We start from the raw sequence: 57,671 nt of genomic DNA on the forward strand, positions 1-57,671 counted from the left end.
GACGTGCAGGTGAATCGCGATGACGAGCCGCGGAAGCCGCGCGGCGTTGCGGCGGCGCGCGGCGGGCCTGGTGTCCCGGCTCAATGAAGGTGGCACGACCAAGGGACTTCGAGCTGGACGCGTGCCACTGTCCCGGTTCAACGAAGGTGGCACGGCCAAGGGGCTTCGAGCTGGACGCGTGCCACGCTCATTGAGCTGTCAGAGCCACCCGCGGCCTGGTGATCCAGGACAAGCGCCCCCTCTGGTGCCGCTCCGACCCGCCGGAACGGTCAATAGGCGCACTGGACGACGACGTCGTCGAGTTCGGCGCGTGAGGCGAACAGGTGGTTGAAGGCCTTTCCGACGGTCAGCCGCAGCACGACGTCGGAGCGCTGCGCGATCCAGCTCACCGTGTGCAGGCGCCAGGCCGGGTCCACCGTCTGGTCCACCGGTACCGTCTTCAGGGCGATGTACGTCCAGTCGGCCGGGTTGATGACCTCCAGGTTGAAGGTCGCCGGGGCGTTGCGCAGGTCCAGCCAGACGCCGGCGCTGCAGCGGGCGCCGGGGTGGGCGGGCACCGGGGTGAGGAAGATGGTCCGGCTGAGCGAGCACCAGCCGCCGGTGTTGCTGACGCGCAGGCCGGCCATGCCGGTGCCGGTACGGGGCGAGGCGACCCCGACGCTCTGGAAGTACGGGGCCTCGCAGTCGCCCTGGTCGGTGAACGCCCACCGGGCAGCTGGGTTCGACACCGGTTCGAAGCCGTCGGAGAGCTGCCAGATGCCCGCGGACGCGGGCCCCGCCGGGACGAGTACCGCTGCCAGGGCGATGACCACCGCCATCAGCGCGCGTAAGAGTGCTGAGCGCATAACCGAGCTCCTTGTCAGACCTGAGACGACACCGTCATTCTGCGGGCCGCCGGGAGATCCGTTCACCCTGGACTTTCCGCCCCGATAAACCAGGGTCGCCCCTGGCGCCGACCGGCCCGGCCACTCTCACCTGCACCGATGTCCTGCGGGTTGTCTCAGCTCAAGCAAGGTGACACGGCCAACGGGCTGCGAACTGGCCGCGCGCTGCTTTCACTGAGCCAGCACACCTGGCAGCGTTGCGGAGTGCTGGTGCAGCTCCACGTGACACATCAGCGAGATGCCGGCGAACGCCAAAACGCCGAGGATTTCGCCCAAGAGGGCTGGGCGGCCGGACCGTCACTCCGTGGCGACCAACCCGCGTACCTCCCGCTGGAGGGCGTGCAGGAACCGGGCCGCGTCCCGCCCGTTGATGAGCCGGTGGTCGTAGGCCAGCCCGATGTGGGCCACCGCCCGCGACCGCACCTCCCCGCCGTCGAGGTAGAGCACCTCCTGAGGCGCCGTCACGGCCAGTGCGCAGGCCGTGCCCGGGAAGATGAACGGGATCGCCAGCGTGACGCCGCCGTCGTGGTGCAGGGTCACGGCGATGTTCGCGTCCGCCAGATCGGCGGCGCTGAAGTCGCCCTTCATCGCCGCGACGCGATACTCCATCAGCCGCGTCGCCACCTCCTGCATCGTCTTCGAGCCCGCGTCATGGACGACGGGCACGTACAGGCCGTCGCCGGTGTCGAAGGTGACGCCGACGTTGGCGCGCTCGGAGAGCACCGCCTGAGTGCGGTCGGGCCCGAGAGTGGCGAAGAACAGCGGAAACTCGCCGTGGAGCCGGGCCACGCCCATGACGAAGAGCTCGGCCAGGCCGACCGGACGGCGGACCTCCTTCGTCAGCCGCCGGGTCGCGGCGAGTTCCTCGTCCAGGGGCATGTCCACGACCGCGTAGGCGGCGGGGATGGTCGAGTGCGACAGCGTGACCGCCCGGCCGACGGCCTGCTGGACCTTCGACAAGGGGGCGGTCCGGGTGGAGGTCTCCGCCGCCAGTCGTTCCACGTCCGCCCGCCGGACCACGTTGACGCCCAGGGCCGCCAGCTGGGCTTCGGTCACGCCCAGTTCGTCCATGGCCGCCCGTGCCGGAGCGGTGATCACCGGGCCCGCCGGCGCGGCCTGCGGGGCGGCCGCCACCGGGGCGACCGGGGTCGGGGCCGACGCGCCGATCGTCGCCAGGAGGTCTCCGGGGGCGCAGTCGGCCATCAGGGCGATCTCCTGCCGCAGCACTCCCGTCGCGTCGGCGGGCACCTCCTCGGCCGACTTCGAGGTCTCCAGGACGGCGATCGGGTCGCCCTCCTTGACCTCGGTCCCCGTCGCGGCCAGCCATTCGACCAGGACGTAGGTGTCGTCGTTGTTGTTGAGCTTGGGGACCTTCACTTCAGGGACTCCAGGACGGTGTCATAAACGGTGGTCTCGGTCAGCAGGACGGCACGTTCCAGGTGGCTCGCCGTCGGGATGATGCTGTCGGCCGAGTGGGCCAGCGCGACCGGATTGCGCAGCACGCCCCACAACTCCCGGTGCAGGGCGTGGGCGACCTCGGCGCCCCATGTCCCGCCGGCGGTGCTCTCCTCGGCGACGACGACCGCCTTGGCCTCGCGGGCCACGGCCACCAGCGGGGCCGCGTCCAGAGGGTGGAGGCGGGAGGGCACCAGCAGGGTGCAGACGATCTCCTGTTCCAGCAGGAGGCGGCGCATGGCGGCGAGGGCCCGGTGGGCGACGCCGCCGGGGGCGATGATCACGCAGTCGGGGGGCGTGTCGACGTGGACGCGGGCCAGGCCGCCGGTGAGGTCCCAGGTGAACAGGTCGTCCACCTCGTGCATGCGCTTGGTGTAGAGGATCTTGTCCTCGAAGAAGACGCAGGGGCGCTCGGCGGCGATCATCTCGGCGAAGACGGCGCGGTTGTCGTGGAGGGGCGACATCTCGTAGACGTCGAGGCCGGGCACGCCGATGAAGTGTTTCTGCAGGCTCTGGCTGTGGGTGGGGCCGTAGCCGCGACCGCCGCCGGTTGGCAGGCGGACGATGAGGCGCATCGGGACGCGGGAGCCGTACATGGAGACGGATTTGGCGGCGAAGTTGACGATCTGGTCGAAGGCCAGCGTGACGAAGTCGCTGAACATGATCTCGACGATCGCGGTGTCGCCGCACAGCGCGAGGCCCGCCCCGACGCCGGTGATGGCCGACTCGCTGATCGGGGTGGTGAGGACCTGCGCGGGAAACCGCGTCGACAACCCGCGGGTGGCCTTGAAGGCGCCGCCGTAGGGGTCCAGGAGGTCCTCTCCCAGGAGGAAGGCCCTCGGGTCGCCGGCGAGCACCTCGTGCAGCGCCTGGTTCAGGTTCTCTACGACTCGCATGCGTCCCGCCTCATGGCTTGGCACCGTGCAAAAGGCGTGGGTCAGAGCTGCCCTGACCCCACGTCGACAGGGGGCGGGCCTTCACATCCCGCACCACGGACTCGACCAGGTCCAGCGCCCGGGTGTCCGCCTCCGCAAATCCGGGCAGGTCAGACATCTCCCGATACCAGTCCCACAGGTCCGACACCCCTGACCGGGTGTCGTCGCCCTTGCTGTGAGGGCCGAGCCGGTTGACGGAGAACTCCACGACGAGAGGAGACCCGTCACGCACGGAGGCGACCAACGGCGTGAGCACCGCGCGGATCGACGCGATGTCGCCGGCCGGCAGGGCCACATGGCGGACACCGAAGGCCGCACAGCGCATCCCGATGTTTCCGGACATCGCCATGGCCGTCGGGGTGGTCTGCGCGATGCCGTTGTGCTCGACCACGACCAGCAGCGGCAGCGACCACAGGGCCGCCAGGTTCAGGGCCTCGTAGACCGCCCCCTCGCCCCACGTCCCGTCGCCGATGTACGCGCAGGCCAGCGCCCCCGAGCCGCGCAGGTGCAGGGCGGCCCCGGCCGCGACGGGCAGGCTCTCGCCCTGCACGCCCGTCGACAGGTAGCCCTCGCGCAGGATGTGCTGGCTGCCGCCGACGCCGTCGCAGACCGCGCCCTCGCGGCCCATGATCTCGGCCAGCAGGCCGGCCGGGTCGTCGAAGCGGGCCAGGTAGTGGCCGTGCCCCCGGTGGTTGCTGAAGACGTGGTCGCGCGGGCCGAGCAGCGGCGCCACCGCCACCGGCACGATCTCCTGGCCCAGGCAGGTGTGGGTGGTGCCGTTGAGCTCGCCCTTGGCGAACAGGTCGAGCAGGGCGCGCTCGAAGTGGCGGATGAGCAGCAGCCGGTCGAGGTCGGTGGTCACCTGACGGCCGGTTCCGCCTCGCGGATCGCCTGGACGACGCCCGCGATGGTCGGGGTGTCGAAGAAGACGTCCAGGGGGACCTCGACGCCGAGCCGCTTGCGCATGCGGGCGATGATCTGGGTGATGGTGAGGGAGTGCCCGCCGAGGTCGAACAGGTCCTCGTCGTCGCCGATCTCGTCGATGCCCAGGACGTCCTGCCAGATCTCGCGGACGGCGTCGTCGAGGCCGGTCGCCTGCGGGGCGCCGTCCACGGGGCTTTCTGGGTTGTTCATGATGGTGAGAAGGTCCTCCGCTATCCGGGCGACGTCCGGCTCCGTGCCGGAGCCGGCGCCATATTGCATGATCACGTAGAGGCCGTCGGGGTGGTCGACGGCCTGGAGGTGCAGGGTGCTGCGGACGGAATGGTTGAAGGCGGCCCAGTCGACGACGGTCTTCACGCCGGTGAAGACAGGGTCGGGGCGGCGTTTGCGATAGCTGACCGAGACCTGCGCGAGGGCGGTGCGCGGGCGCACCCCCCTGACGGCGCGGGCGTAGGGGACGTGCCGGAAGCGGTACATCGCGCGCAGGTCGCAGTGGAGCGTGCGGGCGACGTCGGCGACGGCGCCCTCCGGCGCGACGGTGACGGGCAGTTCGTTGACGAACAGGCCGATGTTGTCGCGCACGTCCGGGACGCGGGTCGACAGGTCGACGGCGACGGTCGGGGCGGGGTCGCCGTAGCGGTGCAGCAGGGTGTGCACGGAGGCCAGGAAGAGCTCGAAACGGGAGACGCCGGGCAGGTCCGGCAGTTGCCCCCGGAAGGTGTACACCGCCCCCTCGGCGGCCCCCCGGCCGGCCGGGGTCAGGCCCGGCAGCGTCGTCGCCTCTCCGGGCTGACGCGCCGACCAGTACGCCTTCGCCTCGCCGAGGTCGTCGCGCACCCGCTCCCGCTCGCCCTCGGCGAAGCTCGCGTAGGACATGCCGAGCCGGGGCCGCGACTCGCCGTTGTAGAAGTCGGCCAGGTCTCTGACCAGGATGTCCTTCGACTCGCCGTCGAACACCAGGTGGTGGGCCACGAACACCAGCACGTGCCGTTCGGGGCCCAGCTTGGCCAGCGTGAACCGGGCGAGGGGCCCGTTCTCGACGTCGAACGGCCGCAGCGTCTCCTCCCGCACGAACCCGGGGAGGTCGTCGGCGGTGGTGAGCCTGATCGGCGGGCGCCGGCCGGGCACCATCACGGGCAGGCCGTCGACCTCGGCGACCGCGCTCGACAACACCGCGTGCCGCCGCACGACCGCCTCGCAGGCCGCGTGCAGCGCGCACGCGTCAAGCGGTCCGTCGAAGTCGACGACCAGCGGCATGTGGTAGGCGGTCCGGGCGCGGCCCATGCGCTCGGTGATCCACATCCCGGTCTGCGCGAACGACGCCTCGGTCATGGCAGCGCCTTCTTGTCGACCTTGCCACCCCGGTTGCGCGGCAGCGCGTCCATCGTGGTGACCTTCGCCGGCAGCTCGTGCGGGGCGAGCCGGTCGAGCAGGAAGGCCCGCAGGTCGGCGAGCGGGATCTCCTCCTGGACGACCAGAGCCGCCGCCACCACCGTCCCGAGCACCGGGTGGGGCACCCCGTAGGCGGCGGCCTCGGTGACCAGCGGGTGCGCGTGCAGCGCCTCCTCGACCTTCAGAGTGGAGACCTTGTGGGCGCCCGACTTGACGACGTCGCCGGTCCGGTCGACCAGGAACAGGTAGCCCTCCTCGTCGAGGTAGCCGAGGTCGCCCATCCGCACCCAGCCGTCGCGGAAGGTGTCCGACACGGTCTCGCCGAGGTAGGCGCGCGGCGCGGCGGGTGAGCGCATCCACACCTCGCCGACCTCTCCGGGCGCGGCCGGGGTCCCGTCGCCGGCGGTGATCCGGACCGACCCGCCCGCCGCCGCCCGGCCCACCGAGCCGGGGCGCTCGGGGTCGAAGACCATGATCGTCTGCGCGGGGGCGGCCTCGGTCGAGGTGTAGTAGTTCGTGATCATCGCGGCCGGGAACAGGCCGGCCAGCCGGACCGCCACGGCCGAGGGCAGCGGCGCGGCGGCCGACCCGAGCAGCAGCACGCTGTCGAGGGGCTCGGCCTTGGCCGACAACATCTCGATCGCCATGGCGGGCACCAGGAACACCGTCCCGGCCTGGTACTTCGCGATGAGCGAGGCGAACCGGCCGGGGGTGAAGACGGGGGTGGTGACGACGGTCGGATGCGCCGCGATGGCGTTCACGAGCATCATCTGACCGGCGTTGGTGCCGATCGGGAACGCGTGCGCGAGGTGCCTGGAGTGCCGGAAGGCCCGGCGGCGCGGGTCGCGGGGCAGGCCGTGGGCCAGGTTGGCGTGGGTGGCGGTGACGCCCTTGGCCACACCGGTCGTGCCGGAGGTGAAGAGGATCTGCGCCGGGTCGGCCGGCGACACCCGTCGGACCTCTGTCAAGGGCCCTGTCATGAAACTTTCATTGCGCAGAATCCGAGTCATTCCGACACGTTCCGCTAGATGTCCGATCTCTCCCTCCGGCGTCCGGTCGGAGATCGGCACCGCGACGGCCCCCGCCCGCAGCACCCCCATGAACGCCACCGCGTAGTCGAGCCACCCGGCGTGGGGGTACACGAGTCCCACCGGCTCCCCGGGGCGCACACCTTCGGTGATCAGCAGGTTCGCCAGACCGTCGGCGCGGTGGTCCCAGTCGGCGTGGGTCAGTTCCCCCACACCGTGGACGATCATGGCGACGCCGTCAGGCTCGGCGGCGGCGCGGGCCGCCAGCAGATCCGAGAGCGTCATTGGACTTCCTCAAAGATCGGATGAATACTGCCCGAGCACTGCATTACTGAAAAGATTCTTTCCAGTTAGATCAGTCGCCAGTGTGGCACGGTCCGGACGCTCGTCACAAGGGGTATCGGGCTCCGGCGGCCCAATGGGTGTGCCACGTTTAGAGCTTGTGAGAGGCGGCGGGGCGTGCCAGACTGACGCCGTCCACTAATTGCAAAGAACCTTTCCAGTTAGCTTCCCCGGCTGAGGCGTTTGGCCTCTTTGTGCTGCATTCGTCCGATCACTTGAGGGAAGATGCTCGCCGTCACACCGGCCAATCCGCTCTCGCTCGGACAGGAACGGCTCTGGTTCCTGCACGAGCTCAACCCCGACGACGCGTCGTACAACATCTGTGTGACCGAACGGCTCGTCGGCGATCTCGACGTGGCCGCTTTAGAGCGGGCACTTGACACGGTCATGCGAAGGCACGAGGTATTGCGGACGCGCTACCCCGCCGTCGACGGCAACCCGGTCGCACTGGTCGAGGACCGTGCCCTCCCCCTCGAACGCGTCTCCGGCGTGCCGCTGGCCGACCTCACCAACCGGCCGTTCGACCTGGCGAACGGTCCCGTCGTCAGGGCCTTTCTGACCGACGACCAGACGCTCGTCATCGTCCTGCACCACATCGCCGGCGACGGCTGGTCGCTCGGTCTCCTGTACGACGAGATCGCCGCCCTCTACGCCGGCCGCGACCTGCCCGACCTGCCGATGCAGTACGGCGACCACGCGCGCAGGCAGCGTGAGCAGCCGATCGACACCTCTTACTGGCGCGACCGGCTCGACCGCGTGCCGGTGCTCGACCTGCCCGCCGACCTGCCCCGGCCGAGGATCCGCACCTCCAGAGGCGCGGTCGTGGCCCGAAGGCTGCCCCGGGAGCTCGCCGACCAGGTGAACGCGCTCGCCCGCAAGGAGCGCGTCACCCTGTTCATGCTGCTCATGGCGGCCTTCCAGACCCAGCTCCACCGCTACACGGGGGCCGCCGACTTCGCCGTGGGCACCCCCGTCGCGGCCCGGCCCGACGAGGACCTCGAAAGGCTCATCGGGTTCTTCCTCAACACCGTCGTGCTGCGCGCCGACCTCACTGAAGATCCGACCTTCCGCGATCTGCTGAAGCGCACCCGGCGGACCGCGATCGACGCGTTCACCCACGCCGACACGCCGTTCGACCGGGTGGTGCAGGACCTCGGCGCAGCCCGCGACCTGAGCCGCACGCCCGTCTTCCAGACCCAGTTCAGCCTGCGCAGCGAGGCCGGCACCCGCCTCCACCTCGACGGACTGGTCGCCGAGCCGGTCGACCCCGACTTCCGCCAGGCCAAGTTCGACCTGTCGCTGGAGATCACCCCGACCGGCGACGGCCTGGACGCCTTCTTCGTCTACTCGGCCGACCTGTTCCACCCCGAGACGGTCGAACGCTTCGCGGCCAACTTCGAGACGCTGCTGCGCTCGATCGTCGACGACCCGGAACAGCCGGTCTCCCGCCTCGGCCTCGTCTCGGCCCCTGAGCGGGAGCTTCTCGCCAGGTGGTCGGAGGGGCCCGACGACCCGGTCACGCCCGAGCGGGAGACCCTCGCCGAGGTCGTCTCGACCCGCTGCCCCGACCGGGTCGCGATCCGGCACGGGGACGACGCGATCACGTACCGGAGACTGCACCGGAGGGTCGCGGGCACCGCGCGGCGGCTGCGGGAGCGGGGCGTCGGCCCGGGGGTGCGGGTGGCGGTCTGCATGGAGCAGTCGATCGACCTGGCCGTCGCGCTGCTCGCGGTGCTGAAGGCGGGCGGGGCCTACGTGCCGATCGACCCCGAGTATCCCGACGAACGCCGCGCCTTCATGGTCGAGGACTCCGGCGCGGCGCTGCTGCTGACCGAGATCGACGACGCCGAGGCCGACGACCTGGCACCCGTCGGCGACGGCGACGACCTCGCCTACGTCATCTACACCTCGGGCTCGACCGGGAGGCCGAAGGGCGTCGCGGTCGCCAACCGCGAGATCCTCCGCTACCTGGCCGACGCGAAGCACCGCTTCTCGGTCGAGGACGACGCCGAGTACGCCCTCCTCCAGTCGCTCGCCTTCGACTTCGGCATCACGATCCTCTATCTGTGCCTGAGCACCGGCGGCACGCTGCACCTGCTGCCCGCCCGCATCTCCGGCCCCGAGCTCGCCGGGCACATGCGCGGCATCGACTACGTCAAGCTCACCCCGTCGCACCTGGGCGCGCTCGCCGCCGACACCGACGACGTCGCCACCCTCCTGCCGCGCAAGCTGCTCATCTTCGGCGGCGAGGGGTCGAGCTGGGAGTTCGCCCGCGACCTCGCCCGGCGGGTGCCGGTCGTCAACCACTACGGCCCGACCGAGGCCATCGTCGGCGTCTCGACCTACCGCGTCTCCCCGTCCACCGCGCCGACCAGGCCGATCACCCCGATCGGGCAGCCGCTGGGTCATTCGGTCCTGTACGTCCTGGACCGGCACCTCGCGCCGGTCCCGGCCGGCGTGGCGGGCGAACTGTGCATCGGCGGCCGGCTGGCCCGCGAGTACCTGGGCCGCCCCGACCTGACCGCCGAGAAGTTCGTCGACCACCCGCTGTACGGCCGCCTCTACCGCTCGGGCGACCTGGCCCGCTGGCTCCCGACCGGCGACCTGGAGTTCCTGGGCCGCCGCGACCTCCAGGTCAAGATCCGCGGTTACCGGGTCGAGCTCGGCGAGATCGACGAGGCGCTGCGCCTCGTGCCCGGCGTCTCCCACGCCGTCACCGACGCCCGGGACGGCGAGCTCGTCGGCTACGTCGTCGCCGACCCCCGGCCCGCGATCGGCGACCTGCGCCGGACGCTGGCCGAGCGGCTGCCCGAGTACATGGTGCCGACCCGCTGGGTGTTCCTCGACGAGCTCCCGCTCAAGGGCCACGGCAAGGTCGACCGGGCGGCGCTGCCCGCCCCCGAGGACAGCCGCGCCGAGGACGTGCCGTTCGAACCTCCGGCCGACGCCTGGGAGGAGGCCGTCGCCGCCGCCTGGTGCGAGGTGCTGGGGCTCCGGCAGGTGGGCGTCCTGGACGACTTCTTCGACCTGGGCGGCCACTCCCTGCTCGCGACCCGCGTCGTGGCCAAGCTGCGCCGGACCCTGCCCGAGGGGTCGTCGCCGATCGCCCTGATGGACCTGTTCCAGCACCCGACGGTCCGTGCCCTCGCCGCCGTCGCCCGGTCGGCCTCGGGCCCCCGGCCGCTGCTCTACCGGCTGACCGGGGCGGGCACGAAGGCGCTGGTCTGCGTGCCCTACGGCGGCGGCAGCGCGGTCGTCTACCAGCCGCTCGCCGACGCCCTGCCGCCCGAATGGGAGCTCTGGTCGGTCGCGGTGCCCGGCCACGACCTCGGGCTCGCCGAGGAGTCGCAACCCCTGGAGGAGGTGGCCCGCCGCTGCGTCGAGGAGATCCTGCGTGTCGAGGCCCCCATCACCCTGTACGGCCACTGCGGCGTCGGCGGCGCCCTCACCGTCGAGATCGCCCGCCGCCTCGAAGCGGCCGGGCGCGCGGTCGACACCGTCTACCTCGGCGGCATCTTCCCGTTCGCCCGCCCCACCAAGGGCCTGCTCGGCCGCTGGGCCGGTCTGGCCCGGCTGGAGCGGTTCCGCAGCGACAAGGGCCAGCTCAACTGGCTCACCGCGCTCGGCGCCGACCTGTCCGATTTGGACGACGCCCAGAAGGCGTTCGTCATCGGCAACATGCGCCACGACGCCCGCGCCGCCGAGGACTACTTCACCGCGCTGATGGACAGCGGCGCCCCCAAGCTGAAGGCGCCGATCGTGTCCGTCGTCGGCGAGTACGACCCCGCGACGGACTACTACGAGGAACGCTTCGCGGAGTGGGGCTTCATCGCGGAGCGCACCCGGCTGGTCGTGCTGGACGAGGCGGGCCACTACTTCCTGAAATATCGCCCAGACGAGCTGGCCGCCATCGTCACGGCCCCGGCCCCGGCTCCCGTCGCCGCCCGCGCCGAGGCGGTCCCGGCCGGGCCCGCGCCCTCGGTCAGGCGGTTCCTGCTGGTGGCGTTCGGCCAGATGGTCTGCCTGGCCGGGTCGACGCTGACCGAGTTCGCGCTGCCCCTCTGGGTCTACCTCCAGCACCAGTCGATGACCCAGCTGGCCCTGCTCCAGGTCCTGGCCGTCATCCCCGGCGTGCTGGCCGCGCCGCTGGCCGGGGCGCTGGTCGACCGGTCGTCCAAACGCGCCGTGATGATCGGCGGCAACGCGGCGGCGCTGGCCGTCCAGGCCGCGACGGGCGTGCTCGTGTGGACCGGGAACCTGCACGTCTGGACCCTCTACCTGCTGCTGCCGCTGTTGTCGGTCGCACTGACCACCCAGCGGCTGGCGTTCACGGCGGCCGTGCCGCAGCTGGTCCCCAAGCGGTATCTCGGCCACGCCAACGGCATCGCCCAGACCGCGCTCGGCATGGCCCAGTTCGTCGCGCCGCTCGCGGCCGTCGGCCTGATGGCGGTCTGGGGGCTGCAGGGCATCCTGATCCTGGACGTCGTCGGCCACGTCTTCACCATCGTCGTGCTGGTACTGGTGGCCTTCCCTGCCGCGCTGGCCATGCGCCGCCGGGAGACGGTCGGCCGGGAGATCGCCGAAGGGTTCAGGATCTCGTTCGGCAACCCCTACTTCCGGGCGATGGTCGTCTTCTTCGCGTTCCTGTCGCTCGGGTTGTCGCCGGTCTTCATGATGTACTCGCCGCTGGTGCTGGAGTTCGGCACCGTCCAGGAGGCGGGTGTGATCGCGCTGGTGGCCGGGTCGGGCGCCGTCGCGGGCGGTCTCACGATGGGCCTGTGGGGCGGGCCGTCGAAGCGCCGGATGCGGGGCATGCTGCTGCTCACGTTGATCATCGCCGTGTCGTGCGGCGTCGTGGCGCTCCGCGACGACCTGGTCGTCGTCGGGGTCGGCGCGTTCGGCGTCAGCTTCGGCCTGGCCCTGGTCAACGGCGTCTACAACACGATCATCCAGGTCAAGGTGCCGCAGCGGTTCCACGGCCGGGTGTTCGCGCTCAACCAGATGGTCGCCTGGTCGACCATCCCGATCGGCGTCGGGATCATCGCTCCCGTGGGCACCGGGCTCCTCGGCGACGTCTCCCTGATGTACGCCGTCTTCGCCGGATTCATCCTGCTGGTCGTGGCCGGGGCGCTGCTCACCAGGAGGCTGGCCCGGTTCGACGACGCGGTCCCCGACGCCACCCCCGACGACCTGGTCGGGCTGGAACGGAAGGTGCGGAATGAAGGAAAGACTGGCCGAACTGGTGTCGGAGTCGTGTGACGGCGAACTCACCCCGGCCGACGTGCTGGCGGCGACCGTGCCGCTGGCCTACCTCGGCGTGACCTCGCTGGCGCAGATGCGGCTCATCGACGCCGTCGAACGCGAATACGGCGTCGAGGTCGACCTGAGCGGCGACGTGACGTTCCTCGACAGCGTCGACGGGCTGGCGGCCTGGGTCGAGGCCGCCCGGTCACCGGCATGACGGAGCGGGCCGCCTTCTCGGGCGGGCGTACGGGGACGGCGTCGTTCACCTGGGGTCAGCGCGCGATCTGGGAGGCGATCGAGCGCACCCGGCCGGACGACCACTACTTCAACTTCGGCCGGGTGCTGCCGCTCGGGGCGCGCCCGGCGTCGGTGTCGTCGGCCCTGTGGGCGCTGGGCCGCCTGGTCGAGCGGCACGAGTCGCTGCGCACCCTGGTCGCCGACGGCGGCCAGTCGCTCCGGGCGAGCGGGGAGCTGACCGTCCGGACCGGCGACGACCCCGCCGTCCTGCTGGCCGAGCTGGCGGCGACCCCGTTCGCCTACGCGGACGAATGGCCGCTGCGCGCCGGGCTGGTGCTCTCCCCCGACGGGCTGGTCACCCATCTGGTGCTGGTGTTCTGCCACCTGGCCGCCGACGGGCTGGGGGCCGAGCAGGCCATCCGCGACCTGCGGCTGCTGCTCCTGCGCGGCGGCGCGCCCGCGTCCCGGCCGCCGCAGCCGATGGACATCGCCCGCTGGCAGGGCTCGGACGCGGGCCGCCGGGTGGCGGCCGAGGCGGCGGCGTACTGGGAGGACGCGCACCGGCGCATCCCGCCGACGATGTTCCACGTGCCGTCGGGCGCCGGGGAGACGCCGCCCGTCTGGCGGGCGTCGTTGCGCTCCCCCGCCGTCGACCTGGCCGCGCAGCGCATCGCGGTCCGGCACGGCACGAGCACCTCGACGGTCCTGCTGACGGCGGTGACCGCGCTGGTGTCGGAGATGACCGGGCACGAGACGGTGGCGATGTTGCCGATCGTGGGCAACCGGTTCCGGGCCGACACCCGGACCGCGGTGACCACGATGTCGCAGGAGGGGCTGTTCGTCCTGGACGTGGAGAAGGTGCGGTTCGACGAGCTGCTGGGCCTGGCGGGGCGGGCGGCGCTGCGGGCGTACCGGAGCGCCTATCACGATCCGGCCGACCGGTCGGCGGCGCTGGCGCGGGTCGCGGCCGAGCGGGGCACGGTGGTGCACCCGTGGTGCTGCTTCAACGACATGCGCTTCGCCGACAACCCCGTCTACCGCGACGAGGCGCTGATCCGCCGGGCGCTCAGTGAGAGCACGCTCAGCTGGCCGATGTCGCAGGACCAGCTGAACTGCCGGTTCTGCGTCCACCTCAGCGGCACCATGGACGTGTCGGTGACCGCCGACACCCGGTGGTTGTCCAAGGCCGACATGGAGCGGTTCCTGCACGGCCTGGAGACCATGCTGGTCGAAGCGGCGCTGCGGTGATCGCCTACGCCGAGGCGACCTCGTGCGCCCAGGGCCGCCCGCTGACCTTCCGGCTCGACGGCGACAGCGGCGTGCACGTCCACGACGCCACCACGGGCGCCCACGTGCTGACGACCCGCGCCACCGGCCCGCGCTGGACGCTCGACATTCCCGGCCACTGGCCGAGCTCCCTCTACCGCGCCCACTTCACCGACGCGCCCGCCTCCGAGGTGCCGAGGGCGACCGGTGAGCTGCCCGGCGTCGGCGTGTCCGGCGACGACGAGGTCTACTTCGTCGTGACGCCGGCCGGGCCGAAGAAGGACATCCTGGTGTCCATCCCGTTCGGCACCTGGCAGGCGTACAACCGCGCCGGGGTGCCCGGCGAGGGCCTCTACTGGACGGAGGACCCGTCGCGGGCCGTCGAGGTGACCTTCGACCGGCCGGGCGGCGGCCCGTCGCCCGAACGCTGGGAGGACGGCTTCCTGCGCTGGTTGCGCCCGGCGGGCTTCGACGCCGACTTCTGCGACGGCCTCGACCTGTCGCCCGGCCTGCTCGACGGCTACCGCCTTCTGGTCGTCAACGGCCACGACGAATACTGGACCCGCGAGATGCGCGACGCCTGCGAGGAGTTCGTGCGGCGCGGCGGCAACATGGCGATCTTCGCCGGCAACACCGCCTGGTGGCAGGCCCGCCTGGAGGGCCGCACCCTGGTCTGCCACCGCGACCCTTACACCGACCCCGTCGACGACCCGGCGCTGGTCACCGCCGAGTGGTCGACCGTCGGCCGCCCCGAGAACACGCTGACCGGCGTGTCGTTCCGCGCGGGCGCGGGCACCTGGGGCCCGTCGATGCCGCTGATGAACGAGGAGTCGTACGTCACCCGCTTCGCCGGCCACTGGGTCTTCGAGGGCACCGGCCTGACCGAGGGCGACAAGTTCGCCCAGGGAGCCCTGGGCTACGAGACCGACGCGGCCGAGTTCGTCGAGGTGGGCGGCGTCCCGAGGGTCACCTCGCGCGACGGCACCCCGCCGTCGTTCACCGTGCTCGCCACCGCCGACCTGCGCCACTGGCGCAGCGGCGGCCAGGGCGGCTGGGCGACCATGGGCGTCTTCACCTCGGGCCGCGGCACCGTCTTCAACGCCGCCACGGTCAACTGGGGCAACACCCTCCACGACCCGGTCGTCGACCGCATCACCCGCAACGTCCTGACCCGCCTCGGTTCCGGGCACGACGGCTGGGACGTGATCGGCGAACCGTCGGACGTCCGCGCGCTGGCCGCCGACGCCCGCGTCCTCTACGGCGTGACCTCCGACGGCGCACTGGTGGCCCGCGAACTGTGCGGCCAGAACCTGACGTGGCGCCCCATCGGCTGGGCCGGCGACGTGACCTGCCTCGACACCCCGCGCGAGGCGGCGGGGCGACGCGGCGTGCTCCTCTACGGCGTCACCCCCGACGGCACCCTGCGCTCACGGGCGGCCGTGGAGATGCCCGCCCCCTGGACCGACGAGGCCCGCTGCCCCGAGGGCACCGTGGCCCTGGCCGTCGCCGACTGCACGTTCTGGGCCGCGACCGCGGCGGGCCGCCTGTGGGCGATGCCCTTCACCGGCGAGGAGTGGCTCGACCGAGGAGAGTGCGACGCGGTCGCGATGAGCGGCATGAACGGCCGCCTCTACGCCCTGACGAGCACCGGAGAGCTGGTCACCCGCCGCCCGGACGCGACCGACACGTGGCAACCGGCGGGCGACCTCCCCGAGGGCACCACGACGTTCACCGCCCACGCGGGCCGCTTCGTCGCCACGGCCCCGGGAGAACCGCTGCGCTGGCGCGATACGCGCTTCACCAGACCCGAAAGGCCGTGTCGGTGACAAGATCGCCCGTGTCCTGCTGATGAACGAGCACGATGGCCGCGGCCATCCGGGGCGGACTCTCTCAGGTCAGAGCTCGACCGGCCCGTAGACCGCCGCCTCGCGCCCCCGCGTCATGGCCCAGTAGCGGTCGCCGTAGGACCAGTGCCACCACTCCGTCGGATAGTTGACCAGCCCGACCGCCTCCAGCGCCGTCGCCAGCACCTTGCGGTTCTGCATCGCCTCCGCCGAGATGGCGGTGGAGGCGGTGTAGCAGGCCCCGTCGCTCTGCTCGGGCGTCGCGTTGACCTCGGTCCCCATGTCGAGCTCGACGCCGTCGTCGTCGCACAGCGTCAGGTCGACGGCGGCCCCGGCCGTGTGGGGCGCGACCTCGACGGGCGAGACGAAGCGGCTGGCCGCCACGTGCAGCTCATCACTCGACATGTCCGGAAACGTCGCGCGCAACGTCTCCCGGTACTCCTCGAACCACTTCCGCTGCAACGACACCGGCCGATACCCCTCGACGACCACGAGGTGCACGCCCAGCGGCAGCACCACCCGCCGCAACCGCCCGGCCACCCCTTCGCGCAGGTGCGCGAACGCCCCGGCCGGGTCGGCCAGGCGCAGGTCGACACGGAGGAAAGCGCGCACGTCGACGAGCGGCTCAAGGCAATCGATCACCGGTATGGAGGTCACCCGGGGGTCGGAGATCAGAATGACGTCACCCATATCGTCAGACCGTATCCGAGAAGACCTGCTCCCTCGCCTCCTCCAGGGCGGCCACCAGCGCCCCCCGGAGCACCGGGTTGCCGTCGACCTCGGTCACCGCCACCCGGGGCCGCGAGGGGCAGACGCGCGCCACCTCGTCCTCCACCCGCGCGGCCAGTTCCTCGCCGCCGGCCCGGCCGACGTCGCCCGACAGCACGATGAGCCCCGGGTCCAGCACCACCGCCACGGCCGCGACCCCGACGGCCAGGCGGTCGGCGAGTTCGTCGAGGAAGCTCCCGTTCCCCTCGGCGACGGCCTTGGCGACCAGTTCGGCCACGGGCGCCTCGCCCGGTCCCACCCCGTGGGCCAGGGCCATGCCGTGCAGGGCGTCGCCGCCGACCAGCCTCTGGAAGGAGCCGGACTGCGGGTCGCGTACATCGGAGGGAAGGGGCTCGCCCGGGACGGGCAACCAGCCGATCTCGCCCGCGCCGCCGGTGATGCCACGGTGCAGGCGTCCGCCGAGCATGACGCCGAGGCCCTGTCCTATCCCGGCCCACATGATGACGAAGTCGTCGAGGCCCCGGGCCGCCCCGTGGGCCTGTTCGGCCAGGGCGGCGAGGTTGACGTCGTTCTCTATGCGGACCGCCCGGCCGAGGTCGGCGCGGAGCTCGGCCAGCACGCCGAAGTGCCACGCGGGCAGGTCGAAGGAGTAGCGCACGTCGCCGCTGCGGGGGTCGACGACGCCGCGGGTGCCGATCACCAGGCCGCTGAGCTGGTCAAAAACAATCCCGGCGCGCTCGCAGGCGCGGACGAGCGCGTTGTGCACGAGCTTGACGGGGTCGCGGGCCTCGCTGGGGTCGACGGTCACCTCGGCGATGGCCCGGCCGGTGATGTCGGCGACGCCGGCGGTGACGCTGTCGGGCGAGACCTCCAGGCCGGCGACGTACGCCGATTCGGGGTTGACGGCGTAGAGGGCCGCGTTGGGGCCGCGGCCGCCGGCCCGTTCGCCGGCCGTCGTGACCAATCCCCGGTCTTCGAGGCGGGCCAGCAACTGGCCCGAGGTGACCTTGCTGAGTCCGGTGAGTTCGCCCAGCTCAGCACGGGTGAGGGGGCCCTGCAGGAGAAGGAGCTCCAGGGCCGATCTGTCGTTTATCTGCCGGAGCAGCCGGGGCGTGCCGGGACGTCGGGCCACCGCTGTCTCCCTTCTCGTCACGATCCGCTAACGCGGGTTTTTTTTAAGAAAGTTTCTTGTTAGTTTAACGGCAGTCACCCCATAGGCAAGCGATCAAGCCTCTGAGGTGCCACAAACGCCGACCGTCAGCAACCCCAAGGTGCGCGGCCCGCCGACACCTCAACTTGCCTAGACGAGAAGCCGGGAAGGGAGAACCCCCAACGTGAAGATCGTGAAGATCGCCGGCGTAACAGCCGCCCTCGCCCTGGGTGTCGCCGCTTGTGGTGGTGGCGAGACCGCCGAGCCTGCACCCGCCGCCTCCGCCGCCGAATCGGCCCCCGCCGCCGCCGGTCCCAAGTTCGCCGGTCAGACGCTGACGATGTGGCGTCTCGGCGACTCGAACCCGCCGGCCCAGGCCTACATGGACGACCTGAACGCCGAGTTCCAGAAGGTCACCGGCGCCACGGTCAAGCTCGAGTGGATCCCGTGGCCGCAGGTGAACGACAAGTTCACCGCCGCCGCCGCGGGCGGCGCCGGCCCCGACGTCACCGAGATCGGCAACGACCAGGTGCCGCTGTGGGTCAGCCAGGAGGCCCTGAGCCCGATCACCCCGCTGACCAGCGCGGGCGACCAGGCCCAGATCCCGAAGAACCTCTTCGGCCTCGAGACCATCGACGGCGAGGTCTACGCCGTGCCGTGGGGCGCCGGCACCCGCGCGGTCCTCTACCGCAAGGACTGGTTCGACGAGCTGAAGATCGAGGTGCCGAAGACCTGGGACGAGGTCACCGCCGCCGCCAAGAAGATCCAGGACGAGAAGGGCAAGGACGTCGACGGCTTCGCCTTCAACGGCGGCTCCGACGCCAACCACCTCCTCGGCGCCATGGCCTGGTCCGAGGGCGGCGACTACGCCGTCAAGGAAGGCGACAAGTGGGTGGGCAAGCTCACCGACCCGACCTTCAAGGCCGGCTTCGAGACGTACACGAGCCTGGTGACGGGCGGCCTGTCGGGCAAGTCGCGGCTGACCCAGAACACCGTGGACATCCGCACCCGCTTCGCCAACGACAAGGTCGGCATGTACCTGACCGCGTCGTGGGACATCCCCGGCATCGAGACCGACTCCAAGGGCAAGGTGAAGGCCGACCAGCTGGCCTTCTTCCCGCTCCCCGCCAAGTCGGGCGGTGAGGCCCCGGCGTTCTTCGGCGGCAACGACATCGCCGTCTGGGGCACCACCAAGAACACCGAGCTCGCCAACGAGTACATCAAGCTCGCCACGAGCAAGCAGTGGGCCGACCGCTACGCCAAGGACGGCGGCCTGCTCCCGGTCTACCCGGACACCCTGGCCTCGCTGGCCAGCGACCCGGTCCAGGCCCCGTTCGCGGCGGCCTTCGCCAAGGCCCGGTCGTTCCCGGCCGACCCGAACTGGACCGAGGCGGGCGAGACCAAGGCGGTGCTGCAGAACGCGGCCCGCTCGGTCATCGAGGGCAAGGCCTCGGCCGATGAGGCGCTCGCGACGGCCAACAAGGAACTCGAAGACATCCTCAACCAGTAGCGACGATGACCGACACGTCGATCGCCCGCCGGGGCGGAGGCCACGCCTCCGCCCCGAGCGGGCGCCCCCGCCGCTCTCACCGTCCGCAGAAGGCCTCTGGTCTCAACCCGAAGCTCATCCCGTACGTCCTGCTGATCCCCGGCGTGCTGGTGATGGCAGCGCTGCTGCTCTACCCCATGATCCAGGCCGGGATCATGTCCTTCCAGAAGGTCGGGATCCCGCAGATCCGGGACGTCAACCCCCGGCCGGCCGACTGGGTGGGCTGGGAGAACTACACCAAGATCTTCGAGAACGACATCTTCTGGTCGGCTCTCCGCAACACCCTCGTCTTCGCCTTCGTGACCGTCTCGCTCACCCTGATCGTGGGCACCGGCGTCGGGGTGCTGCTCCAGCAGCTCAGCAAGCGCATGTCGACCGTTCTGATCGTCGGCATCATGTTCGCGTGGGCGGTCCCACCGGTCGCGCAGGGCGTGATCTGGCGCTGGTTGTTCGACGCCGAGGCCGGGATCGTCAACTGGGCGCTGAACCTGCTGCCCGACTTCCTGTCCACCGCCCTGTTCGGGCGGGCCGACTGGACCGGCGTCCCGTGGCTCAACGAGGCGTACACCGTCTACATCGCGCTGATCATGACGGTGGTCTGGGCCTCGTTCCCGTTCATCGCGGTCTCGGTCCTGGCCGGGCTCAAGAGCATCCCGAACGAGCTCTACGAGGCCGCCAGGGTCGACGGGTCGAGCCCCTGGAGGACCTTCCGCACGATCACGTTCCCGCTGCTGAAGCCCGTGTTCGCGGTCCTGACGATCCTGTCGATCATCTGGGACTTCAAGGTCTTCTCGCAGCTGTACGTGCTGCTGAACGGCCCCACCAACCGTGAGGCGTTCAACCTGTCGATGTTCTCCTACGCGGAGGCCTTCCGGCCGCCGCCGAAGATGGGCTCGGGCGCGGCCATCGCGGTGATCCTCACGATCATCCTGCTGATCGTCACCGCGTTCTACGTCCGCCAGATGATCAAGTCGGAGGAGGTGCAGTGACCACTCTGACATCGCCCCAGGTCAGGCGCCCGCGCGACACCGCCAGGACCCGCAAGAAGCTGCGGAAGATCGCCCTCAACGGCACCGCCGTGGTGGTGTTCGTCATCGCGATGTTCCCCGTGTACTGGATGGTCTCGACCGGGTTCAAGACCAACGACCAGATCTTCACCACGGAGTTCATCCCGTTCCCGACGAGCTTCACCTTCGAGCACTTCGACCGGGTGCTCGACCAGGGCGTGGCGGGCAACTCGATCTGGCTCTACCTGCGCAACAGCGCGATCGTCGCCCTCGGCACGGTCGCGGTCGGCGCGGTCTTCTCGCTGCTGGCCGCCACGGCGGTCTCGCGGTTCCGCTTCAAGGGCCGCACCTCCTTCCTCATCACCCTGCTGATCGTGCAGATGGTGCCGGCGGAGGCGCTGCTCATCCCGCTGTTCCTGAGCGTCAAGCGCCTGGGCCTGTACGACCAGCTGCTCGGCCTCATCGTGGTCAACGTCGGCCTGACCCTGCCCTTCGGCATCTGGATGCTGCGCACGTTCGTGGCGGCCGTGCCGAAGTCGCTGGAGGAGGCCGCGTGGATCGACGGCGCGAGCCGGTTCACCACCTTCTGGAAGGTGCTCTTCCCGCTCGTCGCGCCGGGCCTGGTGGCGACCAGCATCTTCAGCTTCATCACCGCGTGGAACGAGCTGATCTTCGCGTTGGTGCTGATGAGCGACCCTTCGGGCTACACGATGCCCGTGGCGTTGCAGTATTTCTTCGGACAGCGGGGCACCGACTGGGGCGCCATCATGGCCAGCTCCACCCTGATGACGATCCCCGTCGTCGTGTTCTTCCTCCTGGTGCAGCGACGCATGGTCTCCGGCCTCGTCGCGGGCGCCGTCAAGGGCTGACCGCCCACCTGTCTTCACGGCAGATTCCCGGCGCGAGCCACGGCCGGCCTTCGGCCGTCCGCGACTCGCTTTCCTGAGCGGGTACGGCCCCGGGACCCGGGGCCGTACCTTCCCATGTCCATGATCGGAGTCATGAATCCCCATGCCTGGAGTACCCGCGAGCCACAGCGATCGGGGGCTGCGCCGTCTCGCGGCCGGCACGCTGCTCGTGACCTTCCGGGGCCTGACCGCGCCTGACTGGGTGCTGGACGGCCTGTCCGCAGGTCTCGGCGGCGTCTGCCTCTTCGGCTTCAACGTCGAAGGCCCCGGACAGGTCGCCACCCTGACGTCGAGCCTGATGAACGCCGGCGACCCGGTGATCTCGCTCGACGAGGAGGGCGGCGACGTCACCCGGCTCGCCTACCACGTCGGCAGCGAGTACCCGGGCAACGCGGCCCTGGGCGCCGTCGACGACGTCGACCTGACCGAGCGGGTCTACCGCTCGATCGCGGGCGACCTGGTGAAGGCCGGCGTGAACCTCGACATGGCCCCGTCGGCCGACGTCAACACCGCCGACGACAACCCGGTGATCGGCACCCGCTCCTTCGGCGCCGACCCCGCGCTGGTGTCCCGCCACACGGTCGCCGCGGTGCGCGGCCTGCAGTCCCTCGGCGTGGCCGCGTGCGTCAAGCACTTCCCCGGCCACGGCGCGACCACGGAGGACTCGCACCTGTCCATCCCGGTCGTGGACGCCTCCCTGGAGCTGCTGCGCGAGCGCGAGCTGGCCCCGTTCAGGGCCGCGATCGAGGCGGGCACCCGGTCGATCATGACCGCCCACGTGGCGGTCCCGGCGCTCACCGGCGACACCCCCGCCACGCTCAGCCCGAGGGCGCTGACCACGCTGCTGCGCGGCGAACTCGGCTACGACGGCGTGGTGGTCACCGACGCCCTCGACATGCACGCCATCACCAAGAGCGTGGGCCTCGGCGGCGGCGCGGTCCTGTCGCTGAAGGCGGGCGCCGACCTGCTGTGCATGGGCTCGATCCCGACGCAGGCGGAGACCGAGGCCGTCATCACCGCCATCGTGGCGGCCGTCCAGTCGGGCGACCTGAGCGCCGACCGCCTGGAGGAGGCCGTCGCCCGCGCCCAGAGCCTGCGCGACTGGGCCCGCGAGACCCGGGGCCAGCACACCGAGGACACCGTCGTCGGCCTGCAGGCCGCCCGCCGCGCGGTCAGGATCAGCGGGGCCACGCTGCCGCTGCGCAACCCGTTCGTGGTCGAGATCGACACCCCGCCCACGATCGCCGTGGGCGACGTGCCGTGGGGCGTCGCGCCCTGGTTGCCGGAGGCGGAGATCGTGCGCGTCAAGCCGGAGGACGCCCAGGCCGACGACCTGCTCACCCGGGCCCGGAACCGCTCACTGGTCGTGGTCGTCAAGGACGCTCACCGCTACCCCGCCAGCCGCGACCTGGTGACCGAACTCGTCTCGGCCCGGCCCGACAGCGTGGTCATGGAGATGGGCCTGCCGATCTGGCGGCCCGACCACGGCGTCCACATCGCCACCTACGGCGCCGCCCGGGCCAACGCCCAGGCGGCGGTGGAGCTCCTGACCGCCTAGGACGCGAAGATCTCCTCGCGCGCCTGTTCTAAAGCGGCGATGACCGCGCCGCGCAGCACCGGGTTGCCGGGCACCTCGGACGTCACGACCTGCGGCCGGATCGGGCAGATGCGGGCCACCGCCTGTTCGACCCGGCCGGTCAGGGACACTCCCCCGGCCAGGCCGACCTCTCCGGCCAGCACGACCAGCCCCGGGTCGAGCACCACGCACACCGACGCCACCCCGAGCGCCAGCCGGGAGGCGATCTCGTCGAGCAGCCGGTCGCCCTGGTCGCCGGCGTCGACGGCGGCGGTCACGCACTCGGCCGCCGTGGCCCCCTCGAACCCGAGGTCGCGGGCCAGGTCGAGCACCGCCTCGGAGCTCACCAGCGACTGGAGGCCGCCCGCGAGCGAGGGCAGCCGCCCCGGCTCCGAGCGCACGTCCTCGGCCAGCGGCACCCCGGGCACCGGCAGATAGCCGATCTCGCCCGCGCTGCCCGAACGGCCGCGGTGCAACCGCCCGCCCAGCACGACGGCGAGGCCGATGCCGCGCCCCACCCACAGCAGCACGAAGTCGTCGGCCCGCCGCGCCGCGCCGTTCGACCGCTCGGCGATGGCGGCCAGGTTCACGTCGTTCTCGATGCGCACCGACCGCTTCAGGTCGCGTGCCAGCGCCTCGTGGATGCCCTCGTGCCAGTGGGGCAGGTCGAACGAGAACTGCACGTCGCCGGTGCGCGGGTCGACGACGCCGGGCGTGCCGATCACGACGCCCTTCAGCCGCGACAACGCGACCTTGGCCGACCGGCACGCCTTCACGACGGCGTTGTGCACCATCGAGACGGGGTCGTCGGCGCCGTTGGGCGTCGCGGTGACCTCGGCGACCACGTCGCCCTTGATGTCGGCGATGGCCGCGGTGACGTGCTCGGGCCCGACGTCGAGCCCCGCCACGTAGGCGCACGAGGCGATCACGCCGTAGAGGGCCGCGTTGGGCCCCCGGTTGCCGGCCTGCTCGCCGACGACCTCGACGAGCCCCCGCTCCTCAAGGCGTGACAACGTCTGGGAGGCGGTCACCTTGGACAGACCGGTCAGGTCGCCGATCTGGCCGCGCGTCAGCGGCCCGGAGGCCAGCAGAAGTTCGAGGGCGGCCCGGTCGTTGATCTCCCGGAGCAACCTGGGCACGCCAGGACGTCGCTCCATGCTCCTGCTTTCTATGATCGCCCCCGCGAAAACTGTCAACAAACTTTTCCGGCCAGCTTAGCGACTATACGAGCTCCCGGATATCGACCCTTGATACCGCTCCCATCGGGGCGGAAGGATCAGTTCATGCGTCCCGTGGCGGCAGTGACCTTAGGTCTGATCCTCTTCCTGGACGCCGTGCGTGTCCTGCTCCCGTCGCTGATCACCATCTACGGCCAGGCCGGTGACACCCCGCCGGAGCAACTGGGCCTGTTCGCCGCGTTGTGGTTCGTGCTGCCGCTCCTGGCGCTGCTCGTCCCGCCGCGATGGGCGCTGCTGGGCGGCGCGGCGGTGCTGGCCGTGGGCCGGGTGGCCCTGCAGGCCACCGACGGCGGTCTCCCCCAGCTCTATGTGAGCGGCGTCTCCGTCACCGCCGCCATCGTCTTCCTGTACGGCTCCGCCAAGCTCGTGGCCGGGCCGCACGCCCGCCTGGCCCTCCCCCTCGGACTGGCCCTCTCCCCGGCCCTCCACCTGGCCATCGGCCATGTCGACCTGGTCTGGCGGGACGGTCTCCTCCCCTGGATCCCCGCGGTGCTGGCCGTCGGGGCCTTCGGGTGGGCCGTGCTCGGCGTCACCGAGACGGCCGACCCCGCCCCCGGCCGCCTGTGGTTCGCCCTCGGCCCCGCGCTGCTGCTGACCGGCATGTTCCTGGGCCCCTCAGCCCTGATCGGCAACGGCGTCACCCCCGGCGACCGCGTCTGGCCGACGCTGGCGCTGCTGGCCGCCCTGATCGTGCTGGCGCTGGCCGGCGCCACGGGTCATCCGGCCCAGCTCGCCCCCATCCTGGTGATCGTCGCCGTGTGGATCGCGCACGACGAGGGCCGCCTCCAGGTGGCCACGCTGCCGGTCTTCGCCGTGGGCCTGGGCTGGTGCCTGCGCGTGGCCGGAGACGGCCCGCGAGGCCGCCGTCCGGGCGGCGCGCTGCTCGCCGGGATGATCGTCTTCTTCGCCGGCACCTTCCTCTACTACGCCGCCTACGACACGGTCATCGGCTTCGACAACGCCTATGTCGTGCTGGCCCTGGGCGTCGCGGTCGCCGCGACGGCCGTCCGGCTACCCGACCTCCCCCGGGGCCGCCCGGCGGTGGCCGCCGCGCTGGCGGTGCTCGCCCTGTGGGCGGTCCCCAAGCCGTCGGGCACCGACAGCCCCGGCCTGGCCGTGGACCGCGACGAGTTCACCCTGATCGCCTACAACATCAGGATGGGCTTCGGATTGTCCGGCACCCTCGACCTCGACGACATCGCCGACTGGGCCGCGTCCAGGAAGCCCGACGTCGTGCTGATCAGCGAGGTCGACCGAGGCTGGTTCCTCAACGGCGGCCACGACGACCTCGACCGCATCGCCACTCGTCTCGGCATGCACTACCACTTCGCCCCCGCAGCCGACGAGTTGTGGGGCGACGCCGTGCTGACCAATCTCCCGGTCCGCGACATCCAGTCGGCGCCCCTGGTCACGGCCGGGTACCCGACCGGAGCACAGGCTCAGACGGTGCTGGTGGAGGTCGGCGGCAGGCAGGTCGGCATCGTCAACACCCACCTCCAGGAGCCCGCGATCCAGAGCGCCGCCCTTCGCGCCGTGACGCCCATGCCGCCGGCGCTGATCGCGGGCGACCTGAACCTGACCCCCGGTGACCCCGCCTTCGCCGAACTGCTGCGCCGGACCGGGCTGACCGACCCGCTCACGGCGTTCGGCGACCCGCCGACCTCGCCCGCCGACGATCCGGTCAGGCGCATCGACCACGTGCTGCTCAGCCCGGGGCTCACGGCCGTGTCCGCCGAGGTCCCGCGGGTGCCGTTCTCCGATCATCTGCCCGTGGTCGTACGGATCCGCGTCGACTGAGTTCGGGGACCCAGGTCAACCAGTCCCAACCAGGCGGGATAATCGTTTACATGCGACTTTCTGCGCGTGTCGACTACGCCCTGCGGGCGGCGGCCGAGCTGGCCGCGTCCGGCGACGGCCCGACCACGGTGGGCGAACTCGCCAAGGGCCAGGAGATGCCGCCCAAATATCTGGAGAACATCCTGCTCCAGATGCGCCGGGCCGGGCTGGTCCGCGGCCAGCGGGGCCCCGAGGGCGGCTACGTCCTGGCCCGTCCCGCCAACCAGATCTCCCTGGCCGACGTGATCCGCGCGGTCGACGGCCCGCTGGCCAACGTCCGCGGCGAACGGCCCGAACACGTCGGCTACACCGGCGCGGCCCAGGCTCTCCAGCAGGTCTGGATCGCCCTGCGGGCCAGCGAGCGCGCCATCCTCGAAGAGGTCACCCTCGACCAGATCGCCACCGGCGACCTGCCGAAGCGGGTGACCGACCTGTCCGACGACCCCTCCGCCTGGGACTCCCCCAACGCCCCCGTCTAATGCCCGAGGGCGACGCCGTCTACCGCACGGCGAAGCGGCTGCGGGCGGCGCTCGACGACCGCGAGCTCACCCGCTCCGACTTCCGGGTGCCCCGCTACGCCACCGCCGACCTTCGCGGGCGGCGGGTGCTGACCACGGTGAGCCGGGGCAAGAACCTGCTCACCCGGGTCGAGGGCGGCGTGACCCTGCACACCCATCTGCGCATGGACGGATCGTGGCGGGTCACCCGGGCGGGCACCCCGCTGAGGGGCGGCGACGTCGTCCGGGTGGTGCTGGCCAACAGTGTTTGGCAGGCCGCCGGGATCAAGCTCGGCGTGGTCGACCTGCTGCCGACCGCCAGAGAAGACGAGGTCGTCGGGCATCTGGGCCCCGACCTGCTCGGCCCCGACTGGGACACGGAAAGGGCCGTCGCCAACCTGCTGGGCGATCCCGGCCGCACGATCGGGGAGGCGCTGCTCGACCAGCGCAATCTCGCGGGGATCGGCACGATATGGCGTGCGGAGACGCTCTTCGTCGCCGGCGTCGGGCCGTGGCGGCACACCGGGGACGTGGCGGATCTGGCGGGGCTGGCCGAAACGGCCCACCGCCTCTTGGTGGAGAACAAGAACGAACATGGACCGGTCACGACCGGCGACCCGAGACCAGGTCGTGCGCTGTTCGTCTACGGCAGGGCACACCTTCCCTGCCGCGTCTGCGGAACGGTCATCGAACGTGGAGAGATGGGGTCACAACCGCAGCAGCGGTTGATCTACTGGTGCCCGCGCTGCCAGCGGGGCTAGGCGGCCACCATGTCCTTGACCTCGGGGAAACCGTCGAACTCCGGCCCGGAGGGCACGGTCTCCGTGATGGGCAGACGCTCACGCTCGGGCACGTCGGCCAAGACAGGCGCGTGCTGAAGCTCGGCGAGCGCGAACTGGTCGGAGACCTCCCGCAGCACCTGCGACAGCGGCACACCCAGCGCACCGCAGATCGAGGCGAGCAGCTCGGACGACGCCTCCTTCTGACCACGCTCCACCTCGGACAGATAGCCGAGGGAGACCCGTGCCAGCGTGGAGACCTCGCGCAGTGTGCGACTCTGCCGCACCCGTAGCCGCCGCAGGACGTCGCCGAGAAGCTGACGCAGCAGGACCATCTGTCGCTCCCTTCCCGGCGCGGGAGCCGTCACGACGCTCCGCGCTTTCGGTTCATATCGCCCGTTCTTTCCGCGCCCTTCGTACATACTCCTCGCCGTCATCAGTGACTCGCTCGGCCCCTGCGCCGGGCGCGTCGTGGACTTGCTCATCGCCGATGGCTCACGGACCTCACTCACAGCTCCACCGTACCTGTATCGAGCGACACCACGGCAGACCATGGTGAGCATGTTCGCTGGGGACGTAACGCGGTAATCACCCCGAATGTTCCCCCGAATTGGCCAGCACAACACCTAGAAGTAGATCCAAAGCCATCTCACACGTATGGATACGGATGGCTTGGCGGTCTCCGGTCAATCGCAGGTCAACGACTTTCGAGACGTCTTCCGGACCGCTCACGCCGCAGAAGACGGTGCCGACGGGCCTGCCGTCCTGGGGCTCGGGGCCGGCCACGCCGGTCACGGCGACCGCCCAGGTCGCGCCGGTGAGCTCGCGCACACCGGCGGCCATCGCGGCGGCCACGTCGGGATGGACGGCGCCCTCGCGGGCCAGCAGGTCGGCCGGCACGCCGAGCAGCCGGGCCTTCAGATCGGTGGCGTAACCGATCACCCCGCCGACGAAGGCGGCCGACGCGCCGGCCACACCGGTCACGGTCGCCCCGATGAGCCCACCGGTGAGGGATTCGGCCACGGCGAAAGTCTCACCCCGCTCCGCGAGCAGGGAGATCACCTTCGCGGCGGTCGAGTCGGTCACACCTGTTCCCTCCGGGCCACCTGGCGGAGTCGGACTGCTCGCACAACGTAGTCGACGCCGGTCGCCACCGTCACCAGTACGGCGGTTCCCATGGTGGCCCAGCGCACGACGTCGAGCAGGCCCGGCACCAGGAAGAAGCCGACGGCGAAGATCTGCAGCACCGTCTTGATCTTGCCGCCGGTGCTGGCCGGGATGATGCCGAACCGGATCACCACGAACCGCAGCGCGGTCACGCCCAGCTCACGGGCGATGATCACGACGGTCACCCACCACGGCAGCTCGCCGAGGAGCGACAGGCAGACCAGCGCCGACCCGATGAGCGCCTTGTCGGCGATCGGGTCGGCGATCTTGCCGAAGTCGGTGATCAGGCCGTACTTGCGGGCCAGGAAGCCGTCGAGCTGGTCGGTGATCGAGGCGAACATGAAGACGCCCAGGGCGGCCAGCCGCCAGCCGGTGCCGTCGAGGAACAGGAACACGATGAACGCGGGAACGACCAGCAGCCGCATGACCGTGAGCGCGTTGGCGATGTTCCAGGCGCTCACGGGAGGCGTGGCCGGCTCGACCGGGTCGGTCACCACCAGCCGCTCGGGGGCGGCGTCGGCCATGACCGACGGAGCCGAATCCCGTGCCGGGTCGTTGCTCTGGCTCACGTCGTGGCCTTGATCCTCGCGATCAGGTCAACCCCTTCCGAGTCGACCGCGACGGCGCGGACGATCTGCCCCGGCACCAGGCCGATGCCCTGGACCGTGACCGAACCGTCGACCTCGGGGCCCTGGTGGGCGGCGCGGCCCTCGTAGCCGCCGTCGCCCAGGTCGTCTTCGACCAGCACCGACAACTCGGTGCCGATGCGCTCTTCGGCCCGCTGGGCGGTGAGCTCCTCGGCCAGCTCGGTGAGGATCGCCACCCGCTCGTCGACCACGTCCTGGTCGAGCTTGTCGTCGAACCCGGCGGCCTCGGTGCCGTCTTCGTCGGAGTAGCCGAACACCCCGATGACGTCGAGACGCGCCTCTTCGAGGAACGCGACCAGCTCGCCGAACTGTTCCTCGGTCTCGCCGGGGAAGCCGACGATGAAGTTGGACCGCACGCCCGCCTCGGGGGCCCGCTCGCGGATCTGCTTGAGCAGGCCGAGGAACTGGGCCGGGTCGCCGAAGCGCCGCATGCGGCGCAGGACCGGGTTGCTGGCGTGCTGGAACGACAGGTCGAAGTAGGGCGCGACGCCCTCGGTGCCGGCGATCACGTCGAGCAGGCCGGGCCGCAGCTCGGCCGGCTGCAGGTAGCTGACCCGGACCCGGTCGATGCCGTCGACGGCGGCCAGCTCCGGCAGCAGCTTCTCGAGGGCCCTGAGGTCGCCCAGATCCTTGCCGTAGGAGGTGGAGTTCTCGCTGACCAGGACGAGCTCCCGCACGCCCTGACCGGCCAGCCAGACGGCCTCGGCGAGCAGGTCGTCGGGGCGGCGCGAGACGTAGGCGCCGCGGAAGGCCGGGATCGCGCAGAAGGTGCAGCGCCGGTCGCAGCCCGAGGCCAGCTTCAGCGAGGCGACCGGCCCGCCGGTCAGCCGCTTGCGCAGCGTGCGCGGGCCGGAGGCGGGCGCGAGCCCGGTCGGCAGGTCGCCGTGGCCGGGCACCGCGACGGGCGCGGCGTGCCGCTCGACCGGGCTGATGGGCAGCAGGGCCCGCCGGTCGCGCGGCGTGTGGGCGGTCAGCGACCGCCCTTCGAGCACGTCGTCGAGGCGGGCGCCGATGTCGGTGTAGTCGTCGAACGACAACACCGCGGCGGCCTCGGGCAGCGCCCCGGCCAGCTCGGTGCCGTAGCGCTCGGCCATGCAGCCGGCGGCCACGACCTTGGCGCCCGAGTCGGCCGCCGCGAGGATGGTGTCGATCGAGTCTTTCTTCGCCGACTCGATGAACCCGCAGGTGTTGACCACGATCACGTCGGGGTCGTCGTCGCCCAGCGCCCAGCCGGCGGATTCCAGGCGCGCGGCGAGCTCCTCTGAATCGACCTCGTTGCGGGCGCAGCCCAGCGTGATCATGGAAACGGTTCGGCGTGAAGACATGATGAAGCTACGGTATCGGGGATCGGCCACTACCGGGGACGCGGGACCTCGGCCCCGTACGTCCGCTTGACCGTCTCCCCCGCGCGGCCCGGGGCGCCCAGGTCGCGGCCGTTCACGTTGAGCTGGACCGAGCCCGCGTTGCCGAAGGTCAGGCGCGCCTTCTCCTTGATCCGGAAGCTGCGGGTGTCGCCGCTCGGGATCACGCCCATGAAGACGCTCTTGTTCTTGGCGTCGCGGACCTGGATCCACGCCTCGCTGGTCGCGGTGATCTTCACCGTGACGTGGCTGGCCGCCTTCGCCGGGGCGGCCGGAGCGGCCGCCGGAGGCGCCGCCTTGGCCGCCGCCGGAGCCGAGTTGACCTTGACCGACTGCTTCTCGGGCGCGTTGATCGCGCTGCCCATGATGCGGCCGACGCCGAACACCGCCACGATGGCGAGCGCGACCGCCATCGCCAGCGTCCAGTTGGGCGTGCGGCGCTCGCGCAGCTTGATGCCCTTGTCGATCGGGTACATCGCGCCCACGCCGGGGCGCGGGCCGCCCGTCAGGGCGTCGTACTCGCGGACCAGGGCGTCGCCCTCCAGGCCCAGCTCGCGGGCCAGGGCCCGGAGGTGGCCCCGGGCGTAGAAGTCTCCGTTGCAGGCGGAGAAGTCGTCGCCTTCGATCGCGACGATGATCGCCTCGCGGATCCGGGTGCGGCGGCTCAGGTCGGCTACGGACAGCCCCCTGTGCTCCCTCGCCTCCGAGATCGTTCCACCGATGGACATCTGCGGCCCCCCGCCCATCCCGACGCTGAGTAGTGAGTTACATTCAATCAGTAACAACACTATGATGTAGCGCCGGGGTCACCACCCCGGAGATCTGCGAGCAGCCCGGCGAGTTCGTCGGGCTTCACCATCACTTCACGGGCCTTGGAGCCCTCGCTCGGACCCACGACGTTGCGCGATTCGAGCAGGTCCATCAGGCGGCCCGCCTTGGCGAACCCGACCCGCAGCTTGCGCTGGAGCATCGAGGTCGAGCCGAACTGGGTCGTCACGATCAGCTCGGCGGCCTGGACTAGCAGGTCGAGGTCGTCGCCGATCTCCTCGTCGATCTCCTTCTTCGCGGTCGCCTGGGCGGCGACGTCGGAGCGGTATTCGACCTGCATCTGCGTCTTGCAGTGGCCGACGACCTCGGCGATCTCCTTCTCCGACACGAACGCGTTCTGCAGCCGCATCGGCTTGCTGGCGCCCATCGGGAGGAACAGCGCGTCGCCCTGGCCCACCAGCTTCTCGGCGCCCGGCTGGTCGAGGATGACCCGCGAGTCGGCCAGCGAGGAGGTGGCGAACGCCAGCCGCGACGGCACGTTGGCCTTGATCAGGCCGGTGACGACGTCGACCGAGGGTCGCTGGGTGGCGATCACCAGGTGGATGCCGGCCGCGCGGGCCAGCTGGGTGATGCGCACGATCGAGTCCTCGACGTCGCGGGGGGCGACCATCATCAGGTCGGCCAGCTCGTCGACGATCACCAGCAGGTAGGGGTAGGGCTGGTAGACCCGCTCGCTGCCGGGCGGGGCGACCAGGCTGCCCGCCCTGACCGCCTTGTTGAAGTCGTCGACGTGCCGGAAGCCGCTGGCGGCCAGGTCGTCGTAGCGGCGGTCCATCTCCCCCACGACCCATTCGAGGGCCTCGGCGGCCTTCTTCGGGTTGGTGATGATCGGGGTGATGAGGTGGGGGATGCCCTCGTACGCGGACAGTTCCACCCGCTTGGGGTCGACCAGGACCATCCGGACCTCGTCGGGGGTGGCCCGCATCAGCACCGAGGTGATCAGGCCGTTGATGCAGGTCGACTTGCCCGCGCCGGTGGCGCCCGCGATGAGGATGTGCGGCATCTTGGCCAGGTTGGCCACGATGGTGCGGCCCTCGACGTCCTTGCCGAGGCCGACGATCATCGGGTGGTGGTCGGCCTGGGCCACCTGCGAGCGCAGCACGTCGCCGAGCGAGACCAGGTCCTTGTCGACGTTGGGGATCTCCACGCCGATCGCCGACTTGCCGGGGATCGGCGACAGGATGCGCACGTCGGCCGACTTGACGGCGTAGGCGATGTTCTTGGTGAGCGCGGTGACCTTCTCGACCTTGACCGACGGCCCGAGCTCGATCTCGTAGCGGGTCACGGTCGGGCCGCGCGTGAAGCCGGTGACCTGGGCGTCGATGGCGAACTGCTCCAGCACGCTGGTCAGCGCGTTGACGACGGTCTTGTTGGCCTTGGTCTCGGCCTTCGGCGCGCTGCCGGGACGCAGCATCTGGGCGTCGGGGAGCGTGTAGGGGCCGGCCTGCGGCGACAGCATGAGCTGCTCGACCTTGCGGGGGGCCGGAGTGGGCTCGGGCGGCAGCGTCTGCTGGGGCGCCGGCGGCTCGTCGACCGGGGGCGGCGGCAGCGGCTCGTCGTCGACGAGGCCCGGCACGATCTCCGGCGAGTGGTCGGACGGCTTCTCGCGCAGGATCGGCGTGTCGTAGGGCTTGCGGTTCTCGCCCGGCTCGGGCTGCGCCTTCTTCTTCTTGGGCGCGGCGTTCTCGAAGGGCTTCTGGAACAGCAGCACCTTGATCTCGCCGAGCCGCTCGGGCACCCGGTGGATCGGCGTGGCGGTGACCACCAGCGCGCCGAACCCGGCCAGCATCAGCAGCAGCGGGATCGTGATGAACGACGGCAGGATGCTGTCGGGCGGCGCGGAGACGATGAACCCGAGCATGCCGCCGGCGGCCGAGACCTTGTCCATGCCGTCGTCGGTGGTGCCCGCGGGATAGGGGGTGCCGTGGGCGACGTGCACGATGCCGAGGATGCCGGCCGCCAGCGCGGTGAAGCCGATCAGCATGCGGCCGGTCTCGCCGTTCTGGTCGGGGTGGCGCAGCAGCCGCCAGGCGATCAGGCCCATGATCAGGGGCACCGACCAGAAGAGCGACCCGACCGTGCCGCGCACGACCGCGTCGACCACCGTGGCCACCGAGCCCTTGCTGGTCCGCCACGTCATCGCGGCCAGCACGATCGCGCCCGCCAGCACGGCCAGGCCGAGGCCGTCACGCCGGTGGGCGGGGTCGAGGTCGCGCGCGCCGTTGCCGATCGCCCGCGCCGCGCCGCCGATCGCGTTCGCGATCAGGCTCCAGATGCCGACGACGAGCTTGCCGATCATCAGGAACACCCAGGAGAGGGGGTCGTTCCCGGTGCCGATCGGCCGCTTCGGCGGCGGCGCGGGCTTCCGGCGGGGCGGCGGCCCCTTCTTCTTGACGGTCGGGCGGGGGGCGGGACGTGACGACTGCCGAGGCGTCGGCCGCTTCCCACCGGAGGACGCACGGGTGGCCATGATGGTCACGGTATTGCGCAACCGTCGCATACACACGTAAGCGCGCCGCTCAAAAGCGCATCGCCGTCGAGGGTCTCAAAGCTTCTTTCCGTTACGGCTCCGCCTGGCCGGCCACACGACCGGCCCGGTCCACACGAGGTCCGGGCGCATGCCCGCACTCGGCCGTCCGGCCTGATGCCGGGATGGGCGGAAGCGCCGGTCCTCCGGAGAGGGCCGGCGCTTCGTGTCGCGACGTCGCCCGGTCAGGTCAGGGGACCGGGTGAGGTTCTACAGGGAGATGCGTCCCGCGCCCGCGCCGTTCGTCACCGACGACTTGACGTTGGAGGCGGTCTCCAGGGAGTAGGAGTACGGGATCGAGGCGACGCTGCCGCCGGCCTGGCCCGTGCCCGAGTTCACGAAGTGGTTGTTGCGGGCGACGATGCTCCCCGGGCCCGAGTCGCCCTCGCCCAGGTGGTAGGGGTCGTCGGTGTTCTCGAAGTAGTTGCCCTCGACGAGCACGCCGGCGCCCTCGGTGGAGGCCACGCCGTAGCTGGTCACGCCGCCGTAGTAGTTGTTGTAGACGTGGACCGGGTTGCCGAACCGGACGCGCGGGTGGCGCTGGCCGGTGCCGTCGAACCAGTTGTGGTGGTAGGTCACCCGCAGGCGGCCGCGGTCCTCGGAGCCGTTGCCGTCGTCGTGGCCGAGCAGCATCGACTTGTCGTGGTCGTAGATGCGGTTCCACGAGATCGTCACGTAGTCGCTGGCCCGCTTGACGTCGATGGCGCCGTCGTAGCCGTTGGACAGGGTGTTGTGGTCGATCCAGACCCGGGTGGAGTACTGGACGTTGATCGCGTCGTCGTTCCAGTTCCGGAAGGTCAGGTTGCGGATGATCACGTTGGTCGCCTCGGCGACGTTCAGGCCGCAGCCCTGGATGACCGCGCCGGAGTTGCCGATGATCGTCTTGTTGGAGCCGATCCGGAGCATGCCGGAGCAGGAGATCGTCCCGGAGACCCGGATCACGGCCGCGTTGGTGCCGGAGGCCGCGCTGGTCAGCGCGCTGGAGCTGGTCACGGTGGTGGGTGAGGCGTTGCCGCCGCCGGTGGTGCCGCCGCCCTGGGTGGCCCAGCCGACCAGCCCGCCCGGCGGCGGGCCGACGGTGGGAGTCGGCGTCGGGGTCGGGTTGGGGGTCGGGGTGACCGTGGGCGTGGGCTGCGGACCGCTCGACGGGGTGAACGTCCAGTGCTTGGTGACCACGTTGTCGCAGGAGTTCTGCTGGATCACGGCGTTGGAGGCGGTGGAGTTGTCGCGGGTGTTCACGCACTTGCCGCCGTTGCCGTTCACGATCCGGGTGCCGTTGGCGGCGTCGGAGAACGTCCACGTCTGCGAGGCGGAGCCGTTGCAGGTCTGCTGGACGATCGCCTTGCCCGCCGAACTGCTGTTGTCCTGGACGCCCAGGCACTTGCCGCTGTGCCCGGCGGTGATGCGGTAGCCGCCGTTCTGAGAGGCCAGGGTGAAGCGCTGGTTGGTGGTGCCGGTGCAGGCGTACTGGATCAGCCCGGCGTTGTCGGCCGTGCTGAAGTTCAGCACGTCGAGGCAGAGGTTGCTGCCCCGGTTGACCACGGAGTACGTACCGGCGCCCGGGGCCGCCTGGGCGCTCGTGGTCAGCGGGACCACGACGCCGGCGACGGCCAGGACGACGGCGGCGAAGACGGCCGGCCACCGTCTTCTGACACTCAATCTGGACACGTGTGAAGCTCCTCTCTCAAGGTCGGTGCACACCATAAGCACACGTTTCATGTAGTGAAACGGTGAGGTCAGATCGATCTTCGCGACATGGGCGTACACGAAAAAGCCGTTGAAAGTTTCATGTGGCGGAACGATATTTCATGTGTTGACACGCCGTTCTGTGTAGTGGAATCTCCAGGCATGTCTGCACTCGATTGGTCGGTCCTGGCCGCCTACTTCGTCGTGATGATCGGCATCGGCGTCTGGTCCAAGGGCCGCGTCCACACCGTCATCGACTTCTTCACCGCGCGCGGGCGCATCCCCTGGTGGCTCGCGGGGATCTCGCACCACATGTCCGGCTACAGCGCGATCATGTTCGTCGCGTTCGCGGCGGTCGCCTACAACTACGGCCTGGCCATGTACGTGTGGTGGGCCCTCACCATCGGCATCGGCGTCGGCATCGGGGCGTTCCTGTGGGCGGCCCGGTGGAACCGGCTGCGCGCGGTGCACGGCGTCGCCTCGCCGCTCGAATACCTGGCGCGGCGCTACAACCTGCCGGCCCAGCAGGTGCTCGCCTACAGCGGCGCGCTGCTGAAGGTGGTCGACATCGCGGCCAAGTGGGTGGCCATCGCGATCCTGCTGCGCGGCTTCGCGGGCATCCCGATCTTCTGGGGCATCCTGGTCACCGGGCTGGTCACGATGGTCTACATCACGGCCGGGGGCCTGTGGGCCGACGTGCTGACCGACTTCGGGCAGTTCGTCATCCAGGGCGTCGCCGGGATCGCGATGTTCTTCGCGGTGCTGAGCCACCTCGACGGGCTGCCGACGCTCTGGACGATGTGGGACAAGCTCCCCGAGGGCCACGGCGACCCGTTCGCGGGGCCCTACACGGTGACGTTCTTCCTGGCGCTGCTGTTCATCAAGACCTTCGAGTACAACGGCGGCATGTGGAACCTGGCGCAGCGCTACATGGCCGCGCCGAGCGGCAGCGAGGCGAAGCGGTCGGCGTTGTTGTCGAGCGCGCTCTGGCTGGTCTGGCCGCTGATCCTGTTCATCCCGATGTTCGCCGCGCCGCTCATCGTGCCGGGCCTGGCCAACGCCGAGGAGGCCTACGTGAAGCTGGCGCAGACCCTGCTGCCACAGGGGGTCATCGGCCTGGTGCTGGCCGGGTTCTTCTCCCACACCATGGCGATGGTCTCCTCCGACGCCAACGTGATCTCCTCGGTGATCACCCGCGACATCGCGCCGGTGCTGATGCCCCGGTTACGCCGCCTGGCCGACGCGGCCCAGCTCACCTTCGCCCGCGTGACGACCTTCGCGTTCGTGCTGATCAGCATGGTCATCGCGATCACCACCGAGGGCCAGGGGGTGGTGCTGAAGATCGTGGTCGACCTGGTGGCGGCGACGATGGGCCCGATCTCGATCCCGCTGATGCTCGGCATGCTGCCCTGGTTCCGGCGCAGCGGCCCGCTGGCGGCCATCGTCTCGTGGGCGGCCGGCCTGGGCGTGTGGGCCTACGTGAAGTGGATCGCCGGCTCGACCGACCAGGCCGTGGTGGTCGGCGTGCCCCTCGTCACCTCTCTGGTCCTGTACGTCGCCGTCGGCCTCCTGCGGCCCGAGCGCACCCGCGACCGCGACGAGCTGATCGACTCACTGAACGACGACCGTGATCCGGCGCGTACCTGAAGCAAGAAGGCCCCCATGGCGCGGTGGGGGCCTTCACCGTTTCTTGACTTCCTAACGGTCCGACTCCAGGACGCCGCCGTTGGCGACGTCGGACTTCTCGATCTCCCAGTACACGATGCGCACCGCCTCCGGCCGAGCCTTCAGAATGTCCACGGCGGCCTCGGTGACGGCGGCGACGAAGTCCCTGCGCTGGTCCATGGTCCGGCCGGACAGCAGTTCCACGGTGATGTTGGGCATGACGTCCTCCCTAGGCGTTGCGTAGAATAAGACCATATTCCACTACATGGAACAACAGAAGAAGGTGCGCATGGATGTGGTCGTCGCAGGCGAACCGCTGGTCGAATTCTCCGCCGACCGGCCGCTGACCGAGGCCGAGACCTTCCGCCTGTCCTTCTCCGGCGACGCCCTCAACGTGGCGGTCGCCGCGGCCGCCGCCGGGGCCCGCACCGCCCTGGTGTCCCGGCTGGGCGACGACGAGTTCGGCGAACGGCTGATCCGGTTCGCCGCCGGCCACGGCGTCGACACCCGCTGGCTCACGCCGGGCCCCGGGCCGACGGGCGCCTACGTGGTGGGCGCCGACCCGTCGGGCGAACGCGCCTTCGCCTATCTCCGGCAGGGGTCTGCCGCCTCCCGCCTGACCGCCGCCGACCTCCTCGACTCCCCCGCGGCGCTGGCCCGGGTGCTGGTGCTGAGCGGCATCACCGCGGCGTTGTCGGCCACCTGCGACCAGGCGGTCAGATCGGCCGCCGAGCAGGCGACCGGCCAGGTCGTCTACGACGCGAACTTCCGGGCCCGCCTGACCGCCCCGGAAGCCGCCGCCGCGACCCTGCGCGCCGTCGCCCCGCACACCGCGGTCGTGAAACTTTCAGTCCCCGCCGACAGCCTGGCCCTCGTGGGCACCGCCGATCCGGTCGAGACGGCCCGGCGGGTCCGCGACCTGGGAGCCCCGGCGGTGGCCGTGACCATGGGGGCCGACGGGGTGCTGCTGGCCGAGGGCGGCCACCTGCACGAGATCCCGGCGGTGCCCGCGCCGCTGGTCGTCGACCAGACGGGCGCGGGCGACAACTTCACCGGGGCGATGGCGGCCTGGCTGGCCCGGGGCGCGTCGTTGCCGGAGGCGGTCAGGGCGGGCACCGCCGCCGCGTCGTTGTCGCTGGCGGGACGCGGCGGAACGGGCCGGGTCGCGGCGGCGGCCGAGATCGTGGACCTGCTGGGAGACCCGGTCAGCGGCGGGTGAGGGTCGTCGGGGCGCCCAGCGCCAGCGACACCTCGCGGGCCGCCGAGACGATCTCGGGGGCCAGTTCGTTCAGCGCGTCGGGCTCCAAATCCATCGCCAGGGTCGAGATGGAGATGCCGCCGAGCACCTGGCCGGTGTGGTCGAAGACGGCCGCGCCGACGCAGCGGATGCCCGGCACGTTCTCCTCGTCGTCGACGGCGTAGCCGGCCGCGCGGACGCCGACCAGGTGGGCGAGCAGCTCCTCCTCGCCCACGACGGTGTTGGGGGTCAGCTTGACCGGCTGGGTGCGGGCCACGATGGCGCGCACCTCGTCGTCGTCGAGCTGGGCCAGCACCGCCTTGCCGATGGCCGTGGAGTAGAGGCGCAGGCTCATGCCCACGCGCGAGGGCATCTGGTAGGGGCGGCGGCCCTCCAGCTTCTCGACGTAGACGGCCTCGTCGCCGCTGCGGATGGCGAAGTGGGTGGTGAAGCCGGTGCGCTCGTGGAGGGCCCGCAGGGCCGTGGCGGCCTGGCGGGCCGGGTCGAAGCGGCTCATCACGCGCCCGGCCAGGGTGAGGATGCGGGGGCCCGGTTCGTAGCCGCCGTTGCCGTCGGTGCGGGCGAAGTCCCACTCCACCAGCGACTGGAGGATGCGGTGCACCGTGGACTTCGAGACACCCGTGGCGGCCGCGATGTCGGTGATCCGGTGATGTTCGGCGATCGCCTCGAGAACCGCGAGCGCCTTGTCGATGGAACTGCCTTCCCTGACCACGCCCCGAGCCTACTAGCGGGCCGGCCAGCCGCCGTCCACGGCCAGAACATGACCGTTGACGTAATTCGACACCGGGCCCGCCGGGAACACCGCGGCCTCGCGCGACGGGTCGGGGTTCACCGCAGGTCGCCGATCGGCACCGGCACCAGGTCCTGGTAGTCCTGGTTCTCGCCGCCCATGGCCCAGACGAAGGCGTAGCTGCGGGTGCCGAAGCCGCAGTGCACCGACCACGGCGGCGAGACGACCGCCTCGCGGTCGGCCACCACGAGGTGGCGCGTCCGCGCCGGTTCGCCCATCAGGTGGACCACGCGGTCGTCGGGGCCCAGATCGAAGTAGAGGTAGACCTCGGTGCGGCGGTGGTGGGTGTGGCAGGGCATGGTGTTCCACATGCTGCCGGGGGCCAGCACCGTGACGCCGAGCACGAGCCGGCAACTGCGGATCCCGCCGGCGTGGATGTGCTTGTGCACGACCCGCTCGTTGGCGCCCTCCGGCCCGCCGAGGGCGAGCTGTTCGGGGTCCTTCGACAGGGTGGTCGGGTGGCTCGTGTCGGCGGCCGTGGAGACCAGGTAGAAGGCGCCGCCCTCGAACGTCACGTCGAGCGCGCCGCGGCCGACGTAGAGGACCTCGCGGGTGCCCAGTTCGTACACCGAGCCGTCGACCGTGACGGCGCCGGGCGGGCCGATGTTGACCACGCCCAGTTCGCGGCGTTCGAGGAAGGTCGCCGAACCCAGCACCGACGGGTTCGGCAACGGCAGGGGCTCGGCGGCCGGGAGCGCGCCGCCGAGCACGAGCCGGTCTTCGTGGGTGTAGAGCAGGCGCACCTCGCCCGGCCGGAACAGGCCGCCGGCCAGGAAACGCGCCCGGAGCTGCTCGGTCGTCAGGTCGGGGAGCTGATCGGGGGCGGTGGCGTACCGGACGTCCATCTCCCATCCTTTCCATGAGACGGAATGATGTACCGCTACATGGAACAGCTTAGCGCATGGGGAAACGATATTCCGTCCACGACCGGAACTCCTCGCCCGGCCGGAGCACCACCGACGGGAAGCCCGGCCGGTTCGGCGAGTCGGGGAAGTGCTGGGTCTCCAGGCACAGCCCGGCGTGCGGGCCGTAGGGGGTGAGCTCGGGCGACAACATGCCGCCGGCGTAGAACTGCACGCCGGGCTGGTCGGTCCGGACCTCCATCACCCGGTCGCCGCACTCGACCCGCACCAGGCCGCCGGGGTTGAGCACGAAGTTGTGGTCGTAGGCGCCGCCCATCCGAGCGCCGACCGCGGCCGGCGCGCGGAAGTCGAACGGGGTGCCCTCGACCGGGGCGAGCTCGCCCGTCGGGATCTTGTGCTCGTCGACCGGGGTGTACGCGTCGGCGTCGATCGTCACCACGTGGCCGAGCACGTCGCCGCCGCCCGCCAGGTTGAAGTAGCTGTGGTTGGTCAGGTTCAGCACGGTCGGGGCGTCGGTGACGGCGGCGTAGTCGATGCGGAGGGCGCGGTCGGCCAGGGTGTAGGTGACCGCCGCCGACAGCTCCCCCGGGTAACCCTCCTCGCCCGCCGGGCTGAGGTAGCGCAGCGTGATGGCGTCGGAGACCGCCGAGGCCGACCAGACCCGTTTGTCGAACCCGCGCACCCCCCCGTGCAGGGCGGCCGTGCCGTTGTTGCGGGCCAGCCGGTGGGTGACGCCGTCGAGGTCGAAGCGGCCCCCGGCGATGCGGTTGCCGTAGCGGCCGACGACCGCGCCGAAGTAGCGGCTGCGGGTCAGGTAGTCGTCGAGGGTGTCGCAGCCGAGCACGACGTCGACGCCGTCGACCTCCAGCGACTGGATCACGCAGCCGTAGGTGAGGACCGCGGCGGTCAGCCCGCCGCCGGTCAGGACGTGCCGTTCGACCTTCTCGCCCTCAGGGGTCTGTCCGAAGTCCATGCCGCACCGGTCCCGTCGAGTCGCGGATGATCAGGTTGGTGGCCAGGGTGGCGAGCGCCGGAGTGGCCGTCTCCCCCGCGCCGACGAGCTGGAGCAGCAGGTCGACGGCGGTCCGCCCGGCGGCTTCGGCGGGCATGGCGACGGTGGTCAGCTTGGGCCGGCTGACCCGCCCGGCCACGATGTCGTCTATGCCGACCACGCTCACCTGGTCGGGCACCTCGACGCCGAGCTCGGTCAGCCCCTCGACCAGGCCGATCGCCATCAGGTCGTTGTAGGCCAGCACGCCGGTGACGTCGGCCGACGCGACCGCCTCGGCCAGCGCCAGGCCGCCGTGCTCGGTTGGGGAGTTGGGGCCGATGACGGTCAGGTCGATGCCGGGCACCGCGTGGGCGGCGTCGGTGATCTCCCTGGACGTCCACGACCCGGCCGGGCCCGCCAGCAGGGCGATCCGGCGGTGGCCGAGCGACACCAGGTGGCCGATGGCCTCGCGGGCCCCGCTGCCGACGTCCATCAGCACGTTGGACATGCCCTTCATGCGCCGGTTGACCACGACGAACGGCACGTCCTCGCGCAGCTTCTCGATCACCCGGTTGGACAGCCGGGGGGAGCACAGCAGCACGCCGTCGACCTGTTTGGCCAGCGTCTGGATGAGCTCCTCCTCGACCTGCGGGTCTTCGTCGGTGTCGGCGACGAACACGTGGTAGTCGCGGGTCCGGGCGTGGGCCTGGGCGCCCTTGATCAGGTGGGAGAAGAACGGGTTGGCGATGTCGGCCACGATGAGCCCGAGGTTGTGGGTGCGCCCGGTGGTCAGGGCGCGGGCGGCCCGGTTGGGCCGGTAGCCGAGATCCTCCGCCGCCGCCAGAACCCTGTTCCTGGTCTCGGTGTTGACCAGGTGCGGCGCCGAGAACGTGCGCGAGACGGTCGACACGTGCACCCCGGACGCCTGCGCCACGTCGCGGATCGTCGCTGCCACGAAGCTCCTTCCGTTCTTGCCTGCCGAGAATTAATGCAAACGGTTGCACGAGTGTCAAGGCGGAAAAGCCTTCTGGAAATTGACCCCTTGACGTTTCTGGCGAGTGAAGGGAATGTTTCGTGCAACCGGTTGCAGTCCGCTCCCCGCTTCCCCCTCCTCATAAGGAGTCACGGCCATGCGTGTCGCACGGTCGCCGCGCACCCCCTATGTCCTGATCGCCCCGGCGGTCGTCGCGATGCTCGGGTTCCTCGTCTACCCGATGGGCAGCGTGATCTATTACAGCCTGCAGCACTACGACGTCACCCAGCCCTGGGACAACGGCTTCGCCGGCCTGGAGAACTTCCGGGTCCTGCTGTTCGAGGACCCGCTCTTCTGGCAGAGCCTCGGTTTCAGCGTGAAGTGGGTGGTCGTCGAGGTCGTGCTCCAGCTGCTCTTCGGGCTGGCGCTGGCGTTGATCGTCAATGAGACGTTCATCGGCCGCGCCGTCTCGCGGGCCCTGGTGTTCTCGCCGTGGGCGGTGTCGGGGGTGCTCACCACCGGCATCTGGATTTTGCTCTACAACCCGTCGACCGGGATCTTCCGCTACCTCGCCGACCTCGGCATCGGGAGCTACGACACCGCGCCGCTGGCCGACCCCTCGACCGTGTTCACGGCCGCGGTGGTCGCCGAGTTGTGGCGCGGGGTGCCGTTCTTCGCGATCCTGCTGCTCGCCGACCTGCAAACGGTCTCAGGCGACCTGTACGAAGCCGCGTCGGTCGACGGCGCGAGCCGGATCAGGCGGTTCGTGCACATCACGCTCCCGCACCTGAAAGACGCGATCATCCTGTCGACCCTGCTCAGGGCGGTGTGGGAGTTCAACAACGTCGACCTGCTCTACACGCTGACCGGCGGCGGCCCCGCCCATCAGACGACGACCCTGCCGCTCTACGTGGCCGCCAAGGCCGTGCAGTCGCACGACTTCGGCTACGGCTCGGCGCTGACCACGGCCGCGTTCGTGGTGCTGACCTTCTTCTCGATCGCCTACCTGAGGCTGAGCAAGTTCGGAGCCCGCACGTGACCACGACCCTGACCCGGCCCGTCGCGCCGACGGCGCCGCCGGTCGCCAGAAAACCGGCGAACCGGGTGAGCCGCTGGCAGATCTACCTGCCGCTGGGCCTCTACCTGCTGTTCACGCTGGTCCCCTTCTACTGGATGGTGGTCTTCGCGTTCCGGCCGCGCGGCTCGAACTCGCTGCTGCCGTGGCCGGTCACGCTCGACAACTTCGAGCACGTGTGGACCGGCATGGGGTTCTCGATCTTCTTCCAGAACTCCCTGCTGGTCGGCGTCGCCTCGCTGGTCTCGACCACGGTGATCGCCCTGGCGGGCGGCTACGCGCTGGCCCGCTACGACTTCCGGGGCCGGCAGGCGTTCCTGATCGGCATGCTCTGCACCCAGTTCATCCCGGGCGCGATGATGCTGATCCCGCTGTTCGAGATCTTCCGCACGCTCGGCCTGGTCAACTCGTTGTGGGCGCTGGTGATCGCCGAGACCGTCTTCCAGCTGCCGCTGTCGCTCATCCTGATCAGCGGTTTCGTGAAGAACATCCCGATCGAGCTGGAACAGGCGGCCTGGGTCGACGGCTGCTCGCGGCTGCGCGGCTTCTTCGCGGTCGTGTTGCCGATGTTGCGGCCCGCGCTGGTGGCGGTCGGCTCGTTCGCGTTCATCCACTCCTGGAACAACTTCCTCTTCGCGCTGATGTTCGTGAACGAGCAGGACAAGTTCACCCTGCCGGTCGGGCTGGCGTTCACGATCGGCGAGTTCAGCGCCGACTTCGGGGCGCTGGCCGCCGGCGGCGTGGTCGCGGCGGTGCCCGTCGTGCTCGTCTTCGCGGTCATCCAGCGCTATCTCGTGCAGGGCCTGTCGGCGGGGGCGGTGAAGGGCTGATGAGAGTACTGGTCACGGGCAGCGCCGGGCGGTTCGGGCGCAGCGTGGTGGTGGCGCTGGCCGACGCGGGCCACGAGGTGGTCGGCATCGACACGGTCGCGGGCACTCCCGCGCAGGCCGTGTGGTTGCCCGCCGACCTCACCGATCCGGGCGAGGCGTTCGGGGTGATGAGCCGGTTCCGGCCCGACGCCGTCGTCCACCTCGCCGCCGTCGCGACGCCGTTCTCGCGGACGGACGGGCTGACCTTCCGGGTCAACACGCAGCTGGCCTTCAACGTGTGCGAGGCCGCGACGGCTCTCGGGGTGGGCCGGGTGGTCGTGGCCTCCAGCCCGACCGTCATCGGCTACGGCGCGCCCGACGGGTGGACGCCCACCTACCTGCCGATCGACGAAGACCACCCGGCCCGGCCCTGGAACGCGTACGCGGTGTCGAAGCTGGTGGCCGAGCAGGTGATGGCCTCGTTCGCGCGGTCGGGCACGGCCACCCGCTTCGCGGCGGTCCGGCCCTGCTTCGTGGTCGCGCCCGAGGAGTGGGAGGGCGCGCCGACGCAGTCGGGGCACACCATCAGGGAGCGGCTCGACCGGCCCGACGTCGCCGGGGTGTCGCTGTTCAACTACATCGACGCGCGCGACGCCTCCGACCTGGTGCGCACCCTCGTCGACCGGCTGCACGAGGTGCCCAGCGGCGAGGTGTTCTTCGCCGGGGCCCCCGACGCGCTGGCCAGGGAGCCGCTGGCCGACCTGCTCCCCCGGGTGATCCCGTCGACGGCCGGCCACGCCGCCGCGCTGACGGGCACCTCCCCCGCGTTCTCCGCGGCCAAGGCCGGGCGGCTGCTCGGCTGGCAGGCCAAGCGGAGCTGGCGTACCGAGATGGGAGACCACTGATATGGACCTCAGCGGGGTGCTGTTCTTCCCCGTCACCCCCTTCGACGCCGACGGCGCGGTGGCGGAGGACGTGCTGGCCGAGCACCTGCGCGCCGGCCTGGCCCACGGGCCGGGCGCGGTGTTCGCGGCCTGCGGCACCGGCGAGTTCACCTCCCTGTCGGAGGAGGAGCACGCCCGGGTCGTCGCGGTCGCCGCCGCGCAGACCGCCGGGCGGGCGCCCCTGTTCGCCGGGGCCGGCGGGCCGCTCGGGGCCGCGCTCCGGCACGCCCGCACCGCGCGGGAGGCCGGGGCCGACGGGGTGCTGCTGCTGCCGCCGGCCGCCCGGGGCCCGCGCTACGCCGACTACGTGCGGGCGGTCGCGGCCGAGGGCGTGCCGGTCGTCCTCTACGCGCGCGACCACCTGGTGCTCTCGCCCCGCGAGGTGCTCGACCTCGCCGAGATTCCGGGCGTGGTCGGGCTGAAGGACGGCGTCGGCGACATCGACCGCATGCAGCGCATCGTGCGGGCGATGGACGGGCGCGACTTCACCTTCTTCAACGGGCTGCCGACCGCCGAGCTGACCATGCCGGCCTACCGGGCCATCGGGGTCGACCTGTACTCCTCGGCCGTGTTCGCGTTCGCGCCGGAGATCGCGGTGGCGTACCGGCAGGGGAACGAACGTCTGCTCGACGCGTTCTACGCGCCTCTCGTGGAGCTGCGCTCGAAGGTCCCCGGGTACGCCGTCTCGCTGGTCAAGGCCGGGGTCCGGCTGCGCGGGCTGGACGCCGGGGCGGTGCGGCCGCCGCTGGCCGACCTCGCGCCCGACGACCTGGCCGAACTCGACCGGCTCATCAAGATAGGGCTGGATCTGACATGACGCGCATCGCGGGCCTGCACACGCTCCCGCTGCGGGCGGACCTGCCCCGGCCGTGGGGGCCCGACGTGCCGTACCACCACGTGATCGCCTGCACGCTCGTCCTGGACGACGGGCGGACCGGCACCGGTTTCTCCTGGACCCCCTCGATCGGGGCGGCGGCGGTGGCCGCCCTGCTCGACCACGACATCGCCGCGTTCGTGAAAGGGCTGCCCCCGCACCCGGAGGTGGTCTGGGACCACCTGTGGCGGCACCTGCGCGAGGCGGGCGGCGGCGGCGTCACGACCATGGCCATGGCCGCGGTGGACATCGCGTTGTGGGACCTGCGGGCCTCGGCCCAGGGGCTCGGCCTGGCCGACGCGATCGGGCGGCGGCGCGACGCCGTGCCCGTCTACGCCAGCGGGGTCAACCGGCACTATCCGCTGCCGGAGCTGGTCGAACAGGCCCGGCGCTGGATCGGCTACCCCGCCGTGAAGATCAAGGTGGGCCGCGACGACGACGTCGAGCGGGTGGCCGCCGTCAGGGAGGTGCTCGGGCCGGGCACCCTGCTGATGGTCGACGCCAACCAGCGCTGGGACCTGTTCCGGGCCCGCGCGATGATCCGGGAGCTGGAACCCTTCGGGCTCACCTGGGTCGAGGAGCCGCTCCCCGCCGACGACCTCGACGGGCTGCGGCGGCTGCGCGAATCGGTGGACGTGCCGATCGCGGCCGGCGAGAGCCTCTCCACCATCCACGACTTCCGCCGGCTGCTGAACGCCGTCGACGTCGTGCAGCCCAACGTGGTCAGGGTCGGCGGCGTCACCCCGCTGCTGCGGATCGCCGAACTCGCCCGCGTCCAGGGCGTGCCCACCTTCCCGCACCTGCTGCCGGACCTCTCGGCGCAGCTCGCGCTGGCGCTCCCGCTGCCGTGCATGGTCGAGGACGTCGAGGACGCCTCCCTGGCCGCGCTCGGCCTCCTCGACGGGCCGCCGCCGGTCGAACTCGGCCCCGGCGGGGCCCGGGTCGGCGCCCACTTAGGTCATGGCCTGCGCTTCCCGACTTTGGAGGGCCGCTGATGAACGGCACCACCACGCGCACCGTCCCGGTGGTCCTGGCCGGGGCCTACGGCCACGGCTGGTGGCACCTGGAGAACCTGCGCCGCCTGACCGAGGGCGGCCTGGTCCGGCTGGCGGGCGTCTGCGACGTACGGGACATCGAGCCCGGCCTGCTGCGCGGGCTGGGCGACCCCGAACGGTCGACCGACCTCGGGCGGCTGATCGAACGGACCGGCGCGGAGATCACCGTCCTGGTCACGCCCATCCAGACCCACCGCGACCTGGCGATCCGCGCGCTGGAGGCCGGGTCGCACCTGCTGCTGGAGAAGCCGCCCGCCTCGACCCTGGCCGGGTTCCGGGAGATCGAGGCGGCCGTACGGAGAACCGGCCTGGCCTGTCAGGTCGGGTTCCAGAGCCTCGGCTCGGCGGCGATCCCCGCGATCCGCCGCCTGGTCGCCGAGGGCGTCATCGGCCGGGTGCGCGGCATCGGCGTCGCCGGTGCCTGGGAGCGCCCCTCGGCCTACTTCACCCGCTCGGCGTGGGCGGGCAGACGCCGCGCCGGGCGGGTCGACGTCATGGACGGCGCCCTCACCAACCCGTTCGCGCACGCCGTCGCCACCGCCCTGGCCGTGGCCGGGAAGGACACGGCCGACGACGTCGCCGGGGTCGACGCGGAGCTCTTCCACGCCAACCCGATCGAGGCCGACGACACCTCCTGCCTGCGCATCCGCCTGTCGGACGGGCCGCCGATCACGATCGCGGTGACCCTGACGGCCGACCGCAGGCACGAGCCCTACGTGACCGTGCACGGCACCGAGGGGCGCATCACGCTGACGTACACCCTCGACCAGGTGCGGGTGGAGAGCCGGGCGCGCGGCGGGTCCACCACCACCTACGCCCGCGCCGACCTGCTGGAGAACCTGGTCTCCCACGTCAGGGACGGTGTTCCGCTGCTGGTGCCGCTGCACCGGACGGGCGCGTTCATGCGGGTGCTGGAGGAGATCCGGCTCGCGCCCGACCCGCTGCCGATCCCCGACGCCCACCAGGAGATCGAGCAGGAGAACGGTGTCGTGGTGCGCCGCACCATCCCCGGCGTCGCCAACCTGACCGCGCGCAGCGCCGAGCACCTGGCGCTGTTCTCCGAGCTCGACGTGCCGTGGGCGGCCCCGCGCGCGGTGCTGAAGGTGGCCGGGCGGGCGGTCGCCGAGTACAACTGGCGGCCCGAACTGGCCACCACGCTCTCGCCCCGCCCCTACCTGCACCCGGTGCGCACGCTGGCGGGCGTCCCGGTGACCGAGGTCAACCCGGCCGACCACGTCCACCACCTCGGGGCCTCGATCGCGGTCGCCGACGTGTCGGGCCGCAACTTCTGGGGCGGCCGGACCTACGTCAGAGGCCGCGGCCCGACCTGGCTGAACAACCACGGCGTGCAGAACCACGTCGCCTTCACCCGCCGCGACGAGCACGCCTTCACCGAGACCCTGCGCTGGACCGGCGTCGACGGCCTCGACCTGATCGAGGAGAGCCGCCGGGTCACGGCCCACCGGCTGCGCCGGGGCTGGGCCCTCGACGTGGAGTTCACCCTGACCAACCTCACCCGCGAGCCGCTCACGATCGAGAGCTCGGCCACCAAGGGCCGCGCCGGCGCGGGGTACGGCGGCTTCTTCTGGCGCGCCCCCGGCGCGTCGGCCGACCGGACCGCGTTCACCGCGTGGGACGACGAGCCGCACGGCAGCCGCGCGCCCTGGCTGGCCATGTCGGGCGACGACTGGACGCTGGTCTTCGTCCAGGACGCCGACCCGTGGTTCGTGCGGATCGACGAATACCCGGGCGCCGGACCGGCGCTGGCCTGGGACCGCCCGCTCGTCGTCGAGCAGGCGCTGACCCGCCGCGTCGTCACCGCCATCACCGACGGCCGCCTCACCAGAGCCGAGGCCGCCGCTCTGGTCACAGACATCGGGGACATCCAACGAGAAAGGTAGACACGATGGCCAGACGCCTGCTGTGTGCCCTGTTGATAGGCGCCGGTCTGACCATGACCGGATGCGGCGGCGACCCCGCCCCGTCCGGCGACGGCACGACCACCATCACCTTCTGGGACGACAACGGCGGCCCCGCCCGCACGCCGGTGTGGCAGCACATCATCGCCGAGTTCCAGAAAGCCAACCCGAAGATCAAGGTCGAGTACGTGGGCATCCCCATCGCCCAGGTGCAGCAGAAGTACGACACCGCCATCGCCGGCGGCGGCCTGCCCGACGTGGGCGGCGTCTCGACGGCGATGCTGGCCAACCTGGTCGCCCAGAAGGCGCTCGACCCGGTCGACCTGGCCGGCCTGCCGCTGAACGAGCAGGTGGTGAACTCGGTCAAGTCGACGGTGCCCGACGGGAAGACGTACATGATGCCGATGTCCACCAACATGGGCGTCTTCTGGTACCGCACCGACTGGTTCAAGGAGAAGAACCTCACCCCGCCCGAGACGTGGGACCAGTTCTTCGACGCGGTCGGCGCGCTGACCGACAAGGGCCAGAACCGCTACGGCTTCACCATCCGCGGCGGCGCGGGCTCGATCGCCCAGGCCCTGGAGGTCGTGTACGGCCAGTCGGGCATCCCCCAGATGTTCGACGCGAGCGGCGTCTCGACCGTGAACGACCCCAAGAACGTGGCCGCGCTGGAGAGGCTCGCGGGGCTGTTCAAGACCAACACGCCCGAGGCCGACGCGACCAACGACTACGCCAAGATGGTCGCCCAGTTCGACGGCGGCTCCATCGCGGTCATGCAGCACAACCTGGGGTCCTACAACGACCATGTGAAGACCCTCGGCGCCGACAAGGTCGCCGCGCTGCCCGTCTTCCGGCCGGCCGACGGCGCGCCCCGCGCGGTGTTGTCGAACCCGATCGCCGGCATCGGCCTGTTCGCGAGCGGTGAGAAGAAGGACGCCGCGCTGGCGTTCGCCACCTTCGCCGCGAGCAAGGCGATGAACAGCTACTGGGCCGACAAGACGGGCGTGCTGCCCGCCAACACCGAGGTGAACTCCGAACCGTGGATCAAGGAACGCCAGCACGTCTCGGCGGCCCTGGACGTGCTGAACGACCCGGCCACGGCGGTCGTACAGATGCCCTACCACCTGCCGGAGTTCAACGCCATCACCAAGACCGACGCCGAGCCGAACTTCCAGAAGGTGCTCCTCGGGGAGCTGCCGGCCAAGGAGTTCCTCGACGGCATGGCGGCCGCGCTGACCGAGGCGCAGGCCAAGTGGAAGCAGCGCAACGGCGGCTGACCTCGTTCTCCCGTACGTCTCCCGCCCCCTGACCTGGCGGGAGCCGTACGGGCTCTTCCTCTAGGAGACACTCCTGTGCGCAGCATGCTCGTTTTCGCCCTGACGGTGGGCGCCCTGGCCGGGCCCGGCTCCGATCCGGCCCGGCAGACGCTGGGAGCCGGCGACGGCTGGGGTTCCCACGGCACCGGCACCACCGGCGGTTCGGCGGCGCCCGCCGCGAACGTCCACACCGTCTCGACCCGCGACCAGCTCGTGACCGCCCTCGCGGCGCCCGGCCCGAAGATCATCAAGGTGCGGGGGGTCGTCGACGGCAACCTGCCCTGTTCCTCCTACGCGACCGGCGGCTACTCCCTGGACGCCTACCTCGCGGCGTACGACCCCGCCACCTGGGGCCGCGTCGACCCGTCGGGCCCGCTGGAGGACGCCCGCGCGGCCTCGGCCGCCCGGCAGACCGCGTACGTCAAGCTCAAGGTCGGCTCGAACACCACCATCGTCGGCGAGGGGAAACACGCCCGGATCAAGGGCGTCAACCTGCACGTCGACAAGGCCGACAACGTGATCATCCGCAACCTCACGTTCGAGGACGCCCACGACTGCTTCCCCCAGTGGGACCCGCTCGACGGCGCCGAGGGCAACTGGAACTCCCTCTACGACAACATCTCGCTGACCGGCTCGACCCACGTGTGGGTCGACCACAACACCTTCACCGACGGCGCCAACCCCGACAGCGCCCAGCCGGTCTACTTCGGCCGCCCGTGGCAGGTCCACGACGGCCAGCTCGACATCACCGGCGGCAGCGACCTGGTGACCGCGTCGTGGAACCGTTTCACCGGCCACGACAAGACGATGCTGATCGGCTCGACCAACAACCCGTCACAGGACCTCGGGAAACTCCGGGTCACCGTGCACCACAACCACTTCGAGAACACCCTGCAACGGCTGCCCCGGGTCAGGTTCGGCCAGGTGCACGTCTACAACAACTACTACGAGGCGTACGACCCGGCGTCGTTCGTCTACGCGCTGGGGGTCGGCGTGCAGTCGCAGATCTACAGCGAGAACAACTTCTACCGCCTCGGCCGGGGCGTCGACCCGGCGAAGATCCTCTACAACTGGGGCGGCACGACCCTGACGGCCAGGGGCGACCTGCTCCGGGTCGGCGGCACGGTGACCCCGTTCGACCCGATCGCGGCGTACAACGCGGCCAACGACCCCGACCTGGGCTCCGACGCGGGCTGGACCCCCACCCTGCACACGGGCGTCGACCCCGCGTCGAAGGTCCACAAGGACGTGTCGAAGCACGCGGGCGCGGGCGAGATCGCCTAGACCGGCGGCGCCGTGTCTCGACTTGCGGGAGACACGGCGCCGCCTCACGTCACGACGGCACGCCGTCGACCCGGCGCGGGACGCCGAGCGGGTTGTCGTCGCGCAGTTCGAGAGGCAGCAGCGGCTCGGGCAGGTCCTGGTAGGCGACCGGCGTCTGCCAGCGGCGGATCGCCGTCGCGCCCACCGAGGTGTGCATCGGCGTGGTGCTGGCGGGCCAGGGTCCGCCGTGGTGCATCGCCCACGTCACGGCGACGCCGGTCGGCCAGCCGTTCCAGATCACCCGGCCGGCCAGCCGCGCGAGCTCCGGCACCAGCGGGGCCGCCTCGACCGGGTCGGCCGAGTGGACGGTCGCCGTCAGCGAGCCGGGCAGGTTGCGCAGCACCTCGGGCAGGTCGGAGATCTCCTTGTACGTCACCACGATCGCCGACGGCCCGAACGTCTCCTCGGCGAACTCAGGCAGGCCCAGGGAGAAGGTGGTCAGGTCGGCGGTGTAGACGCGCGGCGCGACGGCCCCCTCGGCCGGGCCGGCCAGGCCGCGGGCCAGCTCGGTCAGGCGCTCGCCGAGCCGGGAGACGCCCGACTCGAATCCCTCGCAGATGGCCGGGGTGAGCATCGTGCCGCCGGTGGTGGCCGAGACGGCGGCCGTGATCGCCTTGAGCAGGTCGGCGTCGTCGGGCACGAACAGCAGGCCGGGGTTGGTGCAGAACTGCCCGACGCCGAGGGTCAGGGAGGCGGCGAAGCCCTCGGCCAGGCCGGCCGGGTCGGCCAGGGCCGACGGCAGCACCACGACCGGGTTCACGCTGCCGAGCTCGCCGTAGAACGGGATCGGGTCGGGCCGCTCGTCGATCAGCGCCTGGATCGCCTTCCCGCCGCGCAGCGAGCCGGTGAAGCCGACCGCCGCCACGAGCGGGTGCTGCACGAGTTCCTTGCCGGCCTCGAACCCTTCGAGCAGGCCGAGCAGCTCGGGGTCGGGCAGGGCGGCCCGGATCACCTCGGCGACCCGCCGCGAGAGCACCGGGTGCCCGGGGTGGGCCTTCACCACGACCGCGCAGCCCGCCGCGAGCGCGGAGGCCACGTCGCCGCCCGCGACCGAGAACGCGAACGGGAAGTTGGAGGCGGCGAACACCCCCACCACGCCCGGCACCGGCTGGAACATGCGCCGCACGTCGGGCCGGGGCGGGGTCGCCGACGGGTCGGCGTGGTCGATGATCGCCTCCACGTGCCCGCCGTCGCGCAGGACCCCGGCGAACAGCCGGAACTGGACCGCCGACCGGGCGATCTCGCCGCGGAGCCGTACCTCGCCGAGCGAGGTCTCCTCGGCCGCCACGGGCCACAGGTCGTCGGCGGCGGCCAGCAGCGCGTCGGCGACCCGGTCGAGCACGTCGGCCCGCTCGGCGGCCGGGCGGGTGCGCCAGACCTCCCCCGCGCGGGCGGCTTCGTTGATCATCGAACTCCTCCGAATTGTAATATGTAACATTTTTATACAGCGAGCCGGAAAAATCTTCGCGGCGGGTTGTCGATTCCCCGGTCCCCCGCACGTCGGATGGATGAAGGCGACCGACCCGACCAAGGAGCTTGCGATGCCGCAGTACGCCGTCATCATCCACTCGCCCGCCCCGGCCGACCCCGCGGCCCTGACGCCCGACTACCTCGCGCTGCTCGAACGCTACCCCGCACAGATCGAGGAACTCGGCGGCAAGGAGATCGCCGGCTTCGCCCTGGAGGCCGGCACCACCGCCACCTCGATCCGCGGCGACGTCGTCACCGACGGCCCCTTCACCGAGGCCAAGGAGGTGGTGGCCGGCTTCTTCGTCCTGGAGGCCCCCGACCTGGACGTCGCCCTCGACATCGCCAAACTGAATCCGGCCTGCGCCGACGGCGGCGTGGAGGTCCGCCCGCTGTTCGCGTGGGCGCCCGACGGCCGGGCGTGAACGAGCTCGAGCGCGCGGTCGCCGACGCGCACCGTCGTGAGTGGGCCTTCGTGCTCGCCGCGACGGCGCGCGTCACCGGCGACCTCGACCTCGCCGAGGAGTGCGTCCAGGACGCCTACCTCGCCGCCCTGGACGCCTGGACGCGCGACGGCGTGCCGGGGAAACCGGGCGCCTGGCTGACCCGGACGGCCACCCGCAAGGCCCTGGACCTGCTGCGCAGGGACAAGGTCTTCCGGGCGAAGATGCCCCTGCTCGTCGAACCGGACCCGGAAATGGACCTGACCGACGCGACGGACGAGATCCCCGACGACCGCCTTCGGCTGATCTTCACCTGCTGCCATCCGGCGCTGGCCCGCGAGGCCCAGGTGGCGCTGACCCTGCGGCTGGTGTGCGGGGTCGCCACGCCCGACATCTCCCGCGCCTTCCTGGTCTCCGAGCCGACCATGGCGGCCCGGCTGACCCGCGCCAAGAAGAAGATCGCCGCGGCCCGCATCCCCTACCGGGTGCCCGGCCCGGCCGACCTGCCCGAGCGCCTCGACGCCGTGTTGTCGGTGATCCACCTGCTCTACACGACGGGCCACACCGCCCCCTCGGGCGCCGGGCTGGTCCGCGCCGACCTGGTCGAGCGCGCGATCACGCTGGCCCGCATGCTGCTGGCGCTGATGCCCGACGAGCCGGAGGTGCGCGGGCTGCTGGCGCTGCTGCTGCTCACCGACGCCCGCCGGGCCGCCCGGACCGACGCCGAGGGGCGGCTCGTCCTGCTGGCAGACCAGGACCGCTCGCTCTGGGACCACGCCGCCATCGCCGAGGGCCGCGACCTGGCCGTGGCCGCCTTCCGGACCGGCCGGGTGGGCCGCTACGCCGTCCAGGCCGCCATCGCCTCGCTGCACGCCGTCACCCCGACCGACTGGCCGCAGGTGGTCGGGCTGTACGACCTCCTCCTGCGGATCTGGCCCTCTCCCGTGGTGGCCCTCAACCGGGCGGTCGCGGTCGCCATGGCCGACGGCCCGGAGACGGCGCTGGCCGAGGTCGAGCGGCTGGCCGCCGACGACCGGCTGGCCGGATACCACTACCTGCCGGCGGTCCGGGCCGACCTGCTGCGCCGCCTGTCGCGCTTCGAGGAGGCCGCCGACGCCTACCGCGCGGCCATCGCGCTGGCCGACAACGACGCCGAGAGGGAGTTCCTGCAATCCCGGCTCGCCGAGGTCGTCAGCGGGTGACGAGCCCCTCCAGCCGGTCGAGCCACCCCTCATGGACGCGCCCGAAGGGCTCCCGCCGCTCGGCGACCGCGTCCATGAGCCATTCGGCGGCCCGTTCGGCCTGCTCGACGACGTCGGGCGGGTAGCCGAACCGCACCTGGTGGTCTTCGAACTCGTCGGCGTCGTCGAGGAAGATGCGCCCGTTGGTCTTGCGGATCACGTCGAGGTCGAGGTCGATCATGGTGATGTCGACGTCGGAGACGACCGGGACGGTCGTCACGTCGACGTAGACCTCGGTCTCGTGGGGGTAGGCGTTGAACGAGGCCGCCCACCACGCGTTCCGGGGGAACAACATGACGAACGGGAACTCGTAGACGAACTTCGGTTCATGCCCCTTGCGGCCCACGATCCCCTTGCGGTGGCCCGTCCAGACGCCGTGCTCGTCTTCGCCGAGAAGGACGCCGGGGAAGTTCCAGTGGAGGGATTCGTCGTACTTGCGGTAAACGATCGCCAGGTCCGTCACGTCATCCGACCCTAACCGAAGGTGCGACAGAATCGGAGGTATGCGTTTCGCCATTCTGGGCCCCCTCGACGTGCGCCGCGACGACGGCACCCCCGTCGAGCTGACCGGCCCGCGCGGACGCACCCTCCTGGCCGCCCTCGCCCTCGACGCCGGCCGGGTCGTGCCGGCCGCCCGCCTCATCGACGTCCTCTACGGCGCGACGCCCCCCGCCGGGGCGGCCAACGCCCTCCAGGCCCAGGTCAGCAGGCTCCGCACCGCCCTGGGCGGGCACATCTCCCACACCCCGGCGGGCTACCGCCTCGACACCGACCCCGGCGACGTCGACGCCCACCGCTTCGAACGCCTCACGGCCGAACACCGCTTCGCGGAGGCCCTGGCCCTGTGGCGCGGCCCGGCCCTCGACGGCCTCCCCGAGACGCTGCACCACGCCGCCGCCCGGCTGACGGAACTGCACCTCACGGCCTACCTGGGCCTGGTCGACGCCGACCCCGCGTCTCCATCCCTGCTGACCGGCACCGCGACCGTCCCGGGCCTGCCCGGGATGATCGCCCGCCACCCGCTCCACGAGGGCCTGCGCGCCCGCCACATCACGCTCCTGGCCGCCGCGGGCCGCCCCGCCGAGGCGCTGACCGCCTACGAGGAGGCCCGCCGCCTCCTCGACGAGGAACTCGGCGCGACCCCGTCGGCCGAACTGACGGCGGCCTACCTGTCGGTGCTGCGCGGCGAGACCACAGCCGCATCGGCGGCGCCGGAGGCGGCGGAGCCGGGTCCGGCGCCCGAGCGCGTCGGGGTGCCCGTGCTCTTCACCGGGCTGGTCGGGCGGGACACCGAGCTCGCCGCCATCAGGGAGATGATGGCCACCGCCCGTCTGGTCACCCTGACCGGCCCCGGCGGCACCGGCAAGACACGGCTGGCCGCCGAGGCCTGCGCCCACGCCGTCTCCTCCGTCTACTTCGTCGAGCTCGCCCCGCTGGCCGACGCGGGCGAGGTGCCCCAAACCGTGCTCAGCACCCTCGGCCTGCGGGAGGGCCGGCTGCTCGCGCAGGGCGCCCAGCCCGTCGCCGACCCGGTCGACCGCATCGTGGCCGGGATCGGCGACCGCCCGATGCTCATCGTGCTCGACAACTGCGAGCACCTCGTCGAGGCCGTGGCCGCCTTCGCCGGACGGCTGCTGGCCGCCTGCCCGGGGTTGCGCATCCTGGCCACCAGCCGCGAACCCCTCGCCATCGCCGCCGAACGGTTGTGCCCGATCCCGCCGCTGGCCCTCCCGCCGTCGGGGGTCGACCCCGCCGACGCCCTCTCCTACCCTTCGGTACGCCTGTTCGCCGACCGCGCCGCCGCCGTGCGGCCGGGCTTCTGGGAGGCGGCCGACGCGGGCGAACTCGACGCCGTCATCCGGATCTGCCGCGCCCTCGACGGGCTGCCGCTCGCCATCGAACTGGCCGCGGCCCGGGTCCGCACACTCCCGGTGACCGACATCGCCGACGCCACCGACCCGTTCGCGGTGCTGGCGCGCGGCAGCCGGACCGCCGAACCACGCCACCGCACCCTCCGGGCCGTGATCGCCTGGAGCTGGGACCTGCTCGACAACGACGAACGCACCCTCGCCCGCCGCCTGACCGTCTTCCGCGGCGGCGCGACCCTCAAGGCGGCGCAGGAGGTCTGCGGGCTGCCCCGCCACGACGTGCTCGACCTGCTCGCGGGCCTGGCCGACAAGTCGCTCGTCGAGGTCGCCGGCACCCACTACCGCATGCTCGACACCATCCGGGCGTTCTGCGCCGAGCAACTGGCCGAGGCGGGCGAGGAGGAACACTTCCGGCAGGCCCACGCCGGCTACTTCCGCGACTTCGCGCTGGCCGCCGACCCCCACCTGCGCACCGGCGACCAGCTCGAATGGCTGCGCCGCATGGACGCCGACCACGAGAACATGCTGGCCGCCCTGCGCCACGCCGGCCCCGACGACGCCCTGCTGCTCTATTCCGGCCTGACCGGCTACTGGTGGCTGCGCGGCCTGCGCAGCGAGTCGATCGCCTCCGCCACCGAGCTGCTGGCCCGCCTGGGCCCGCAGGCCGAGGTGACCGAGGAGTTCGCGGTGTGCGTGCTGAGCGCCGTCGTCGGCGGCCACGCCGACCCCGTGCTGCGCGCCCAGCTCGACCGCGTCCGCGGCTGGCTCGACGGCTTCCGGGCGCCGAACCGCCAGCCGTTGTTGTGGGTGCTCTGGTCGCAGGCCGTCGGCCCGCCCGACCCGGCGACGGCCGACGAGCTGATCGCCGTCCAGGCCACCTACGACCTCGACCCGTGGACCCGCTCGTTGTCGCGGTTCGGCTGGGGCCTGCTGGCCCTCTTCGAGGGCGACCACGTGCGGGCCGAGGAGAACCTCAGGCCCGCGCTGGCCGGTTTCACCACGATCGGCGACCGCTGGGCCATGTCGATGGCCACGACCGGCCTGGCCGAGATCGCCGAATGGACCGGCCGCCGCGACGAGGCCCTCGCCCTCATCGACCGGGCCCTCACCCTCCTCCAGGCGCTCGGCACCACCGTCGACATCGCCGAACTACTGTGCCGCCGGGCCCAGAACCGGCTCGTGTTGTCCGAAGGACCGGGCCCCGACCTGCGGGCCGCCGCCCGCGCCGACTTCACCCGCGCCGCAGAGCTGGCCCGCGCCGCCGGCGCCGTCGAGATGGACGGCCGCGCCCGCCTCGGCCTGGCCGACCTGGCCCGCCTCCACGGCTCTCTCGAGGAGGCCCGCGAGCTGGCCGAACAGGTGCTGGCCGACCTGGGCGGCGACTGGTTCAGCCTCGACGAGATCCGCGTCGCCGCCAACCTCACCCTGGGCTGGATCGCCTACGCCGAAGACGACCCCGACCGCGCCGAGTTCCACCACCGCCAGGCCCTGTCGTCGGTGTACGTCCAGCGCAACCGCCTCCAGGCCGCCCGGGTGACCGAGGGCCTGGCCGGCGCGGTCCTCCTCCGCGACGACCCGGCGGGCGCGGCGGCCCTCCTCGGCATCAGCACGGCGCTGCGCGAGGGCGTGCCCAGCGACGAACCCGACCCCACACGCCTGGCCGCCCGCTGCCGCGCCGCCCTCGGCGAGGCCGGCTACACGGCCGCCCACACGCGCGGCCTGCTGATGCCGCGCGACCGGCTG

The 57,671-nt window shown here is 71.5% G+C and carries 47 protein-coding genes (1 of these 47 only partly in view); 24 read left to right on the forward strand and 23 right to left on the reverse strand.

The window, feature by feature from the left end; genetic code table 11:
• Positions 1-269: 269 nt before the first annotated feature.
• From AW271_RS28485 to AW271_RS28510, 6 genes are all read right to left on the reverse strand, one after another.
• Complete coding sequence (locus AW271_RS28485) at positions 270-845, reverse strand: hypothetical protein (protein ID WP_062340695.1); 576 nt, start codon at positions 843-845, stop codon at positions 270-272.
• A 336-nt stretch (positions 846-1,181) separates the two neighbouring features.
• Positions 1,182-2,261, reverse strand: coding sequence for a 2-oxo acid dehydrogenase subunit E2 (locus AW271_RS40905; protein WP_062340696.1), 1,080 nt, complete (start codon positions 2,259-2,261; stop codon positions 1,182-1,184).
• Positions 2,258-3,235 (reverse strand): alpha-ketoacid dehydrogenase subunit beta, encoded by a 978-nt coding sequence (locus AW271_RS40910; protein WP_062340697.1) that lies wholly within the window; start codon positions 3,233-3,235, stop codon positions 2,258-2,260. Before AW271_RS40910 ends, AW271_RS40905 begins: the two co-directional genes overlap by 4 nt.
• 10 nt (positions 3,236-3,245) lie before the next feature.
• Positions 3,246-4,136, reverse strand: a complete 891-nt coding sequence (locus AW271_RS28500; protein WP_062340698.1) for a thiamine pyrophosphate-dependent dehydrogenase E1 component subunit alpha — start codon at positions 4,134-4,136, stop codon at positions 3,246-3,248.
• Positions 4,133-5,548: a condensation domain-containing protein gene (locus tag AW271_RS28505; RefSeq protein WP_062340699.1), complete on the reverse strand. Its 1,416-nt coding sequence runs from the start codon at positions 5,546-5,548 to the stop codon at positions 4,133-4,135. The genes AW271_RS28500 and AW271_RS28505 overlap by 4 nt, the downstream gene beginning before the upstream one ends.
• Positions 5,545-6,921, reverse strand: coding sequence for a class I adenylate-forming enzyme family protein (locus AW271_RS28510; RefSeq protein WP_062340700.1), 1,377 nt, complete (start codon positions 6,919-6,921; stop codon positions 5,545-5,547). The genes AW271_RS28505 and AW271_RS28510 overlap by 4 nt, the downstream gene beginning before the upstream one ends.
• 282 nt (positions 6,922-7,203) lie before the next feature.
• Here AW271_RS28510 and AW271_RS28515 point away from each other — a divergent pair, with 282 nt between their 5' ends.
• Genes AW271_RS28515 through AW271_RS28530 form a run of 4 tightly spaced genes read left to right on the forward strand, consistent with a single transcriptional unit; the run spans position 7,204 to position 15,551 of the window.
• Positions 7,204-12,237, forward strand: coding sequence for a non-ribosomal peptide synthetase/MFS transporter (locus AW271_RS28515; RefSeq protein ID WP_062340701.1), 5,034 nt, complete (start codon positions 7,204-7,206; stop codon positions 12,235-12,237).
• A complete protein-coding gene (locus tag AW271_RS28520) occupies positions 12,197-12,439 on the forward strand; it encodes an acyl carrier protein (RefSeq protein WP_061294331.1) in 243 nt (80 codons plus the stop codon). The genes AW271_RS28515 and AW271_RS28520 overlap by 41 nt, the downstream gene beginning before the upstream one ends.
• Complete coding sequence (locus AW271_RS28525) at positions 12,436-13,707, forward strand: condensation domain-containing protein (RefSeq protein WP_062340702.1); 1,272 nt, start codon at positions 12,436-12,438, stop codon at positions 13,705-13,707. The genes AW271_RS28520 and AW271_RS28525 overlap by 4 nt, the downstream gene beginning before the upstream one ends.
• A complete protein-coding gene (locus AW271_RS28530) occupies positions 13,704-15,551 on the forward strand; it encodes a N,N-dimethylformamidase beta subunit family domain-containing protein (protein WP_062340703.1) in 1,848 nt (615 codons plus the stop codon). The genes AW271_RS28525 and AW271_RS28530 overlap by 4 nt, the downstream gene beginning before the upstream one ends.
• 69 nt (positions 15,552-15,620) lie before the next feature.
• On the opposite strand, the gene AW271_RS28535 is transcribed toward AW271_RS28530, so the two are convergent.
• Together AW271_RS28535 and AW271_RS28540 are read right to left on the reverse strand one after the other, a co-directional pair.
• Complete coding sequence (locus tag AW271_RS28535; RefSeq protein WP_062340704.1) at positions 15,621-16,259, reverse strand: M15 family metallopeptidase; 639 nt, start codon at positions 16,257-16,259, stop codon at positions 15,621-15,623.
• A 4-nt stretch (positions 16,260-16,263) separates the two neighbouring features.
• Positions 16,264-17,430, reverse strand: a complete 1,167-nt coding sequence (locus AW271_RS28540; protein ID WP_062340705.1) for an ROK family transcriptional regulator — start codon at positions 17,428-17,430, stop codon at positions 16,264-16,266.
• A gap of 202 nt (positions 17,431-17,632) precedes the next feature.
• On the opposite strand from AW271_RS28540, the gene AW271_RS28545 reads away from it, so the two are divergent.
• The 4 genes from AW271_RS28545 to AW271_RS28560 all read left to right on the forward strand — a co-directional run bounded on the left by AW271_RS28545 (position 17,633) and on the right by AW271_RS28560 (position 22,470).
• Positions 17,633-18,958, forward strand: coding sequence for an extracellular solute-binding protein (locus tag AW271_RS28545; protein ID WP_062340706.1), 1,326 nt, complete (start codon positions 17,633-17,635; stop codon positions 18,956-18,958).
• A 5-nt stretch (positions 18,959-18,963) separates the two neighbouring features.
• A complete protein-coding gene (locus AW271_RS28550; protein WP_062340707.1) occupies positions 18,964-19,986 on the forward strand; it encodes a carbohydrate ABC transporter permease in 1,023 nt (340 codons plus the stop codon).
• Complete coding sequence (locus AW271_RS28555; RefSeq protein ID WP_245653248.1) at positions 19,983-20,873, forward strand: carbohydrate ABC transporter permease; 891 nt, start codon at positions 19,983-19,985, stop codon at positions 20,871-20,873. The genes AW271_RS28550 and AW271_RS28555 overlap by 4 nt, the downstream gene beginning before the upstream one ends.
• A gap of 142 nt (positions 20,874-21,015) precedes the next feature.
• Positions 21,016-22,470: a glycoside hydrolase family 3 protein gene (locus AW271_RS28560; protein ID WP_062340708.1), complete on the forward strand. Its 1,455-nt coding sequence runs from the start codon at positions 21,016-21,018 to the stop codon at positions 22,468-22,470.
• Here the strand turns inward: AW271_RS28560 and AW271_RS28565 are convergent.
• On the reverse strand, positions 22,467-23,645 hold the full coding sequence (locus AW271_RS28565; RefSeq protein ID WP_062340709.1) for an ROK family transcriptional regulator: 1,179 nt from the start codon (positions 23,643-23,645) through the stop codon (positions 22,467-22,469). The genes AW271_RS28560 and AW271_RS28565 overlap by 4 nt on opposite strands.
• Before the next feature lie 144 nt (positions 23,646-23,789).
• Between AW271_RS28565 and AW271_RS28570 the strand changes: the two genes are divergently transcribed.
• From AW271_RS28570 to AW271_RS28580, 3 genes are read left to right on the forward strand one after another with little or no spacing between them, the layout of a single operon-like run.
• Positions 23,790-25,523, forward strand: a complete 1,734-nt coding sequence (locus AW271_RS28570) for an endonuclease/exonuclease/phosphatase family protein (protein ID WP_062340710.1) — start codon at positions 23,790-23,792, stop codon at positions 25,521-25,523.
• A gap of 50 nt (positions 25,524-25,573) precedes the next feature.
• Positions 25,574-26,041 carry an RrF2 family transcriptional regulator gene (locus AW271_RS28575; protein ID WP_062340711.1) on the forward strand — a complete coding sequence of 156 codons (468 nt, stop codon included), beginning with the start codon at positions 25,574-25,576 and terminating at the stop codon, positions 26,039-26,041.
• Positions 26,041-26,820 (forward strand): DNA-formamidopyrimidine glycosylase family protein, encoded by a 780-nt coding sequence (locus AW271_RS28580; RefSeq protein ID WP_062340712.1) that lies wholly within the window; start codon positions 26,041-26,043, stop codon positions 26,818-26,820. Before AW271_RS28575 ends, AW271_RS28580 begins: the two co-directional genes overlap by 1 nt.
• Here AW271_RS28580 and AW271_RS28585 read toward each other — a convergent pair.
• The 7 genes from AW271_RS28585 to AW271_RS28615 all read right to left on the reverse strand — a co-directional run bounded on the left by AW271_RS28585 (position 26,817) and on the right by AW271_RS28615 (position 35,036).
• Positions 26,817-27,173, reverse strand: coding sequence for a helix-turn-helix domain-containing protein (locus AW271_RS28585; protein ID WP_030450836.1), 357 nt, complete (start codon positions 27,171-27,173; stop codon positions 26,817-26,819). The two genes, AW271_RS28580 and AW271_RS28585, sit on opposite strands and share 4 nt — an antisense overlap.
• A 253-nt stretch (positions 27,174-27,426) precedes the next feature.
• Positions 27,427-27,924, reverse strand: coding sequence for a CinA family protein (locus AW271_RS28590; protein ID WP_062340713.1), 498 nt, complete (start codon positions 27,922-27,924; stop codon positions 27,427-27,429).
• A complete protein-coding gene (gene pgsA, locus AW271_RS28595) occupies positions 27,921-28,529 on the reverse strand; it encodes a CDP-diacylglycerol--glycerol-3-phosphate 3-phosphatidyltransferase (protein WP_062340714.1) in 609 nt (202 codons plus the stop codon). The genes AW271_RS28590 and pgsA overlap by 4 nt, the downstream gene beginning before the upstream one ends.
• 41 nt (positions 28,530-28,570) lie before the next feature.
• A complete protein-coding gene (rimO, locus tag AW271_RS28600; RefSeq protein WP_062340841.1) occupies positions 28,571-29,977 on the reverse strand; it encodes a 30S ribosomal protein S12 methylthiotransferase RimO in 1,407 nt (468 codons plus the stop codon).
• Positions 29,978-30,006: 29 nt separating this feature from the next.
• Positions 30,007-30,741: a helix-turn-helix domain-containing protein gene (locus AW271_RS28605; RefSeq protein WP_062340715.1), complete on the reverse strand. Its 735-nt coding sequence runs from the start codon at positions 30,739-30,741 to the stop codon at positions 30,007-30,009.
• A gap of 59 nt (positions 30,742-30,800) precedes the next feature.
• Positions 30,801-33,311, reverse strand: a complete 2,511-nt coding sequence (locus AW271_RS28610) for an FtsK/SpoIIIE family DNA translocase (RefSeq protein ID WP_062340842.1) — start codon at positions 33,309-33,311, stop codon at positions 30,801-30,803.
• Between the two features lie 267 nt (positions 33,312-33,578).
• Positions 33,579-35,036, reverse strand: coding sequence for a pectate lyase family protein (locus tag AW271_RS28615; RefSeq protein WP_245653249.1), 1,458 nt, complete (start codon positions 35,034-35,036; stop codon positions 33,579-33,581).
• A gap of 180 nt (positions 35,037-35,216) precedes the next feature.
• Between AW271_RS28615 and AW271_RS28620 the strand changes: the two genes are divergently transcribed.
• Positions 35,217-36,701 (forward strand): sodium:solute symporter family protein, encoded by a 1,485-nt coding sequence (locus AW271_RS28620; RefSeq protein ID WP_062340716.1) that lies wholly within the window; start codon positions 35,217-35,219, stop codon positions 36,699-36,701.
• A gap of 51 nt (positions 36,702-36,752) precedes the next feature.
• Here AW271_RS28620 and AW271_RS28625 read toward each other — a convergent pair whose 3' ends face one another.
• Positions 36,753-36,938 (reverse strand): tautomerase family protein, encoded by a 186-nt coding sequence (locus AW271_RS28625; protein ID WP_030450844.1) that lies wholly within the window; start codon positions 36,936-36,938, stop codon positions 36,753-36,755.
• A 46-nt stretch (positions 36,939-36,984) separates the two neighbouring features.
• Between AW271_RS28625 and AW271_RS28630 the strand changes: the two genes are divergently transcribed.
• Positions 36,985-37,938 (forward strand): sugar kinase, encoded by a 954-nt coding sequence (locus AW271_RS28630; RefSeq protein WP_218008202.1) that lies wholly within the window; start codon positions 36,985-36,987, stop codon positions 37,936-37,938.
• Here the strand turns inward: AW271_RS28630 and AW271_RS28635 are convergent.
• From AW271_RS28635 to AW271_RS28650, 4 genes are all read right to left on the reverse strand, one after another.
• Positions 37,925-38,689: an IclR family transcriptional regulator gene (locus AW271_RS28635; RefSeq protein ID WP_062340718.1), complete on the reverse strand. Its 765-nt coding sequence runs from the start codon at positions 38,687-38,689 to the stop codon at positions 37,925-37,927. The genes AW271_RS28630 and AW271_RS28635 overlap by 14 nt on opposite strands.
• A 116-nt stretch (positions 38,690-38,805) precedes the next feature.
• Positions 38,806-39,612: a 5-dehydro-4-deoxy-D-glucuronate isomerase gene (kduI, locus tag AW271_RS28640; protein ID WP_062340719.1), complete on the reverse strand. Its 807-nt coding sequence runs from the start codon at positions 39,610-39,612 to the stop codon at positions 38,806-38,808.
• Positions 39,613-39,661: 49 nt separating this feature from the next.
• The gene (locus AW271_RS28645) at positions 39,662-40,603 is read right to left on the reverse strand and encodes an aldose epimerase family protein (RefSeq protein ID WP_062340720.1); all 942 of its coding nucleotides are present in this window, start codon (positions 40,601-40,603) and stop codon (positions 39,662-39,664) included.
• On the reverse strand, positions 40,581-41,576 hold the full coding sequence (locus tag AW271_RS28650) for a LacI family DNA-binding transcriptional regulator (protein WP_062340721.1): 996 nt from the start codon (positions 41,574-41,576) through the stop codon (positions 40,581-40,583). The genes AW271_RS28645 and AW271_RS28650 overlap by 23 nt, the downstream gene beginning before the upstream one ends.
• A gap of 175 nt (positions 41,577-41,751) precedes the next feature.
• Between AW271_RS28650 and AW271_RS28655 the strand changes: the two genes are divergently transcribed.
• The 8 genes from AW271_RS28655 (at position 41,752) to AW271_RS28690 (ending at position 50,870) form a co-directional block, all read left to right on the forward strand.
• On the forward strand, positions 41,752-42,633 hold the full coding sequence (locus AW271_RS28655; RefSeq protein ID WP_062340722.1) for a carbohydrate ABC transporter permease: 882 nt from the start codon (positions 41,752-41,754) through the stop codon (positions 42,631-42,633).
• A complete protein-coding gene (locus tag AW271_RS28660; RefSeq protein WP_062340723.1) occupies positions 42,630-43,499 on the forward strand; it encodes a carbohydrate ABC transporter permease in 870 nt (289 codons plus the stop codon). The genes AW271_RS28655 and AW271_RS28660 overlap by 4 nt, the downstream gene beginning before the upstream one ends.
• Positions 43,499-44,383, forward strand: a complete 885-nt coding sequence (locus AW271_RS28665; protein ID WP_062340724.1) for an NAD-dependent epimerase/dehydratase family protein — start codon at positions 43,499-43,501, stop codon at positions 44,381-44,383. Before AW271_RS28660 ends, AW271_RS28665 begins: the two co-directional genes overlap by 1 nt.
• Position 44,384: 1 nt before the next feature.
• The gene (locus AW271_RS28670) at positions 44,385-45,239 is read left to right on the forward strand and encodes a 5-dehydro-4-deoxyglucarate dehydratase (RefSeq protein WP_062340725.1); all 855 of its coding nucleotides are present in this window, start codon (positions 44,385-44,387) and stop codon (positions 45,237-45,239) included.
• Positions 45,236-46,291, forward strand: a complete 1,056-nt coding sequence (locus AW271_RS28675; RefSeq protein WP_062340726.1) for a mandelate racemase/muconate lactonizing enzyme family protein — start codon at positions 45,236-45,238, stop codon at positions 46,289-46,291. Before AW271_RS28670 ends, AW271_RS28675 begins: the two co-directional genes overlap by 4 nt.
• Complete coding sequence (locus tag AW271_RS43230; protein ID WP_062340727.1) at positions 46,291-48,252, forward strand: DUF6807 family protein; 1,962 nt, start codon at positions 46,291-46,293, stop codon at positions 48,250-48,252. The genes AW271_RS28675 and AW271_RS43230 overlap by 1 nt, the downstream gene beginning before the upstream one ends.
• A 5-nt stretch (positions 48,253-48,257) precedes the next feature.
• A complete protein-coding gene (locus AW271_RS28685) occupies positions 48,258-49,547 on the forward strand; it encodes an ABC transporter substrate-binding protein (protein ID WP_062340728.1) in 1,290 nt (429 codons plus the stop codon).
• Positions 49,548-49,631: 84 nt separating this feature from the next.
• Positions 49,632-50,870 carry a pectate lyase family protein gene (locus AW271_RS28690; protein ID WP_083977411.1) on the forward strand — a complete coding sequence of 413 codons (1,239 nt, stop codon included), beginning with the start codon at positions 49,632-49,634 and terminating at the stop codon, positions 50,868-50,870.
• Between the two features lie 49 nt (positions 50,871-50,919).
• Here AW271_RS28690 and AW271_RS28695 read toward each other — a convergent pair whose 3' ends face one another.
• Positions 50,920-52,317, reverse strand: a complete 1,398-nt coding sequence (locus AW271_RS28695) for an aldehyde dehydrogenase (NADP(+)) (protein ID WP_062340730.1) — start codon at positions 52,315-52,317, stop codon at positions 50,920-50,922.
• Between the two features lie 133 nt (positions 52,318-52,450).
• Between AW271_RS28695 and AW271_RS40915 the strand changes: the two genes are divergently transcribed.
• Both AW271_RS40915 and AW271_RS28705 read left to right on the forward strand, forming a co-directional pair.
• Complete coding sequence (locus AW271_RS40915) at positions 52,451-52,801, forward strand: YciI family protein (protein ID WP_062340844.1); 351 nt, start codon at positions 52,451-52,453, stop codon at positions 52,799-52,801.
• Complete coding sequence (locus tag AW271_RS28705) at positions 52,798-54,021, forward strand: RNA polymerase sigma factor (RefSeq protein WP_218008203.1); 1,224 nt, start codon at positions 52,798-52,800, stop codon at positions 54,019-54,021. Before AW271_RS40915 ends, AW271_RS28705 begins: the two co-directional genes overlap by 4 nt.
• Here AW271_RS28705 and AW271_RS28710 read toward each other — a convergent pair.
• Positions 54,011-54,523, reverse strand: coding sequence for a DUF402 domain-containing protein (locus AW271_RS28710; RefSeq protein ID WP_062340731.1), 513 nt, complete (start codon positions 54,521-54,523; stop codon positions 54,011-54,013). The genes AW271_RS28705 and AW271_RS28710 overlap by 11 nt on opposite strands.
• 40 nt (positions 54,524-54,563) lie before the next feature.
• Between AW271_RS28710 and AW271_RS28715 the strand changes: the two genes are divergently transcribed.
• A protein-coding gene (locus tag AW271_RS28715; protein ID WP_062340732.1) for an AfsR/SARP family transcriptional regulator crosses the window boundary here: on the forward strand, positions 54,564-57,671 show its 5' portion. The gene runs 36 nt beyond the window's last position; 3,108 of the gene's 3,144 nt are visible here — the first part of the coding sequence; the start codon lies at positions 54,564-54,566; the stop codon falls past the right edge of the window.

Origin of the sequence: Herbidospora sakaeratensis (assembly GCF_001570525.1) — a bacterium.
Taxonomy (GTDB): Bacteria; Actinomycetota; Actinomycetes; order Streptosporangiales; family Streptosporangiaceae; genus Herbidospora; species Herbidospora sakaeratensis.

Bases quoted from the DNA above. Each gene is read 5' to 3' on its own strand.
- AW271_RS28525 (WP_062340702.1), top strand. From the start codon at position 12,436: ATGACGGAGCGGGCCGCCTTCTCGGGCGGGCGTACGGGGACGGCGTCG.
- AW271_RS28505 (WP_062340699.1), bottom strand. From the start codon at position 5,548: ATGACCGAGGCGTCGTTCGCGCAGACCGGGATGTGGATCACCGAGCGC.
- AW271_RS28695 (WP_062340730.1), bottom strand. From the start codon at position 52,317: ATGATCAACGAAGCCGCCCGCGCGGGGGAGGTCTGGCGCACCCGCCCG.
- AW271_RS28550 (WP_062340707.1), top strand. From the start codon at position 18,964: ATGACCGACACGTCGATCGCCCGCCGGGGCGGAGGCCACGCCTCCGCC.
- AW271_RS28515 (WP_062340701.1), top strand. From the start codon at position 7,204: ATGCTCGCCGTCACACCGGCCAATCCGCTCTCGCTCGGACAGGAACGG.
- AW271_RS28575 (WP_062340711.1), top strand. From the start codon at position 25,574: ATGCGACTTTCTGCGCGTGTCGACTACGCCCTGCGGGCGGCGGCCGAG.
- AW271_RS28630 (WP_218008202.1), top strand. From the start codon at position 36,985: ATGGAACAACAGAAGAAGGTGCGCATGGATGTGGTCGTCGCAGGCGAA.
- AW271_RS43230 (WP_062340727.1), top strand. From the start codon at position 46,291: ATGAACGGCACCACCACGCGCACCGTCCCGGTGGTCCTGGCCGGGGCC.
- AW271_RS28685 (WP_062340728.1), top strand. From the start codon at position 48,258: ATGGCCAGACGCCTGCTGTGTGCCCTGTTGATAGGCGCCGGTCTGACC.
- AW271_RS28605 (WP_062340715.1), bottom strand. From the start codon at position 30,741: ATGTCCATCGGTGGAACGATCTCGGAGGCGAGGGAGCACAGGGGGCTG.
- AW271_RS28485 (WP_062340695.1), bottom strand. From the start codon at position 845: ATGCGCTCAGCACTCTTACGCGCGCTGATGGCGGTGGTCATCGCCCTG.
- AW271_RS28675 (WP_062340726.1), top strand. From the start codon at position 45,236: ATGACGCGCATCGCGGGCCTGCACACGCTCCCGCTGCGGGCGGACCTG.
- AW271_RS28520 (WP_061294331.1), top strand. From the start codon at position 12,197: ATGAAGGAAAGACTGGCCGAACTGGTGTCGGAGTCGTGTGACGGCGAA.
- AW271_RS28645 (WP_062340720.1), bottom strand. From the start codon at position 40,603: ATGGACTTCGGACAGACCCCTGAGGGCGAGAAGGTCGAACGGCACGTC.
- pgsA (WP_062340714.1), bottom strand. From the start codon at position 28,529: ATGGCCGACGCCGCCCCCGAGCGGCTGGTGGTGACCGACCCGGTCGAG.
- AW271_RS40910 (WP_062340697.1), bottom strand. From the start codon at position 3,235: ATGCGAGTCGTAGAGAACCTGAACCAGGCGCTGCACGAGGTGCTCGCC.
- kduI (WP_062340719.1), bottom strand. From the start codon at position 39,612: ATGGACGTCCGGTACGCCACCGCCCCCGATCAGCTCCCCGACCTGACG.
- AW271_RS28510 (WP_062340700.1), bottom strand. From the start codon at position 6,921: ATGACGCTCTCGGATCTGCTGGCGGCCCGCGCCGCCGCCGAGCCTGAC.
- AW271_RS28565 (WP_062340709.1), bottom strand. From the start codon at position 23,645: ATGGAGCGACGTCCTGGCGTGCCCAGGTTGCTCCGGGAGATCAACGAC.
- AW271_RS28560 (WP_062340708.1), top strand. From the start codon at position 21,016: ATGCCTGGAGTACCCGCGAGCCACAGCGATCGGGGGCTGCGCCGTCTC.
- AW271_RS28690 (WP_083977411.1), top strand. From the start codon at position 49,632: ATGCTCGTTTTCGCCCTGACGGTGGGCGCCCTGGCCGGGCCCGGCTCC.
- AW271_RS28580 (WP_062340712.1), top strand. From the start codon at position 26,041: ATGCCCGAGGGCGACGCCGTCTACCGCACGGCGAAGCGGCTGCGGGCG.
- AW271_RS28670 (WP_062340725.1), top strand. From the start codon at position 44,385: ATGGACCTCAGCGGGGTGCTGTTCTTCCCCGTCACCCCCTTCGACGCC.
- AW271_RS28620 (WP_062340716.1), top strand. From the start codon at position 35,217: ATGTCTGCACTCGATTGGTCGGTCCTGGCCGCCTACTTCGTCGTGATG.
- AW271_RS28665 (WP_062340724.1), top strand. From the start codon at position 43,499: ATGAGAGTACTGGTCACGGGCAGCGCCGGGCGGTTCGGGCGCAGCGTG.
- AW271_RS28535 (WP_062340704.1), bottom strand. From the start codon at position 16,259: ATGGGTGACGTCATTCTGATCTCCGACCCCCGGGTGACCTCCATACCG.
- AW271_RS40915 (WP_062340844.1), top strand. From the start codon at position 52,451: ATGCCGCAGTACGCCGTCATCATCCACTCGCCCGCCCCGGCCGACCCC.
- AW271_RS28610 (WP_062340842.1), bottom strand. From the start codon at position 33,311: ATGGCCACCCGTGCGTCCTCCGGTGGGAAGCGGCCGACGCCTCGGCAG.
- AW271_RS28655 (WP_062340722.1), top strand. From the start codon at position 41,752: ATGCGTGTCGCACGGTCGCCGCGCACCCCCTATGTCCTGATCGCCCCG.
- AW271_RS28585 (WP_030450836.1), bottom strand. From the start codon at position 27,173: ATGGTCCTGCTGCGTCAGCTTCTCGGCGACGTCCTGCGGCGGCTACGG.
- rimO (WP_062340841.1), bottom strand. From the start codon at position 29,977: ATGTCTTCACGCCGAACCGTTTCCATGATCACGCTGGGCTGCGCCCGC.
- AW271_RS28625 (WP_030450844.1), bottom strand. From the start codon at position 36,938: ATGCCCAACATCACCGTGGAACTGCTGTCCGGCCGGACCATGGACCAG.